Raw genomic sequence first — 52161 nt, 5'->3', positions numbered from 1 at the left:
CTTCAAGATAAGATTTCCCACCGTAAGGGTAAGACCCCACGAAGACTACGTGGTTGATAGGTCGAAGGTGTAAGTGCAGCAATGTATGTAGCTTATCGATACTAATAGGTCGAGGACTTGACCAAGATTATTTAATCTGATAAATGATATGCAGTTTTTAGAGTATTAACTCTAATCTAGTTATTATAGCAAAGAGGATACACCTGTTCCCATTCCGAACACAGAAGTTAAGCTCTTTAGCGCCGATGGTACTTGGTGGGAAGCTGCCTGGGAGAGTAGGACGTAGCTAGGTGATAAGGCCCATTGGTCAAGCGGTCAAGACACCGCCCTTTCACGGCGGTAACAGGGGTTCGATTCCCCTATGGGTCACCAGCATTTGGGATTATAGCTCAGCTGGGAGAGCACCTGCCTTACAAGCAGGGGGTCACAGGTTCGAGCCCTGTTAATCCCACCAAATAATGCGGCCTGGTAGTTCAGTTGGTTAGAATGCCAGCCTGTCACGCTGGAGGTCGAGGGTTCGAGTCCCTTCCAGGTCGCCAATTTAATATGCGGGAATAGTTCAGTGGTAGAGCGCAACCTTGCCAAGGTTGAAGTCGCGAGTTCGAATCTCGTTTCCCGCTCCACTATTATCGTGGGTGCATAGCTCAGCTGGATAGAGCAACGCCCTTCTAAGGCGTGTGTCCGGGGTTCGAATCCCTGTGCGCTCACCAATTATTTAAAAGAGTTTCACATTAGTGAAGCTCTTTTTTTTATATTATAAAACTATTTTATATATAAATTGAATATAGCTGGATTAATATAGTATAATACATATTGTAAATACTTTGAGTATTATAAACAGGAGGACGAAACTGTGTTTAATATAGATTCTTTTTGGCAAGGTTTTATTAGTTTAGCTAGAAATATAAGTATAGCAGATATGGTAGATATAGCCATAGTTACATATATCTTTTATAAAATATATACTTTTATAAAAGATACAAGAGCAGAACAGGTTTTAAAAGGAATGCTATTTCTATTAGTAGCAACGAAAGTTAGTGAAATATTTAATTTACATACCTTGTATTGGATGTTAGAAAATACTTTAACAGTAGGTTTACTTGCTGTACTTATAATTTTCCAGCCAGAGCTTAGATCAGGACTTGAATATATAGGGAGAACCAAATTTACTTTTTTAGGTAAGAATAGTTATAATTTATCTGAAGATATGCTAAATAAAGATATAGAAGAAATTGTTGAGTGTTTATATTCTTTATCTAGACAAAAAATAGGGGCTCTTATAATAATGGAAAGAGATACTAAGATAGGAGAAGTTATAAATACAGGAACTATAATTGATGGAGATATATCAAGACAGCTTTTAATAAATATATTTATTCCAAATACTCCTTTACATGATGGAGCAGTAGTAATAAGGGATGGAAAAGTTAAAGCTGCAGCATGTTTTTTACCTCTTACAGAGAGTAAGGATTTAAGTAAAGATTTAGGGACAAGACATAGAGCTGCTATTGGTGTAAGTGAGATTTCAGATTGCTTATCTTTAATAGTATCTGAAGAAACTGGAGGAGTATCTATTGCTAAATCAGGAAAATTATATAGAAATATGACAAAAGAAAGATTAACTAATATATTACGTAGTAACTTAAAATCTAGTAATCAAAATCAAGAAAAAGGTTTTTTCAAAGGTGGTATATTTAGATGATAAATAAATTAAAAAATAATACTAAAATCAAGATGATATCTTTACTGAGTGCATTAGTTTTATGGTTATATGTAATGACAGTAGAAGATCCTGTAGAAACTAGAAATTTTGGGGATATCCCGATAACTATAACGAATATGAGTATGTTAGAAGATAGAGGATTAGCTATATATCCTAAAGAAGAGTTATTTGCAGATATATCAATTAAAGGTAATTTATCTAGTCTTAGACCTATAAACAAAGATAATATATATATATATGGACGATTGGATGATCCAAAAGAAGGTAAAAATGCGATTTATCTGCAAGCTAATTTACCAGAGCGTGTTAATAAATATGATATAAAGCCTAGTGTCATAACTGTTGACCTAGAAAAAGTAGTTACTGAAAAAAGAAGTATAGAGGTTGAGGTAGAAGGTAAATCAAAAACAAATATAGATAATATACAAAAAAATAAGGAAACAGTAAATATTAGAGGACCTAGAAGTGTGGTAAATAAAGTAACGTCTGTAAAGGCTATACTAGATGTTTCAGAAAAAGAAAAAGATTTTTCTACTAAACTTAAATTAGTACCTGTAGATAAACTTGGAAATGAAGTAACAGGAGTTAAGTTGGATGAAGATTTTATAGTAGCCAATGTGAAGTTTCTACAACAAAAGGTTGTACCTGTAAATTTAAAATTAGAGGGCAATACAGGTGTTGAAGAGAATTTAAAAAATTATAAAATATCTCCCAATGAAGTAAGCATAGAAGGAAAGAAAGAAGAGTTAGATTCAATTCAAAGTATAAATACTCAACCTATAAAGGTAGAGGACTTAAAAAGTACAGGAAGCATTGAAGTTAAGTTAGATATACCTAAAGGAATAAAAGTTAATGATAATATTTCAATTGTGAAGGTAAACTTGGATAAAAATATAACAAATGAATTTTTAGTACCAAAATCAGAGATAAACATTATAACAAAAGAAAATGATAAGGATAAAGACATAGATTTTAGTAAAGTTCCTGAAAATATAAAAGTTAGTGTTATACATTCAGGTGAAACTCCTGATATAAGTAAGTCTGACATAGAACTTTATATAGATATGAATGATAATTCTCAGGGTGAAGGTAAATACATTATAAAATGTAAAAGTAAATATGATTTTAAAGAAATAAAGATAGAACCTGAAATAGTAGATATATAAAGCAATATAACAAGATGCAACAAAAATTACTAAGTTAAATAAATAATTTTTGTTGCATCTTTTTTATTTTAGATATATGATAAAACTGTGAAGGAAAACAATTTCATGTATACATTATATATAAAATGAGGTGATGTATTGAGAAGTTTTAATGATGTAATTAAGTACGCTAAGCAAAGAGGTCCTAAAACTATATCAGTAGCATGCTCGCAAGATAAAGAAGTTTTAATAGCTGTTGATATGGCAAGGAAAGAAGGAATAGCTAATGCTATATTAGTTGGGGATATTGAAAAAACAAAATATATAGCAAGTGAATTAAATATAGATTTAGACAGTTATGAGTTGGTAGATGAAAAAGATTTAGCTCAAGCGTCTTTAAAAGCAGTTAGTTTAGTATCTGAAGGTAAAGCAGATATGGTAATGAAAGGTTTAGTAGATACATCAATAATATTAAAGTCAGTTTTAGACAAAGAAGTGGGTTTAAGAACTGGAAACATACTAAGTCATGTTGCTGTATTTGATGTAAAGGGATATGATAGATTGTTCTTTATAACTGATGCGGCTATGAATTTAGCTCCAGACCTTAAAGGTAAAAAGCAAATAATAGAAAATGCGTGTGTAGTAGCGCATGCATTAGATATAAAAGAACCTAAAGTTGCTGTTATTTGTGCAAAAGAAAAAGTAAATCCTAAAATGCAAGATACAGTAGATGCTAAGGATTTAGAAGATATGTGTAAAAATGGGGAAATAAAAGGATGTTTAGTAGGAGGTCCTTTTGCTTTAGATAATGCGGTATCAGAGGCCGCTGCAAAACATAAAGGTATGGATCATCCAATAGCAGGAAAAGCAGATATATTATTAGCACCAGATATAGAAGCTGGAAATATATTATATAAATCATTAGTATTTTTCGCTGAAAGTAAAAATGCTGGGGTTATAGTTGGAGCTAAAGCTCCTATAATATTGACATCTAGAGCTGACAGTGAAGAAACTAAGTTAAATTCTATAGCATTGGGAGTTTTAATGGCAGCAAAAGTTAAATAGAAAATATACAGGGGGCTTAATATGGATAAGGTATTTAAAATATTAACGATAAATCCGGGATCAACGTCAACTAAAATAGCTGTTTTTGATAATGAAGAATTATTATTTGAGAAAACACTAAGACACACTTCAGAAGAAATAGGAAAATACGAAAAAATATCAGATCAATTTGAATTCAGAAAAAAAGTAATAGAAGATGCTGTAGTAGAAGGTGGTATAAAAGTATCAGACTTAGATGCTGTAGTAGGTAGAGGCGGGCTTTTAAAGCCAATAACAGGTGGAACATATAGTGTAGATAATGAAATGATTGAAGATTTAAAGGTTGGAGTATTAGGAGAACATGCATCTAATTTAGGTGGATTAATAGCAAAAGAGATAGGTGATAGTGTAGGGATACCTTCTTACATAGTAGATCCTGTTGTAGTCGATGAATTAAATGATGTAGCTAGAATATCAGGAATACCTGAAATAGATAGAAAAAGTATATTCCATGCGTTAAATCAAAAAGCTACAGCTAGAAGAGCCGCTAAAGATTTAAACAAAAAATATGAGGACTGTAATTTTATAGTAGCTCATATGGGTGGGGGAATATCAGTAGGAGCTCATTTAAAGGGTTCTGTAATTGATGTTGCTAATGCTCTAGATGGAGAAGGACCATTCTCACCTGAGAGAAGTGGAGGACTTCCTGTTGGAGATTTAGTAAAAATGTGTTTCAGTGGAGAATATTCTCATGACGATATAAAGAAAAGAATAAAAGGTAATGGTGGACTAGTAGCATATTTAAATACTAATGATGGTAGAGAAGTTGAGGCTATGATAGAAGAAGGCAATGAAAAAGCTAAGTTAGTATATGAAGCTATGGCTTATCAAGTTGCTAAGGAAATAGGAGCTTGTTCAGCGGTTTTACATGGAGAAGTAGATGCAATTTTACTAACTGGGGGTATAGCATATTCTAAAATGTTTACAAGTATGATAATAGATAAAGTTAAATTTGTAGCTGAGGCAAAGGTTTACCCAGGTGAAGATGAAATGATAGCTTTAGCTCAAGGTGGACTTAGAGTTTTAAATAAAGAAGAAAATGCCAAGGTTTATGGAAGAGAGCTAGCTATAGCTAATACATTATAAAAAGGTGATTATATGATAATAAATGACAAGAGGATTAGAATCATTACAGGTCACTATGGTAGTGGGAAAAGTGAGTTTTCCATGAATTATGTAACAAAACTTAAAGACCTTGTTGATACTAAAGTTGCTATATCTGATCTTGATGTGGTAAACGTTTACTTTAGAACGAGGGAAAAAAGAGATTTTCTACAATCAAAAGGTATATTACCGATAGATAGCTCAATTCAAGCGACAACATTAGATTTACCAGCTGTATCTGCACAAGTTACGGGACCTATAAGTGATAAGTCATATAACTATGTAGTGGATGTAGGTGGAGATGATGTAGGTGCTAGAGTTTTAGGAAGATTTAGTCACTTAATAGAAAAAGGTGACTACGATATGTTTTGTGTAGTTAATGCAAATAGAGAAAAGACCCAAACTGCACAAGAAGTTATAGAACATATTAGATCTATAGAAAAAACATCTAATCTTAAAATAACAGGGCTTATAAATAATACACATTTAGTTAGAGAAACTACAATAGATGACATTATTAAAGGACAAGCAGTGGTAAAAGAAGTTTCAAAATTAACGAACATACCTATAAGATATGTTACGTGCTTAGAAAGCTTGATACCTCAACTTCCAAATAATATAGAGGGTGAAGTATTCCCAATAAATCTATATATGAGAGAAATTTGGATGTAAATAAGAGGTTTATAATATACACATTTCAAGGGAGGCTAAATTAATATGGCTAAGGGAAAAGTAACTTTTGACCAAGACTTTTGTAAAGGGTGTGCACTTTGTGTTGATGCATGTCCAGTTAAAATTGTAGAAATAGACAAGTCTACAATAAACAAAAAAGGATACAATCCAGCTACTGTTTTAGAAGTAGATAAATGTATAGGATGCGCAAATTGTGCAACTATGTGTCCAGATGCAGTTATAACAGTAGAGAGAGACTAAATATAAACTATAAGGGGGAATTAAAATGGCTAAGATACTTATGAAGGGTAATGAAGCAATAGGAAAAGCCGCTATGGAAGCTGGTTGTAAGTATTTCTTTGGTTATCCAATAACACCACAAAACGAGTTACCAGAATATATGTCTAAAGAACTACCAAAGAACGAAGGAGTATTTGTTCAAGCAGAATCAGAAGTATCTGCTATAAATATGGTTTATGGAGCTGCTGGTGCAGGGGCTAGAGTTATGACTTCATCTTCTTCTCCTGGAATAGCATTAAAGCAAGAAGGAATAACTTATATAGCAGGAGCAGAACTTCCATGTGTTATAGTTAACATAATGAGAGGTGGACCAGGTCTTGGAGGTATACAGCCATCTCAAGCTGATTATTTTATGTCAACAAGAGGTGGAGGTAATGGAGATTATAGAACTCCAGTATATGCTCCAGCAACTGTACAAGAAGCAGTTGACATGGTTATGGAAGCTTTCGAAGTTGCTGATTACTATAGAACGCCAGTTATGGTAGTTGGAGACGGTATGATAGGTCAAATGATGGAACCTGTGCAATTTAATGAGCCTAAAAAGAGAGATTTAGAATCTAAAACTTGGGCTAGTGTTGGAACTAAGATGGAAAGAAAGCCAAATATAATAAATTCTTTATATCTAGACCCACAAGCATTAGAAGATCATTGTATAAGATTAGAAGCTAAATATAAAGAAATAGAAAAAAATGAAACTGCATGTGAAATGTATAAAACAGAAGATGCTGAAATAGTATTCGTTGCATACGGAACTACTTCAAGAATCGTTAAAAATACAATAGAAGAATTAAGAAAAGAAGGTATAAAGGCAGGACTTATAAGACCTAAGACTTTATGGCCATTCCCATTTGAAGCATTTAATCAAATACCAGAAGCTAAGAACTTATTAACTGTAGAAATGAGTATGGGTCAAATGGTAGAAGATGTTAGATTAGCAGTAGAAGGTAGATTACCAGTTCACTTCTATGGAAGAACAGGTGGTATGATACCATCACCAGCAGAAATAGCTGATAAAGCTAGACAAGTTGTAGAAGAGTCTCAAGAAGTAGCTATGGGAGGTGCTAGATAATGGCAGTTGTATTCAAAAAAACAGAAGGATTAACAGATAAACAAACTCATTACTGTCCAGGATGTACACACGGAATAATACATAGAATAGTTGCAGAAGTATTAGATGAATTAGGTGTATTAGGAGATACTATAGGAGTTGCTCCTGTTGGATGTTCAGTTTTAGCATACGATTACTTTAATTGTGATATGCAAGAGGCATCTCATGGTAGAGCTCCAGCAGTTGCTACAGGAATAAAGAGAGTTCATCCTGATAAGGTAGTATTTACATATCAAGGAGATGGAGATTTAGCATCTATAGGAACTGCTGAAATAGTTCATGCAGCTGCAAGAGGAGAAAGATTTACAACTATATTTGTAAATAATGCTATTTATGGAATGACTGGGGGACAAATGGCTCCAACTACATTACCAGGACAAAAAGCTACGACAGCTCAAAATGGAAGAGATGTCAATTTACAAGGATCTCCAATAAAAATGGCAGAAATGTTAGGAACATTAGATAGAGCTGTGTTTGTAGAAAGAGTTTCTGTTGATACTCCAGCAAATGTAAGAAAAGCTAAGAAAGCTATAAAGAAAGCATTTGAGGTACAATTAGCAGGTCTTGGATTTGGTATAGTAGAGGTATTATCTACTTGTCCTACAAACTGGGGATTAACAGCTCAAAATTCATTACAATGGTTAAGAGATAATATGATTCCATATTATCCAATAGGAAACATTAAAGATGTTAAAGTTGAGGAGGCGAAGTAATATGACTACAGAAAGAGTGATATGTGCAGGATTTGGTGGTCAAGGTGTTATGTCTATGGGGCAATTACTTACTTATGCAGGAATGCTTGAAGAAAAGGAAGTTTCATGGCTGCCATCATATGGGCCAGAAATGCGTGGAGGAACAGCTAACTGTTCAGTGACAATTTCTGATATACCAGTAGGGTCTCCAGTTATAACTGATGATGCGACTTGTGCAATAGTAATGAATCTACCTTCACTTGATAAATTTGAAAAAGATGTTGTTGCTGGTGGTAAAATATTAGTAAACAGTTCATTAATAAAGAAAAAAGTAGAAAGAACAGATGTTGAAACTTATTACATACAAGCTAATGAAATAGCTTCAGGACTTGGGAACCCAAGAGTTGCTAATATGATAATGTTAGGAGCATACCTAGAATTAAATAAGTGTGTGGAAGTGGATTCAGTATTAGAAGCTTTCAAAAAAGTTTTCGGACCAAGTAAAGAAAAATTTGTTCCATTAAATAAAGAAGCATTAATGAAAGGCGCTGAAGCTGTAAAATCTCAAGAAGCGCTTGCATAATTACGATTTGTCAAAAAAATATAATTGATGACATAAAAAAGACAATAGTGTAAATACTATTGTCTTTTTTTGTTAAACATATTACAATATCAATTATGAACTAAAGACCTTAATGGGACATAATATAAAGATGTATTATATTTTTTATTAAGTCTTTATTGTTGGAAGGAGTTTTTTTAAAAATGAGAAAATATTTTGGAACTGACGGGGTAAGAGGAATAGCTAATACAGAACTTAACTGTGACCTTGCATATAAATTAGGTAGAGCAGGTGGTTATGTTTTAACTAAAGGAAAAGAAAAAGTTAAGGTTGTAGTTGGAAAAGATACTAGAGTATCTGGAGATATGCTAGAATCTGCTCTTATAGCTGGACTTATGTCGGTTGGATGCGATATAATAACAGTTGGAGTTATACCAACTCCAGGAGTGGCTTATTTAACTAAGCACTATAATGCTGACTGTGGAGTGGTTATATCAGCATCACATAACCCTGTTGAATACAATGGGATAAAATTCTTTAATGAAAATGGATATAAATTAGACGATTCTATAGAATTAGAAATAGAAGAGTATATAGATAATATAGATAAAGTAGATGTTCATCCAACTGGAAGTGGAGTTGGGAAAAAATTACACAAGCATGATGCGGTTAGAGACTATGTTGATTACTTAAAAACTATATCAAATGCAGATTTTAATGGATTAAAGGTAGTTCTAGATTGTGCAAATGGAGCAGCTTATAAAGTTGCGCCGATGGTATTTGAAGAATTAGGAGCTAATGTTATAGCTATAAACAATACTCCTGATGGAGATAATATAAATGACAAGTGTGGATCAACTCATCCAGAAAGTTTACAAGAAGCAGTAGTTAAGCATAATGCAGATTTAGGTCTTGCATATGATGGAGATGCGGATAGACTAATTGCTGTAGATGAAAAAGGTGAGATAGTTGATGGTGACCATATAATGATACTTGGAGCTATCTACTTAAAGAAACATAATAAATTAGCAAAAGATACTTTGGTTGTTACAGTTATGAGTAATATAGGATTAATTATAGCGGCTAAAGAAAATAATATAAAACTAGCTACTACTGGTGTAGGAGATAGATATGTTTTAGAAGAAATGAAAAATAGTGGATATAACTTAGGAGGAGAGCAATCAGGACACATGATATTCCTAGATTATAATACTACAGGTGATGGAGTTTTAAGTTCTTTAGTACTTGCTCAAATAATTAAAGAAGAGGGAAAAACTTTATCAAATCTTGCATCTGTTATGACGGCGTATCCGCAAGTATTAGTTAATGCAAGAATAAAAAATGAAAATAAAAATAAATATATGGAAGTACCAGAGATAAAAGCTGAAATAGAGAGAATTGAAAAAATAATGGACGGTTCAGGTAGAGTACTAATAAGACCATCGGGAACAGAACCATTAGTAAGAGTTATGTTAGAAGGTAAAGATGAAGGTCAATTAAAAGAATTAGCTACAAACTTAGCTAATTTAATACACGAGAAATTATCGTAATTTGAAGAGTAAATACTGAGATATAAAATTTCAGTGTTTACTTTACAAGCGCCAGAACTTAGGAGTATAACTCTAAGTTGACGAGGTCAGAGTTTATCGAATTATCGGCGGATGGCTCTGCGGTGTTGTTTACCATCGAAAAGTTTTAACAAACCATACGAGCAATTGTGTGCACAAAATGAAACTTACGTAAACTGACCTGAATCTTAAAAATATATAAAAAATAATATTTTTAGGAGGACACAAAATATGTGTGGTATAGTTGGATATTTAGGAAATAGAATGGCAACGGAGGTTTTAGTAGAAGGACTTTCGAAGCTTGAGTATAGAGGTTATGATTCTGCAGGTGTTGCAGTAAATACTGGAGATGAATTAGAAATAAGAAAATTCAAAGGTAGATTAGCTGTTTTAGCAGAAGATTTACAAAAAAATCCTATAAATGGAGGATTAGGAATTGGACATACAAGATGGGCAACACATGGAGAACCATCAGATGTAAATTCGCATCCTCATTTCAATATGGATAGAACAATAGCAGTAGTTCATAATGGAATAATAGAAAACTACATGGAATTAAAAGAAGAATTACAAGCAGAAGGTGTAAAATTCTTATCTCAAACAGATACAGAAGTAGTTGCACATTTAGTTGATAAATATTATGAAGGTAACTTATTAGATGCAGTATACCAAGCAACTCAAAGATTAAGAGGAGCATATGCACTAGGCGTTATATGCAAAGACAATAACCAAGAGTTAGTGTCAGTTAGAAAAGACAGTCCTTTAATAGTAGGTCTTGGTGAAGGTGAAAACTTTATAGCATCAGATATACCTGCAATATTAAAATATACAAGAAAAGTATACTTCTTAGAAAATGGAGAGTTTGTTCATATAGTAGGTGATAAAGTTACTATATTAAACGAAAACAGAGAAGTTGTTGAAAAAGAAGTAAATGAAATAACTTGGGATGTAGAAGCTGCGTCTAAAGGTGGATATGAACACTTTATGTTAAAAGAAGTTTACGAGCAACCTCATGGAGTTAAAGAAACATTAGTAAGAAGATTAAACGAAAATGGAGAAATTCATTTAGATGACATAAAAATGACTAAAGAAGATTTAGACAATATAGATAGAGTTTATATAGTAGCATGTGGAACAGCTTATCATGCTGGTCTTATAGGTAAATTTGCTATAGAAAAATTTGCTAAGATACCAGTTATAACTGATATAGCATCTGAATTTAGATATAGAGATCCATTTATAGATGACAAGACATTATTGATATTAGTAAGTCAATCTGGAGAAACTGCTGATACATTAGCATCTTTAAGATATGCTAAAGAAAGAGGAGCTAGAATATTATCTGTGACTAATGTTGTTGGGTCTTCAATAGCTAGAGAATCTGATGATGTATTTTACACTTGGGCAGGACCTGAGATATCAGTTGCTTCTACAAAAGCATATACAACTCAATTAGTATCATTCTATATGATAGCATTAGATTTTGCTATAAAGAAAGGTACTATAACTAAGGAATACTATTATGAAATGATAGAAAAGCTAAAAGAAATGCCTTCTAAGGTTGAGGAAGCTTTAAAGCAAGAAGATCATATAAAAGAAGTTGCTAAGACATTAAAAGAAAAGCACAGTGCTTTCTACTTAGGTAGAGGATTAGACTATAACATAGCTATGGAAGGTGCTTTAAAGATAAAAGAAATATCATATATACATGCTGAAGCTTTTGCAGCAGGAGAATTAAAGCATGGTACAATAGCTTTAATAGAAAAAGGAACTCCAGTTATTGCAATAGCATCACAAGAAGCTTTATTTGAAAAAATGGTTTCTAATATGGAAGAAGTTAAAGCTAGAGGCGCGTACGTTATAGCTATTGCACAAGAAAAAAATAAAGAAGTTGAAAAAGCTGCTGATGAGGTAATATATATACCTAATGTTGAGGATGTATTATCAAGTATATTAACAGTATTGCCACTTCAACTATTATCTTACTATGTTGCAGTTGAAAGAGGTTGTGATGTAGATAAACCAAGAAACTTAGCTAAATCAGTTACAGTTGAATAGTATATAAAAAAATAAAAGCCTATGTAATCTGTTGATTAGTTACATAGGCTTATTTTAACGAAGCTAAAATTATCATTGCATATACTAAAATCAGTATAACATTTTAAATTTTGTTAATAATTTTAAGTATGATTAACAGAATTTAGGGGGTATATGAAATGAAAAAAATATTAATTATAATGAGTTTAGTATTTGTATTTTTAATAGGAATAGTAGTATGTTATGCAGAGACAAAAAATAATATAGTAAATAATGGATATAATCAAATTATAAACACTTTTGAAAGTATAAATAGTGAATTTAAATTTTATAATTTAAAAGCTAATGGATATTTAGATAGATCTTTAAATAAAGAAGAAATGAAAAATATATGTATGGATATTATTTCTAATTTAGGATTAGAAGAATCAGAATTGAAATGGAAAGAAAATAAAAGCAAATCTCAAAGCCAGATATATGCACAAATAGAAGAAAAAGATAAAAATATATCTATAATTGTTGCAAATAAAAGTAAAAATGAGTCATATATTATAGTTGACATATTAGGAAATAAAGTATATAAAGATATAGTGGATATTTATACAGTTCTAGAAAACTCTTTAAATGTCCATTGTGACAGGGTTGATATATATACATGTATAGCTGGAGAATTTGAAAAAAAGTTACAAGTATATAAATATGATGATATTTTACAAAAAATATTATATAATATGAATGCTAAAGAAATAGATAGGGTTGAAGATGAAAATTTTATATCAGTTACAGCTTTTAGTAAAGAAATAAAAACTGATTACTTAGAATATTTGGGAAATAAGGTAAATTTAAATATAGGAATTAGGTATAGCGAGAATGAAGAGAAGACTATGATTTACATAGCTACGCCTATTATCAAATTAGATTATTAATATTAGTGTGAGGAGAAAAGGAAATGGCAAAAATTTTAGTAAAAAAGAGTAATCCACTTGTGGGAAGTGTTAAAATAGATGGGGCGAAAAATGCAGTATTACCTATAATAGCAGCAACTTTATTAGCAGATGGAAAATCTGTTTTAAACGGAGTACCAAATTTAAAGGACGTTCATGTAATATCAGACTTATTAAGACATTTAGGTGCTAAAGTTGAATATAAGGATTGTGTATTAACAGTAGATGCAAGTGAAATAAAAACTTGTGAGGCACCATATGAGCTTGTAAGAAAGATGAGAGCATCATTCTTGGTAATGGGACCATTACTTGCTAGATTTAACCATACTAAAATATCTATGCCAGGAGGATGTGCAATAGGAACTAGACCAATTGATTTACATCTAAAAGGATTTAAGGCATTAGGAGCAAATGTAATAATAGATCATGGATTTGTAGAAGCTAACGCTGAGAAATTAGTAGGAAGTAAGTTATACTTAGATTTCCCATCAGTAGGAGCTACAGAAAATATAATGATGGCAGCTGCTTTAGCAGAAGGAACAACTATAATAGAAAATGCAGCAGAAGAGCCAGAAATAGTTGATTTAGCTAATTTCTTAAATGAAATGGGAGCTAATGTTAAAGGTGCAGGAACTAACACAATAAGAATAAAAGGTGTTAAGTCATTAAAAGGTGCAGAGCATAATGTTATACCTGATAGAATAGAAGCAGCAACATATATGGTTGCAGCAGCTATGACAAAAGGAGATATAACTATAGAGAATGTAATGATGGAGCATTTAAAGCCAGTAGTAGCTAAATTAAAAGAAGCTGGTTGTGAAATAATAGATATGGATAATGCAGTAAGAGTAAAAGGACCAGAAGTATTAAAGCCAATAGATATAAAAACTTTACCTCATCCAGGATTCCCTACAGATGTTCAAGCTCAATTTATGGCTATGGCTACAATAGCTAATGGTACAGGAGTTGTTATTGAAACTGTATTTGAAAATAGATTTATGCATGTAGCTGAATTTAATAGAATGGGAGCTAACATAAAGATAGAGGGAAGAAGTGCTATAGTTACAGGAGTAGATAAACTATATGGATCTACAGTTAAAGCTACAGATTTAAGAGCGGGTGCAGCGTTAATATTATGTGGTCTTATAGCAGAAGGTGAAACAGAAGTAGGAGATATATATCATATTCAAAGAGGATATGTAGATATAGATAAAAAGATACAAGCATTAGGTGGAAATATAGAAATAATTGAAGACTAACAAATAGTAATAATTTATAAGGGTTGTTCATAAAATTTATTGATTAGAAGTATTTATCTAAGGAGGAAAATTTTATGAAGAACCCTTTAGTTGTTTTATTTGGAACTGTATTAACTACAGTGGCTATACCTATTTGTATATCTATGTTTGTTTATGATTCAGATGTTAAAATAAGTAATAGGTTACCAAATGAAAGTAACATAAAAATGAAAAGAGACAAAAAAGTTATAAACTATGAAACAGTAAATAAAGATATACCTAAAATAAAAGTTTATAACCATAAAAAAGGACAGGTTGAGAATAGAGATATAGAAGAATATTTATGTGGAGTTATTGCTGGGGAAATGCCTGTAAAATTCGATTTAGAGGCTCTTAAAGCTCAAGCAGTAGCTGCAAGGACATTTACTATATACAATCAGAATACAGGCAAACATAAAGATGCAGATGTATGTACAGATTATAAGCATTGTCAGGAATATAAAAGTAAAGAAGATTTATTAAATAAAAATGGGAAGAAATGGATAGATCAATATTATAAAAAGATAGAACAAGCGGTTAAAGAAACACAAGGTCATATTGTTGTTTATGATGATAAACCTATATTACCTCTTTATTTTGCTACATCTTCAGGAAATACAGAAAATAGCGAAGAAGTATTTAGCACTAAGTATCCATATTTAAGATCTGTGGATAGTCCATATGATAAGAGTGCACCTAAGTATGCTTCTAATATTAAAATAAATAATTCTGATTTTGTTAATACTATAAAGCAAAGTTATCCCGATATAAATATATCTAGTAAAGATTTAGCTAAACAAGTCAAGATAAAAAATAGAAGTGAAGGCGGATCAGTAGATAAGATTAAAGTTTCAAACAAAGATTTAACAGGTCGTGATATAAGAAGCTTATTTCATTTAAATTCTGCTAATTTTGAATTGAAATTTAATGACGAATATGTAGATATAGTAGTAAAAGGTTATGGGCACGGGGTAGGAATGAGTCAATGGGGAGCTGCAGGAATGGCTGAAGATGGACATTTATACTATGAGATTTTAAATCACTATTACTCTAATACAAAGATTAAAGATATATATTAAAAACTCTAAACTAATCTGTTATAGGTTAGTTTAGAGTTTTTTTATAAAAAAATGTAAAAATTGTATAAAAATAACAAATAAGGTACAAAATACAAATGTATTAATATATTTGGAGGTGTACCATGAAAAAGAAAAAACTATTAGAGAAAGATGGTTTTTACTTAGCCTTATTTGTTTGTGTTTGTTTAGTAGCTATTGGAGGTATTTGGTTTACGAAAAATAGTGTAGATGATTTGGCATCTAAGAATGGTTTTGTAGATAACAAAGATAAAGTTGCAAAAGGCGATGAAGATGAAGAAATTCATTTAATTGAAAAAGATAAAGAAGCTGTTCCAACTACTACAAATTCAAAGGAAGATTTAGAAAAAGCTAAAGAAAAAGAAGTAAGCACAACAAAAGAGAGTGAAAGTAAATTGCATTATTTAGGCGAAAAAGTTACTAGAGAATACTCAGAAAAAGAGCCTAGTTATTCGTCTACACTAGATGTTTGGGAAATACATAAAGGATTAGATGTAAAAGCTAAAAAAGGAAGTAAAGTAAAATCTATAGTTAGTGGAAAAGTTACAGACGTTTTTGAAGATGAGCAACATGGAGTATCTGTTAAGATAGAAACTAAAGATAAAGTAACTGTTGTATATGCTAATCTAGATAGTAAGTTATCTATTAAGAAAAATCAAGAAATTAAAGATGGAGATGTTATAGGTAAAGTTGGAAATACTACTAGTGTTGAAAGTTTAGATGGACCACATGTTCACTTAACTGCAACAAAAGATGGTAAATCTTTAGATCCTATGACTTTAATTAAATAAAAAATATAACAAGCCTAATCAAATTTGATTAGGCTTGTTATATTTTTTGTTTGATTTACATATATATCAGTAAGGCAAGGATTTAAGGGGGGAGAGTCTTGAGATCTCATATAGAAGAAAGAGCTATAGTTGTAGCAAAGTATATATTAGAAAAGAAAACAACTGTCAGACAAACAGCCAAAACATTTGGGGTGAGTAAAAGTACTATACACAAAGATGTAACTGAAAGATTGGAGGAAATCAACCCATCTCTTGCAAAAGAGGTTAAAATGGTTTTAGAAAAAAATAAATCAGAAAGACATATTAGGGGTGGAATGGCAACAAAACAAAAATATGAATTTAAATGTGACAAAAATGTAGGTTAGTATACCTACATTTTTTTCTTGACTAAAAAGCAGTTTTTGTATATTTTTGTATGTAGAGTATTAATAATTAACGAATAGTTTATATAAATAAAAAGGAGTTGAAAATATGGCTAAGGGAGCTGAAATTGGCATAGACTTAGGAACGGCAAATATCCTTGTATATGTTAATGGTAAGGGTGTAGTTTTAGAAGAACCTTCTGTTGTTGCTATAGATAAAAATACAAAGACTGTTCTAGCTGTTGGAGAAGAAGCTAGAAGAATGATAGGTAGAACCCCAGGAAATATAGTTGCGATAAGACCATTAAAAAATGGAGTTATATCTGATTATGATATTACAGAAAAAATGTTAACTTATTATGTGAATAAAGTTATAGATAAAAAAGGTCTTTCAAGATTTTTTATGCCAAAGATAATGGTATGTGTACCAACAGGAGTAACTGATGTAGAAAAAAGAGCTGTAGAAGAAGCAACAAGACAAGCCGGAGCAAGAGAGGTATATATAATAGAAGAACCTATAGCAGCAGCCATAGGAGCTGGTATAGATATATCTAAAGCAGATGGTAATATGGTTGTGGATATAGGCGGAGGAACAGCAGATATAGCTGTAATATCATTAGGTGGAGATGTAGTAAGTGAATCTATAAAAATGGGTGGAGATAAATTTGATGAATATATAGTCACTTATATGAGAAAACACTATAATTTACTTATAGGAGATAGAACAGCAGAACAAATAAAAATGAAAATTGGGACAGCTTATCCTAGAGAAGAAGAAGTAAGTATGGATGTTAAAGGAAGAAATTTAGTAACAGGCTTACCTCAAAAGATAACTATAGATTCATCAGAAATGTTAGAAGCTTTAAAAGAAGGTGTAAATCAGATAGTTTGTGCAGTGCATGCTGTGCTTGAAAAAACGCCTCCAGAACTAGCGGCAGATATAAGTGAGACTGGAATCATAATGACAGGTGGAGGAGCTTTACTACATGGCTTAGATAAAAAAATAGAGGAAAGAACAGGTATAGAAGTTAGAATAGCTGACGACCCTTTATCATGTGTAGCTAAAGGAACTGGAGAATCATTATCTGCATTAAGTTTATTAGAAACAGGTGGAACAATACCTCTTAAAAAAAAGATAAATAAAGGAGAAAATTAATATGTTGAATATAGATCAAATAAAAGAGTTGATACCACATAGATATCCATTTTTACTTGTAGATAGAATATTAGAGTTAGAAGAAGGTAAAAAGGCTATAGGTATAAAAAATGTATCTGTAAATGAGCCTTTTTTTCAAGGTCACTTTCCAGAATATCCTATAATGCCAGGAGTGTTAATAATAGAAGCGATGGCTCAGGTAGGAGCTGTAGCTATGATGTCGCTTGAAGAAAATAAAGGCAAGTTAGGTGTATTTGCAGGTATAGATAAAGTTAGATTTAAAAAAGAAGTTAGACCAGGAGATACATTAAGAATGGAAGTTGAAATGGTTTCACTAAGAAGAAATATAGGAAAAGCAAATGCGAGTGCATACGTAGGTGAAGATTTAGTATGTAGTGGAGAATTAATGTTTGCATTAGTTCAAAAATAAGAAGCTGTCATATAGACAGCTTCTTATTTTTTATGATTGAACAAGAAAATAAATTTAGGTCAGGTTGAAAGTATCAGTGATAGTGCTATTATTTCAGACATATCTAAAATAAAGCTCAGACGTATATTATTGAAAGAAAACTTATTATTTTCATCAACTTTATCAACGATACCTACTATAGAATAATTTCCGATTTCGGGAAGTTTTTTTCCTACTCCTTTTCCTGGGAGAATAGGACCTTTTCTTATTTGTAAATTTCCTATATTACTTTTTGAGCCTAAGCAAGCATCTATAGCTAGAAAATTTCCATTAGGATGTTTTTTCTTTATAGACTGTAGAGATTCATATATATTTAAAGCATGAATAGGTTTATCTAAAGTGCCATAAACAGGATATTTATAATTGCTGTTTTTTAACATGGTTCCAACCAAAGGGCCTAAAGAATCGCCTATAGCTCTGTCTGTTCCTATACAAACTATAACCGTATTCTCATTAATTATATTTTTTAATGTTTCACTAAGAACTTGAACAACATTATCTTTCTTATAGTTTACCTTAGCCAAATACATAGGAACATCCCCCCCTAAAATAAATATATGAAAATCTAGGGAAAAAATAACAATGAAAATTTAAAGAAAAATATTGATTATATTTTTTGATGATAGTATAATTGTAATTGTAAAATAAAAATTAATAAAAATTTCTTAATTACCTTATTAAGAGAGGTGGAGGGACAGGCCCTGTGAAACCCAGCAACCATTCCGAATGGAAAAGGTGCTAATTCCTACAAGATATTTATATCTTGAAAGATGAGGTTAGTTAATTATTGATGAATATAATTAACCTCTTCTTTATACAAAGAAGAGGTTTTTTTAATATCAAAAAAGACTATGCAAACAGATCTAAGGTAATGGGAGAACTTTAAGAGAAGGTTAAAATATAGGAGGATAATTAAATGGCAAAACATTTATTTACATCAGAATCAGTTACAGAAGGGCATCCAGATAAAATATGCGATCAAATATCAGATGCAATATTAGATGCACTATTAAAAAATGATCCATTAGCAAGAGTTGCTTGTGAAACTACAGTTACAACAGGATTAGTATTAGTAGCAGGAGAAATAAGCACAAACACATATGTAGATATACCTAAATTAGTTAGAGATACAATAAAAGAAATCGGATACACTAGAGCTAAGTATGGGTTTGATGGAGATACTTGCTCAGTTATAACAGCTATAGATGAGCAATCAGGAGATATAGCTATGGGTGTGGATGAAGCATTAGAAAATAGAAGTGGTGAAATAACAGAAGATGAAATAGAAAAAATAGGAGCTGGAGATCAGGGGATAATGTTCGGTTTCGCATGTAATGAAACTGAAGAATTAATGCCTCTTCCAATATCTCTTGCTCATAAATTATCAAAAAGATTAACAGAAGTTAGAAAAAATGGAGAATTAGAATACTTAAGACCAGATGGAAAAACTCAAGTAACTATTGAGTACGATGGAAATAAAGCAGTTAGAGTACATACTGTTTTAATATCAACTCAACATTGTGAAACTGTAAGTAATGAAACTATAAGAAGAGACTTAATAGAAAAAGTTATAAAAGTAGTTATACCAGAGGCTCTTTTAGATGAAGAAACAAAAATATATATAAATCCAACAGGAAGATTCGTTATAGGAGGACCTCAGGGAGATACAGGTCTTACAGGAAGAAAGATAATAATCGATACTTACGGAGGATACTCTAGACACGGCGGAGGAGCTTTCTCAGGAAAAGATCCTACAAAGGTTGATAGATCTGCTGCATATGCTGCAAGATATGTTGCTAAAAATATAGTAGCAGCAGGGCTTGCTGAGAAATGTGAGATAGAATTAGCTTATGCTATCGGTGTTGCTAGACCATTATCTGTATTTATAGATACATTTGGAACTGGAAAAGTTAGTGAAGAAAAGCTTGTTGAATTAGTAAATAAGCATTTTGACTTAAGACCAGGAGCAATAATAAGAGATTTAGAATTAAGAAAACCAATGTACAAAAATGTTGCAGCATATGGACATTTTGGTAGAACAGATTTAGATTTACCATGGGAAAGAACAGATAAAGCTGAAATTTTAAAAAGTGAAGCATTAGCTAACTAATAACAATAGTATTGGGTTTTAGATATATAAGAAGACTGTAATTTTACAGTCTTCTATTTTTTTTATTTCTATTTACTTGTATAATAATAATTAATTATGTAAACGATAAAGTTAGTATTTTTTAGGAGATTACTTATGGAAAAAATAGAAGGAATGATAAGTGACATTGTATTTAAAAATGAAGATAATGGGTATGTTATTGCTCATTTATCAAATGAAAACAGTGATGTTGTCATAGTTGGATGTATGCCAACTTTAACAGAAGGAGAAAGTATAGAAGTTGAAGGAAAATGGGTAAACCATAAAACATATGGGACTCAATTTGAAGTTAACAGTTTTATGCCAGTTACCCCATCATCCATAGAAGGTATATATGTGTACTTATCTTCTGGAATGATAAAGGGTATAGGAGAGAAAATGGCTAAAAGGATAATTAATAAATTTGGAGTAGATACGCTAGATGTAATTCAAAATACTCCACATAGATTATCTGAAGTTGACGGTATTGGTACTAAAAAAATAGAACAAATAGCAAAAAGCTATGAAGATAATAGAGAATTAAGAAATATAATAATGCAATTATCTCCTTATGGAATAACTCCCAACTTTTGTCTAAAAATATATAAAAAATATAAAAATAAAGCAATAGAGGTTATAAGTAAAAATCCATATAAATTAGCTGAAGATGTTAGAGGAATTGGATTTAAAGTAGCAGATAAGATAGCATCAAATTTAGGTATAGATAAATATTCAAAGGATAGGATAATGCAAGGTATATTATATTCACTTAACCAGTCCTTAGCTAGTGGACATACATATTTACCAGAAAGCATACTTATAGAAGAATCGAGTAAACTTTTAGAAGTAGATAAAGATTACGTGTCAGACTCGATTATAAGCTTAGCATATGATCAAAAAATTCATATTGAGAGAGGCATGGGAAGTGAAGATCATATATATTTAATACCATATTATTTATCTGAAAATGGAGTTTGCAAGCAAATAATTAAGTTATCTCAAGCAAATTTTAAAGATCTAAATATAGATGTAGAAAAAGAAATTGAAAAAGTAGAGAACGAAACAGAAATAAAACTTGCAAAAAATCAGGCATTAGCAGTTGAAGAAGCTATAAACAGTGGATTAGTAGTAATAACTGGAGGACCTGGAACGGGAAAAACAACTACTATAAATACAATTATAAAAGTATTTGAAAATAATGAACAAGAAGTAATATTAGCAGCTCCTACAGGTAGAGCAGCTAAAAGAATGAGTGAAACATCTAATAAAGAAGCTAAAACAATCCATAGATTGCTAGAAATGGGATATGCTACAGATTCAGAAGAATTAGTATTTTTAAAGGATGAAGATGATCCAATAAAAGCAGATGTAGTTATAGTAGATGAGGTTTCTATGGTTGATATTGTACTTATGTACAGCTTATTAAAAGCTATAAAGCCAGGAACTAGATTAATATTAGTTGGAGATAGTGATCAGTTACCTTCTGTTGGGGCAGGAAACGTCTTGAAAGATATTATAGAATCTGAGGTTATAAATGTAGTTAGATTGACAGAAATTTTTAGGCAAGCACAAGAAAGTATGATAGTAGTCAATGCCCATAGAATAAATCAAGGTTTACCACTACATTTAAATGCTAAAGGCAAAGATTTTTTCTTTATAAAAAAGGACACAAATGAAGAAATATTAGAAGAAATAGTTGGTATAGTAAATGATAGACTTCCTAAGTTTTATAATTTAGATAAATTAAAAGATATACAAGTATTAGCTCCTATGAGAAAAGGAGATTTAGGTGTAGCTAATTTGAATGTTGAATTACAAAAGTATTTAAACAAAGAAGAAAAATATAAGGTAGAAGAAACACTACAAAAAAGAATTTTTAGAGTTGGCGATAAAGTAATGCAAGTTAAAAATAACTACACAAAAAAATGGGAAACAGAAGATAAAAGTGAAAGTGGAGAGGGTATATACAATGGAGATATAGGTTATATTTATCATATAGAAAAAGAAAATAAGGTTATATATGTTTTATTTGATCAAATAAAAATAGTATCATATGAATACTCTGAATTAGATGAGTTAGATCATAGTTTTTGTACAACGATACATAAGAGTCAAGGCAGTGAGTTTCCCGCTATCGTGATACCTGTAACTTGGGCTCCACCAATGCTATTAAATCGAAATTTGTTATATACTGCTGTAACTAGAGCGAAAAAATTAGTAGTACTAGTAGGTAATGTTAAATACTTAGAATATATGATTAAAAATAATAAAACTAATGATAGACATTCTAATTTAGGTAAAAAACTAAATAAATTAAAAAAAGAAGGGCTGTTGGTAAAAAATTAGTTCAATAACTGACATGCTAATAGAATTGGTATATCCTAGTAATATAAGCTGTATCATATGCAATAAATCTATTAGTAAAGAAAATATTTATTCTTTATGTAAAGATTGTTTCAAAGAATTAAATTTTATAAATGATGGATGTATAAAATGTGGGAAGACAATAATAAATAACGCTATAGAGGAAATAAAAGTAGAACAATTATTAGAAGGGTGTCATGCTTGCTTAAATAAAAATTATTATTTTGATAAAGCTATAGGATGTATAGAGTATGATGATCTTAGTAAAAAAATAATTTTTGGATTTAAGTATAATAATAAAACTTTTATGGCACGATACATAGCAAATATAATTAAAGATAAATTAGAGAATGAAAGTATAGAGTATGATTATATATTATATGTACCATTGCATAGAAAAAGGGAAAGAAAAAGAGGATTTAATCAATCAAAAATTATAGCTAATAAATTGGGAAAGATAACTGATAAAAAAGTAATAGATTGTATATATAGAAATAAAAATACATTAAGATTATTTAAATTAGCAAACGATGAAAGAGCAAAAGAATTAAAGAATGCATTTAAACTAAGCGATGATATATGTATATGTAAAAATAAAAAAGTATTATTAATCGATGATATATTTACTACAGGAAGTACTGCAAATGAAATATCTAAATTATTAAAAATAAGAAATATAGATACTATATATGTATGTACATTTTTGACTAGAATAAATTGTTATTGACATATAATAGATAAGATATTAAAATAAATTAGTAGTATGTTAGGTCTGTGGTTGAAAGTTCATGCCAGTTGCAGGCAAAAGGACCCACGTAAGTTAACCCTAAAAATGGGGTTGATGATCATGGTGCAGCTTAGAAGTAAGACCTGCCGACAATAAAGTCGAGAGAGTCAGTAGTGCGGCGAACCCAAGCGAAATCTCCAGCAGGCGAGTGTGGGGGCAAAGACCAGGTCAGCTAAAATATTACAAAAGTACCTTTATCGGTGCTTTTTTTTTATTTGAAAACAAATTTTCTTAAGTTTATTCGACAATATGACAATAATAAACAATTTAATCACAAATAAACATTAGTTCTGTGGATTAAATAGTAGTAAAAAATGTGTAAAATTAAACAATTGAGTACTTATTAACAATTCTATCCACATTATCCACAGGTTATGACTATAAATAAATCCACAAACTGATAATAATGTAAAATAATTCGACAAAAATAAATTAATTTAAGCTGAATATTATAATTATAAGAAGCTAACAATAAAAATAAAGGAAATTCAAATTAAGCATAGAAATATATATATAAGTGTTTATACTTGTATATTCTGAAGGGAGATGTTCTTATGAGAATAACAATATCTGGGAAACAAATGGAATTAACAGACGCAATAAAGGATGCAGTAGAGGAAAAGTTAGAAAGATTAGATTGCTACCTTCATCCAGAAACAGAAGTGAAAGTTACTGTGAGTGCTAAAAAAGCAAGACAAAAAGTAGAGGTAACTATAATACCTATAAGTGGACCTATAATAAGAGCAGAAGATACAGAAGAAAATTTATATGCAGCTATAGACGTAGCATATGATAAGCTTAATACACAATTAAGAAAATATAAAAAAAGAGTTCAGGATAGACATCAGTCAAATGAAAGTATAAGATTTAACCATATAGAAGATTTAACTGAAGAAGAATTAAATAGTGATAATGAAAACTCTATAGACATTTCTATTGATAGACGTAAAAAGTTTAATATGAAACCAATGAGTGCAGAAGAAGCGGTATTACAAATGGATTTATTAGGACATGATTTTTTCATATTTACAAATACACAAACAGACAATATATCAATAGTATATAAAAGAAAAAATGGCGGTTACGGAATGATAGAACAAGATTAGAATTTAATTTGATTATTAAAGCTATCGATAAAAATAAACATCGATAGCTTTTTAAATATAAAATATAATGATTTTATGGTAAAATGTATATTATACATATAATGGACGAGGAGAGGTAATTAAATGGGTTTCTTAGATAATATATTTAATATAGCTGATAAAAGAGAAATGAAGAAATTCAACAAAATAGTTGATGAGATAGATGCTTTAGAGCCTAAATTTCAGGAGATGTCAGACCGAGAGTTAAAAAACATGACTAAAGTTTTTAAAGAAAGACTTAACAATGGGGAAACGGTCGATGATATACTAACTGAAGCATTTGCAGTTGCTAGAGAAGCTTCAAACAGAGTACTTGGAATGAGACAATATAGAGTTCAGCTTATAGGTGGTATAGTACTTCACCAAGGTAGGATAGCTGAGATGAAGACTGGAGAAGGTAAGACTTTAGTTGCTACAGCTCCAGTTTATTTAAATGCATTAACAGGCAAAGGTGTACATGTAGTTACAGTAAATGACTACTTAGCAAAACGTGATAAGGAACAAATGGGGAAAATTTATGAATTCTTAGGAATGACAGTTGGAGTTATAGTTCATGGACAAAACCCTCAAGAAAGAAAAGCACAGTACGAATGTGATATAACTTATGGTACAAATAATGAATATGGATTCGATTATCTAAAAGATAATATGGTTATACATAAAGAGCAAAAAGTACAAAGAGAATTAAATTATGCAATAGTCGATGAGGTTGACTCAATATTAGTGGATGAGGCTAGAACTCCTCTTATAATATCTGGACCTGGAGATAAATCTACACACTTATATGCTGATGCAAATACTTTTATACATACTTTAAAAGATGATAATTTTGAAATAGACGAAAAGCAAAAATCTATATCGTTAACAGAAAGTGGTATACAAAAAGCTGAAGTTTATTTTGGAGTTGATAATATAACTGATATAGCTCATATAGAACTATATCACCATATAAATCAAGCTTTAAAAGCACATAAAATAATGAAATTAGATGTAGATTATGTTGTTAGAGATGGAGAAATAGTTATAGTCGATGAATTTACAGGAAGACTTATGTTTGGTAGAAGATATTCAGAAGGATTACATCAAGGTATAGAAGCAAAAGAAGGATTAAGAATACAAAGGGAATCTAAAACTTTAGCAACTATAACATTCCAAAATTACTTTAGAATGTACAATAAGTTATCAGGTATGACAGGTACAGCCAAAACGGAAGAAGAAGAATTTAAGGCTATATATAAAATGGATGTTGTTCAAATACCAACTAATAAGCCGATTTTAAGAGAAGACTTAGCAGACTCTGTATATAAAAGTGAATTAGGAAAATTCAATGCAGTTGTTGAAGATATAATAGAAAGACACAAACATAAACAACCAGTGCTTGTAGGTACAGTTTCTATAGAAAAATCAGAAGTACTGTCTATGCTTTTAAAAAGAAAAGGTGTTAAGCATGAAGTTTTAAATGCAAAGAATCATCATAAAGAGGCAGAAATAGTAGCACAAGCTGGTAGATTAGGGGCTGTAACTATAGCAACTAATATGGCAGGTCGTGGTACCGATATAGTTTTAGGAGGTAACCCTATATTCTTAACTAAAAAAGAAATGAAAAAAATAGGATATCCTGAAGAAATAATAAATACAGTTGATGCAGATATAGAAAGTTTAGAAATAGAGTTAACAGAAGAAATAGTAAAAGCTAAAGCTGATTATGATAGAATAATTGAAAAGTATAAAGAACAGATAAAAGAAGAGCAAAGTCAAGTTATAGAAGCTGGAGGCTTGTGTATAATAGGTACAGAAAGACATGAGTCAAGAAGAATTGATAATCAGCTACGTGGGCGTGCTGGTCGTCAAGGTGACCCAGGTAGTTCAAGATTTTATATAAGTTTAGAAGATGAACTTATGAGGCTGTTCGGAAGTGACAGAATTTCTGGAATGGTTGAGAAAATAGGTTTAGATGAAGATACACCAATAGAAGCTAAGATGTTAACTAAATCAATAGAGAATGCTCAAAAGAAAGTTGAAGGTAGAAACTTTGGTATAAGAAAGCACGTACTTCAATATGATGATGTTATGAATAAGCAAAGAGAAATAATATATGAGCAAAGAGGTCGTGTATTAGAAGGAGAAAACTTAAAAGAGCAAATTCAAACAATGATATCATCAATAATAGAAGGTGGATATGATATATATGTTACTGATAAGGGATTAGATTTACATGCTTATAAAGAATATTTATACCACACGTTTATGCCAAAAGGCAGTTTAGAAATTGATAATCTTGAAAATATGAAAAAAGAAGAAGCAATAAATGCTATATATGAGGTTGCTAATCAAATTTATAATGCAAAAGAAGAGGTTGTTTCAACTGAAAGAATGAGAGAGATAGAGAGAGTGATACTTCTTCAAGCTGTTGACTCTTATTGGATAGATCATATAGATGCAATGGATCAATTACGTCAAGGTATAGGTCTTAGAGCTATAGGACAACAAGATCCAGTTGTAGCATATAAATTAGAAGGATTCGATATGTTTGATAATATGACAAAAGCTATACAAGAAGATACTGTAAGATACTTATATAACTTTACAATCGAAGAGCCTATACAAAGAAAACAAGTAGTAGATGTAGATAAAATTTCTTCAAACGCTGATGCTGATCAAGGAAATAGAACTGTTAAAAAAGATGAAGAGATTGGTAGAAATGAAGAATGTCCTTGTGGAAGCGGTAAAAAATATAAAAAGTGTTGCGGAAGATAATTTGGAGGTTGCACATGCTTAATATACAAGAATATAGACATAAGATAGAAAACATGTTTAAAAATATAGAAGAATTGAGGGCTTCTCTTTGACATAGAAGGCCTAAGTGAAAAAATAATTAGAAATGAAAAAACAATGAGTGAGCAAGAGTTTTGGAATGATAATGAAAAAGCACAACAAGTTCTTCAAGAAAATAAAAATTTAAAAGATATTGTAGATGAGTTCAATCATCTACAATCATCTTTAGAAGATATAGAAGTTCTTTTAGAGTTAGCACAAGAAGAAAGTGATATGTCGTTAGAAAAAGAAGTTGATAATACTATAAACTCTCTTGAAAATGAGATAGATAAAGTTAAAATAAAAACTTTATTAAGCGGAGAATATGATAAGAATAACGCTATATTATCTATAAATGCAGGGACAGGCGGGTTAGATGCTCAAGATTGGGCTGAAATGTTGCTTAGAATGTATGATAGATGGGCTAATGCTAAAGGATTTAAGGTTAAGACTTTAGATTTATTGTCTGACACAGAGGCAGGTATAAAAAGTGCTACTATACAAATAGAAGGTTTAAATGCCTATGGATATCTAAAATGCGAAAAAGGTGTTCATAGAATGGTAAGAATATCACCGTTTGATCCATCGGGTAAAAGACATACGTCTTTTGCTTCGGTAGATGTTATACCAGAATTAGACGAAAGCATTAGTATAGATATAAATCCTTCGGATTTAAAAATAGATACTTACAGAGCATCTGGAGCTGGAGGTCAGCATATAAACACAACTGATTCGGCAGTAAGGATAACACATATACCAACAGGTGTAGTTGTTCAATGCCAAAATCAAAGATCTCAACACAGTAATAAAGATACTGCTATGAGAATGCTAATGGCAAAACTTATAGAACTTAAAGAATTAGAACAAAAAGAAACGATAGAAGATTTACAGGGTAAATATTCACAAATAACTTGGGGTAGTCAAATAAGATCTTATGTATTCCAACCATATAAATTAGTCAAAGATCATAGAACCAATGCTGAAATTGGAAATGTTGATAGTGTAATGGATGGAAATATAGATTTATTTATAAATGAATATTTAAAAATGAGCAAAGTAAATAATTCATAGAACTTAAGGCTTAAGAAGTTAATTCTTAAGCCTTCTTTTAAATGTTAAGAGCTTATAAACTGGAGAAAAGTGAATTTTAGGAGGAATTTAAATTGGATATAAATCAAATTTTAAAATCAGAGTTAAATTTAAGAGACTCGCAGATAGAAAATACTATAAAACTTATAGATGAAGGAAATACGATACCTTTTATAGCTAGATATAGAAAAGAAATGACTGGAGAAATGAGTGATGTAACTCTTAGAGCATTTTATGATAAATTAACATATTTAAGAAACTTACAAAGCAGAAAAGACGATGTAAGAAGAATTATAGAGGAACAGGGAAAATTAACTGATGAATTAGTTAAAAACATAGAACAAGCTAAAACTCTTCAAGAAGTTGAAGATATATATGCTCCATTCAAACAAAAGAAAAGAACTAGAGCAACTATAGCAAAAGAAAAAGGGTTAGAAGAACTTGCTATGGCTATGTTAAATGAAAAAATAGATTTAACTCTAGAGGCTAAAAAATATATAAATGAAGAAAAAGACGTTAATTCACAAGAAGATGCGTTAAAAGGTGCAAAAGATATAATAGCTGAAATAATATCAGAAGATGCTAAGCTGAGAAAGTATATAAGAGATTTAGCTTTAAGAGAAGGTATAATAAGCACTAAAAATACTAAAGATGAAAAGTCTGTTTATGATATGTATTATGAATATAGTGAAGCTGTAAAAACTATGGCTCCACATAGAATTCTTGCAATAAATAGAGGAGAGAAAGAAGAATTTTTAAAAGTTAAATTAGAGATAAATAATGAAAAAATAGTAAATCATATAGTTGCTACTTATATTAATAATAATAATAAATCTAATGAAGATGAAATAAAATTATCTATAGAAGATTCATATAAAAGATTGATTTTTCCTTCAATAGAAAGAGAAATAAGAAATCATTTGACAGATTTAGCACATGAAAGAGCTATAAGTGTATTTGGTCAAAATATAAAAAGTTTATTGCTTCAACCACCGGTAAAAGATAAAGTTGTAATGGGATTTGACCCTGCTTATAGAACTGGATGTAAGATAGCTGTAGTAGATAAGAATGGAAAACTTATAGATTACACAACTGTATACCCAACTAAGCCTCAAAATGATGCTGAAGGAGCAAAGAAAATTTTAAAACAGCTTATAGAAAAGCATAATATAGATATAATTTCTATAGGAAATGGAACTGCATCAAGAGAATCAGAACAATTTGTTTCTGAAATGATAAAAGAAATGAACAGAGAGGTTCAATATACAATAGTAAGTGAAGCAGGGGCATCGGTTTACTCTGCATCAGAACTTGCAAATGAAGAACATCCAGATATAAACGTATCTATAAGGGGTGCGATATCAATAGCAAGAAGATTACAAGATCCATTGGCTGAATTAGTTAAAATAGATCCTAAAAGTATAGGTGTTGGACAATATCAACACGATCTTAATAAAAAAAGGTTAGAAGAAGTACTAGGTGGTGTTGTTGAAGATGCAGTAAACTCTGTTGGAGTTGATTTAAATACAGCATCATATTCATTACTTGAACATATAGCTGGAATAAGCAAAACTATAGCTAAAAATATAATTGAATATAGAGAAGAAAATGGGGACTTTACATCTAGAGCTCAAATTAAAAAAGTAAAAAGATTAGGACCACAAGCATTTACTCAATGTGCAGGATTTATGAGAATAATAGATGCTAAAAATCCTTTAGATAATACATCTGTACATCCAGAAAGTTATGATGTATGTAAAAAGCTTTTAGATAAAATAGGATATTCATTAAATGATTTAAAAGATAGAAGTATAAATGATATAGATATTAAGATAGAAGATATAGGACTTAATACATTAAGTGAAGAATTAGAGGTAGGGGTAATGACTTTAAAAGACATTATATCTGAAATAAAAAAACCAGGAAGAGACCCTAGAGAAGAAGGTATGAAGCCTGTACTTAGAACTGATGTATTAAAAATTGAAGATATAAAAGAAGATATGATTTTAAAAGGAACGGTTAGAAATGTAGTAGACTTTGGAGCGTTTGTTGATATAGGAATAAAAAATGATGGGCTAGTTCATAAATCACAAATGAGTAATAAATTTGTAAAAGATCCTATGACTATCGTTACAGTAGGCGATGTAATAGATGTAAAAGTTATAGGGGTAGATTTAAAAACACAGAGAGTTTCTTTAACTATGAGAGATGTTAAAGAAATATAGGAGGAATAAATGCTGTTTATAAAAAATGGAATTATAAATACTGTTACTAATGGAGTAATTCAGGGTGATATACTTATAGAAAACGGGAAAATAATCGAAATAGGAACGGATATAGTAGCACCACTAGATGTAGAAGTTATAGATGCTAATAAAAATTTAGTATTCCCAGGATTTATAGATGCACACACGCATTTAGGTTTATGGGAAGATGGAATGGGATTTGAAGGAGCAGATGGAAATGAAGAAACAGATCCGATAACTCCTCATTTAAATCCAATAGATGGAATAAATCCAATGGATAGAAGTTTTGAAGAAGCTAGAAATGGAGGAATAACATCTGCATGTAGTACTCCTGGTAGTGCTAATGTTATGGGAGGACAATGTATAGCAATAAAAACTGTTGGTAGAAGAATAGATAAAATGGTCATAAAAAATCCTGTAGCATCAAAAATAGCATTTGGAGAAAATCCAAAAAGCTGTTATGGACAAGACGATAAAACTCCTCAAACTAGAATGGCAATAGCTGCTATGTTAAGAGAAACTTTGAAAGAAGCTGAAGAATATTTAGATGCAATACTTCTTTATGAAGAAGATGATGAAAATGAAAAGCCAGATTATGATATTAAAATGGAAAGTTTATTACCTGTATTAAGAAGAGATATCCCATTTAAAGTTCATGCGCATAGAGCTGATGATATGTTTACAGCAATAAGAATAGCAAAAGAATTTAATTTAAGATTAACACTGGACCATTGCACAGAAGGACATTTAATAGTTGAAGATTTAATGGAAGAAGGATATCCAGTTGTAGTTGGACCATCACTTTCAGAAAGATCTAAAATTGAACTTAGAAATTTAACTTTTGATACAGCTGGAATATTATCTAACGCTGGAATGGATGTAGCATTAACTACGGATCATCCAGTAGTTCCTCTTCATTATTTACCAATATGTGCAGGAATTGCAGTCAAACATGGGATGGACTCACAAAAAGCTATAGAAGCGATAACTATAAATTCAGCTAAAACATTAGGGATAGAAGATAGAGTTGGATCTATAGAAATAGGTAAAGATGCAGATATAGTTATATGGGATAACAATCCACTAGAAATTCAAAGTAATGTATTATACACTATAATTGATGGTAAAGTAGTTTATAGAAAATAATTGGAATTAAATTATTGACATATAAGCAGATACTTAATAATATATAAGTGTAAGGAAAATTAAATAGCACGTAAGATCTTCGGGGCAGGGTGAAATTCCCTACCGGCGGTATAGCCCGCGAGCTACATTTTGTAGCATGACTTGGTGAGATTCCAAGGCCGACAGTAAAGTCTGGATGAGAGAGGATTAGTAAAAGCGTATAAAACATATAAATACATGTATTTATTTTTAATATACTCAAAAACTAAGCTCGAAGAGATTCTTCGGGCTTTTATTTTTTCCTAATATAAATAACATTAGGAGGGTACTAAAATGCAACAAATAATGAAAAGAAGGAAGTCAATGTCAACTAATACGATGACGAAGATAGCAATATTATCAGCAATATCTTATATACTTATGTTTATATCTATCCCGATACCGGGAATATTTCCAGATTTTTTAAAATTGGATATATCAGATGTTCCGGCTATATTTGGAGGGATGACGCTAGGTCCAATTGCAGGTTTTACAATAGTACTTATAAAAAATTTATTTCAAGCTATGACAGCTTCAACAACTGCATGGATAGGAGAAATAGCAAATTTATTAATAGGTGGGTCTTATGTGGTTATAGTATCATTGGTATATAGACAAAGAAAAAGTTTAAAAGGATTATTATTAGGATTTACATTAGGAACTATGGCTATGATTGTAATAGGATGTTTAACTAATTACTATATGCTGTTACCTTTTTATGGAACAGTAATGCCAATGGAAGCTATAATAAATATGGGTAATATGATAAATCCAAAAGTAACTGATTTAGGAAGTTTTGTTATTTGGATGATAGCACCTTTTAATTTGGTAAAAGCTGTTGTGATTTCGTTAGTAACATTGCCTCTGTATAAAAAAATGGAAGTTATACTTAAAAAATAAATTAGTTTATAAATAAGAAATGAGTATGTTAGGGTAATAAAAATAACCCTAGTATACTCATTTTTTTAATAGATTATTTATTTTATAAAAAATTAATTACTATATACATAATAAACACAGTCTTTTTCGAAGTTAGACATAGATTCAAAATTATTATTTTTAAGTTTATCTATAAGTTCATCATAAGGATTTGTTATATAAATTTCAGCTTCCTTAGATTTATATTTCAATAAATAGTAGTTAGTAGCATCATTTATTCCTTCAAATGTATTATCTATACATATTATAGAAGGACATCCTTTCATTTTAACTATGCACTTATGCCCATTAACTATTACTAATGAATTACTTTCAACTAAATCATTGTAAATAGTCTCGCATAAATTTAAAAATGTAAATCCATAAGTTAATTTATTATTGCAAGTTTTAAAGTAATCTAGATTTTTAAAATCATTATAAGATATTTTCCAAGTTTCTATTTTAAAATCATTAATATTTAAGTTTGAATTTTTTACAAAATCATAGTCTTTAAATATAATAAGACAACTTTGTTCTAAATGAAAATTTTTAGCTTTCATCATTTTAATGCTAGCTTGAGTATCTATATGAGTACACATTGCAATATTAGTGATTTTTTTATTTTTTAAATCTTCTCTTGCTAAATTAAATAACATATCTGAAATAGCGTGTGCAAGCTGTTGACCTCTATAATCTATATGTACTCTAAGTCCTTCAAGCCACCCTTGTTTGTCTGGTAGGATTGTATATTTGCCAACTGCAACAACTTTATCATCTTTTATTAATCCTAGAAAACAACCTTCTTTTTCATCAACCCACTTATGAAATATTTTAGGTAAATAATCATGTCCATCCCAAATATCTTTAGAAATATCGACTATATCGTCATAATCCTCATGTGTAAGAATTTTATAATTCAAAAAATCGCCCCCTTTATAATAAATAATATTATCATAAATTACACAAATATATGATATAGAATAAAAACTTTGTAAATCTAAGCCTTTATAATAGTATGTGGTTATAATATAATAATATCTGTTACATTATAATTTAAATAAAGAAGTCTTATTTATGGAGATGATATAGATGGTTAAAATATATTTAGAAAATGAAGAACAAACAAGAGAAATTGGATATAAGCTAGGTAATTTGTTAACACCTAAGAGTGTAGTTTGTTTAATAGGAGACTTAGGAGCAGGAAAAACTACTATGACTCAAAGTCTGGCACAGGCTTTAGAAGTAGATGATTATATAACAAGTCCTACTTTTACAATAGTAAATGAGTATGAAGGAAAAATGCCTTTATATCATTTTGATGTGTATAGAATTGGAAGTAGTGATGAAATGTATGATATAGGTTTTGATGAGTATATAAATGGAGACGGAGTTTGTATAATTGAATGGGCAAACTTAATAGATGATATACTTCCAGATGAATACTTATATATAGAAATGAACTATAAAGAAACAGGAAGAGAAATGATATTAACTCCAAAGGGAGAAAAGTATGAAGAAATAGTTAAGGAGTTGGCTAAGTAATGAAAATATTAGGTATAGATACTTCTACACAAGCAGCAAGTGTATGTATTATCGAAGATGAGAAATTAATATGTGAGTACACTATAAATTCTAAGAGAACTCATTCACAAAAACTTATGTTAATGATTGAGTCTATGATAAAAGAAAGTGATTTAAGTATAAAAGACATTGATGCAATAGCTATATGTATAGGACCGGGTTCATTTACAGGACTTAGAATCGGAATGGCTACTGCAAAAGCTATATCACATGTAAGAAACTTACCAATAATAAGTGTAAATTCGCTAGAGTCATTAGCATTTAATATGAACCTTTGCGATAAAACGATATGTTCTATAATAGATGCGCAAAGAAATCAAGTATATACAGGTAAATACAAATTTGAAAATAATGAATTTAAAACTGTAGAAGATGTAAATGTAATAGCTGTTGATGAACTTATAGAGGAACTATCAAGTAAAGATGAAGAATTTATATTAGTTGGAGAAGCTACATCTTTATATATAGACAAGCTTTCTGAAGTAAAGAATATTTCTATAGCATCAGCATCTAACAATGTAAACAAGGCAAGTAGTTTATGCGTGTTAGGCATTATGAAATATGAAAAAAATATAGATATTCACAATTGTCATTCTATAAACCCAATGTATATAAGAAAGTCTCAAGCAGAGGTTCAGTATGAAGAAAAAATGAAGAGGTTAGAGAATGGAAAATAGTAACTTGATAGTAAGAGATATGACTTCAAATGATGTATCTGGAGTTTTTGAAGTAGAAAAAAACTGTTTTGAGCATTATTGGTCTAAAGGTGAATTTGAAAAAGAAATGAAAAATGATGTTGCTAGATATTTAGTAGCAGAAATAGATGGAAAAATAGTTGGATATGTAGGCATATGGTTTATAGCAGGAGAAGGTCATATAACTAATGTTGCAGTACATAGCGATTATAGAGGACAAAAGATAGGCGATAAACTTATAATGCATCTTGTAAAAAAATGCAAAGAAAATCATATCTTTGCGATGACACTAGAAGTAAGAGTTTCTAATATAGTAGCCCAGAATTTATACAAAAAATATGGATTTAAGCTAGCGGGTATAAGAAAAGAATATTACAGTGACAATAAAGAAGATGCAATGATAATGTGGAGCCAATTAAAAGAGGTGTAAGTATGAAAGATATAATAACATTAGCTATAGAATCAAGTTGTGATGAAACAGCTTGTGCAGTACTTAAAAATGGTAGAGAAATTTTAAGTAATATAATATCTACTCAAATAGAATTACATAAGAAATTTGGGGGAGTTGTTCCAGAAGTAGCATCTAGAAAGCATATAGAAAATATATCTATGGTTGTTCAAGAAGCTTTAGATGAAGCAAATGTAACTTTTGATGATATAGACAATATAGCAGTAACTTATGGACCAGGTCTAGTAGGAGCTGTTTTAGTTGGGTTATCATATGCTAAAACTTTAGCATATACCCTAGATATACCATTAGTAGGAGTTAACCATATAGAAGGTCATGTAAGTGCTAACTATATAGAAGATAAAAATTTAAAACCACCTTTTATAACTTTAATAGTTTCAGGTGGGCATACTCATTTAGTTGAAGTAAAAGATTATGGAGTATATGAGATATTAGGAAAAACTAAAGATGATGCATCAGGAGAAGCATTTGATAAAATAGCAAGAGCTATGGATTTAGGATACCCAGGTGGTCCAATAATAGATAAATTAGCTAAAAGCGGAAATAAAAAAGCTATAGATTTCCCTAGAGCTTGTATGGATGAAGGATATGATTTTAGTTTTAGTGGATTAAAATCAGCAGTCTTAAATTATTTAAATGCTAAAAAAATGAAAAATGAAAAAATAGTAGTCGAGGATGTAGCAGCATCTTTCCAAGAAGCAGTAGTAGAAGTACTATCGAAAAAAGCTGTAAAAGCGGCTAAAGAAAAAGGATATGATACTATTGCATTGGCGGGTGGGGTTGCTTCTAATTCTGCACTTAGAGAAAAACTAAGTGCAATGGCTAAAAAACAAAATATACAAGTTAAATACCCATCGCTTATATTATGTACAGACAATGCAGCAATGATTGGATGTGCTGGATATTATAGTTTTATTAACGGAAGAAGAGATGACATGAGCTTAAATGCTGTTCCGAATTTAAAAATAGGTCAATAACAAAGAAAGATTAGGAGATAAATTAAATATTTCCTAATCTTTTTTTTATAAAATTTTAAATTAAGATTTTGTAATTAATTGCAAAAATATAATTTATATGAAAGAAATAATATGAAAATTAGATATTTAAGTCTGAATTTTTGGATAAATACTTTATATAGTAAAGTATGAATTAAGATATAATTAAAAATATATGTTTTACATGTTCGAAAGTTATAACTAATGAGGTAATTACAATGGGGGAATTTATATTGAAGAAGCATGAAGATATTATAAACAGTTATAATATAAACTTATTTAAAGAGGGAAAAAGTTATAGGAGTTATGAATTTATGGGAGCTCATAAAGTAGAGTATGAAGGGGTAGAGGGAGTTACATTTACATTATGGGCACCTAATGCAAAAGCTGTTTATTTAGTTGGAGAGTTTAATGATTGGGATGATAAATTATATCCTATGATTAATATAGAAGATAGCGGAGTATGGAATATATTTATACCTAAAATGGATTATAAAGCAAAGTATAAATACAATGTGGTTGGTATCAGTGGGAAAAGTAAATTAAAATCAGATCCTTATGCATTTTTATCAGAAAAAAGACCAAACACAGCATCTGTTGTTTTTGATATAGATAATTATAAATGGAGCGATAAAAACTGGATAGAAAAAAGAGAAAAAAATACTTATAATGATAAGCCAATGAATATATATGAAGTCCACCTAGGTTCTTGGAAAAGGAAGTGGGATGGAGAATTTTTTTGTTATGATGAATTATATGAAATGATAGACTATGTACATGATATGGGATATACCCACATAGAAATAATGCCTATAACTGAACATCCATTAGATATGTCTTGGGGGTATCAAACTATAGGGTATTATAGTGCTACTAGCAGATATGGAACACCTAAAGATTTAATGGAATTTATTGATAAGTGTCATGAAAAAGAGATTGGAGTAATACTTGATTTTGCATATAGTCATTTCTGCAAAGATGACCATGGAGTATACAAATTTGATGGAACAAATCAATTTGAGTATGAAGATGAAACTAAAGCTGAAAATGTAGGATGGGGAACTGCACATTTTGATTTAGGAAAATTAGAAATACAAAGTTATTTAATATCTAATGCTATCTTTTGGTTAGAAAAATTTCATGCAGATGGAATAAGAATGGATGCTGTATCAAGTATGTTATATCTAGACTATGATATAGGGCATTGGAAACCTAATAAATATGGTGGTAGAGAGAATATTGAAGCTATAGAATTTTTGAAAATGTTTAATGAAATTGTACATAAAGAAGTTAAAAATCCAATTATAATAGCAGAAGAATCTACATCTTGGGCTATGGTAACAGGACCATCATATAAAGGGGGATTAGCATTTGATAATAAATGGAACATGGGGTGGATGAATGATACGTTAAGATACATGGAAATGGATCCTGTATATAGAAAGTATCATCATGAACTTATAACTTTTTCATTTATGTATGCTTTTTCAGAAAATTTTATATTGCCCCTATCCCATGATGAAGTTGTTCATGGGAAAAAATCTTTACTAAACAAAATGCCAGGAGATGAATGGCAACAATTTGCCAATTTAAGATTATTATATGCATATATGATGATGCATCCAGGAAAAAAATTATTATTTATGGGATGTGAATTTGCACAAGATTTAGAATGGAGATTTGAATATGGCTTAGATTGGAATGAGCTTAACAGCGAATCAAATAGAAAAATTAAAGATTATGTAAAAGATTTAAATCATATTTATAAAAATGAAAGAGCTATGTATGAAATAGATAATCACCATTCAGGTTTTGATTTTATAGACCCACATAATATAAATCAAAGCGTAATTGTTTTAATGAGGAAAGGAAAGAAAAAAGAAGATTTTATAATCGCTGTATTAAACTTTACACCTGTGGTTTACAACCAATATAGAATTGGGGTTCCGTATAAAGGTTTATATAAAGAAGTTTTTAATAGTGACAATACTAAATATTATGGTTCAGGTCAAACAATGGAAGGGATTAACTTATATTCACAAGATTTAAACTGGCATAATAAAGACTATTCAATAAATATAAAAGTTCCGCCGTTAGGCGCAGTATTTATAAAAGGCAAGGATATAATTATCTAAGTACATTTTAATTTTATTATTAAATTTAATAGGGGGATTAGTAGTAAATGATGAAAAAAGAAATGATAGCTATGATTTTAGCAGGGGGTCAAGGATCAAGATTAGGAGTATTTACTAAAAATATAGCAAAGCCAGCTGTTTCATTTGGAGGTAAATATAGAATAATAGATTTTGCTTTGAGTAATTGCTCAAATTCGGGGATAGACACAGTAGGAGTATTAACTCAATATAGACCATTATTGCTAAATGCACATATAGGGATAGGAAGCCACTGGGACTTAGATAGAAGAAATGGTGGATTATCTATATTACAGCCATATATGAATGAGAAAGAAGGAAATTGGTACAAAGGAACGGCAGATGCAATATATCAAAATATGAACTATATAGATAGTTACGATCCAGAATATGTACTTATATTATCAGGAGACCATATTTATAAAATGGATTATAGCCATATGTTAGAAGAACATAAATCTAACAATGCAGATGTTACAATTGCTGTAATGGAAGTTGATTGGGATGAGGCAAGTAGATTTGGGATCATGAATACAAAAAAAGATGGAACGGTGTATGAATTTGATGAAAAACCAGAAAAACCTAAGAGCAATTTAGCTTCTATGGGAATTTATATATTTAATTGGAAAACAATAAAGAGTTATTTTAAATCAAAACAAGCATATATAGATTTTGGTAAAAATTTAATTCCTAAAATGTTAGAAGATAAAGTAAGTATGTATGCGTATGAATTTGATGGATACTGGAGAGATGTAGGTACTATAGAAAGCTTATGGCAAGCTAATATGGATTTAATTAATCCTGATAATGGGTTTGATTTGAATGATTATAATTGGAGAATTTATACAGATACGATGGCTATGCCTCCTCAATATTTAGGCAAAGATGCTGATGTTAAAAAATCTATATTAGTAGATGGATGTAGGGTTTTTGGAAGTGTTGAAAATTCCGTATTATCACATGGAGTTACAGTAGGTGAAGGTAGTATTATAAAAGATTCTGTAATAATGTCTAATGCTAAAATAGGTAAAAATGTAATAATAGAAAAAGCTATGATAGGTGAAGGGGCAATTATAGAAGATGATTGCAATATATCTAGTGATGATGGAAGTATAAGCATTGTATCTGAATTTGAAGTAGTAGCTATGGAATTAGTATAGGGGGATTTAGATTATGAATAAGGAATGTATGGGGATAATCAATTTAAATAAAAAAGGTGATAACTTAAAAGAACTAAGTGATTCTAGAGTAGTTGCATCTATTCCAATTGGAGGAAGATATAGAATAATAGATTTTACATTATCTAATATGGTAAATGGGGGAATGAAAAATATTGGTATTTTTTCGGATCAAAAATACAGATCATTAACAGATCATTTAGGTAATGGAAGTCATTGGGATTTATCTGCTAAAAACGATGGATTATTTGTTTTTAGCCCAGAAAATACTAAAGAGCAAATGTATCGACAAATAAAAAAAGGTGATATTTACAATATCTTTTCTAATATCGATTATATAGAAAAGAGTAAGCAAGAATATGTTTTAATAGCTCCTAGCAATATGATTTGTAATATGGACTATAAAAAAGTTTTAAGCTATCACAAGGCTTCGAAAAATAGTATAACTATAATTTATAAGAGTGTAAACAATGCAAATGAAGATTTTTTGGGAACATCAATGTTAAATATAAAAGAAGGAAATCAAATTTCTGGGATGGGGATAAATTTAGGAAGAGAAAAACAAGCTAATATATCTATGGATATGTATATAATGAGAAAAAGATTATTAATAGATATGTTGTATGAGGCTGTATCTAATGGGGAGTATACTCATATAGAAGATTGTATAAACGAAAGTATTGGAAATTTACAAGTCGGTTCGTATGAGTATAATGGATATTTAAAATGTATAAATTCTACTAGTACTTATTTTCAAGCTAATAAAGATTTATTAGATGTAGATATAGCTAATGAATTGTTTTACGCAGATAGAAAGATATTTACTAAGGAAAAAAATGAGCCACCAACTTTATACACAGAAACATCAAATGTGAAAAATTCATTTGTTGCTACTGGATGTGTTATAGAAGGGGATGTAAAAGATAGTATCATTTTTAGAAAGGTACACATAAAAAAAGGTGCAGTAATTAAAAATTCTATAATTATGCAAAGTGGTAAAGTAGAAGAAAATGTTATATTAGATAATGTTATATTAGATAAAAATACAGTTATATCAGAAGGAAAAGAATTAAAGGGAGATATAAAATTACCATTAGTAGTAGAAAAAAATGTGAGTATATAGAGGGGGATAAGTTGTGAAAGTTCTTTTTGTTACAGCCGAATGTTGGCCTTTCGCAAAGACAGGTGGGTTAGGAGATGTATCATATGCGCTTCCTAAAGCTTTAAAAAGAGAGGGTGTAGATATAAGGGTTATAATGCCTAAATATGTTAATATACCTAAGTATTTAAAAGATGAAATGAAAAGGGTAGCAGTATTTAATGTAAATGTAGCATGGAGAAACCAATATTGTGGTTTACTAGAGTTAGAATTAGATGGAGTTAAGTTTTACTTTATAGATAATGAATTTTATTTTAAAAGAGATGGAGAATATGCATATTTATATGGATATGAAGATGATGTAGAAAGATTTACATTTTTTAGTAATGCAGTACTTGAATCTTTAAAAAGAATAGATTTTTATCCAGATATAATGAATTTAAATGATTGGCATACAGGGATGATACCTCTATTTTTAAAAGAACATTATGGTGATGATGGAAGATATTCAAATATAAAGACTATGTATACTATACATAATCTGCAGTATCAAGGTGTATTTTCTAATAAAAATATAGAAGATACATTATCTATACCAAGGTGGTATTTAGATGATGGGCATATAGAGTATTATGGTGGAGTCAATTTTATGAAAGCAGGCATAGTATATTCAGATAAGGTAAGCACAGTAAGTCCAACTTATGCAAATGAGATACAAACTAAATACTATGGAGAAAGTTTAGATGGATTAATAAAAGCGAATTCACATAAATTAAAAGGAATTGTAAATGGAATAGATTATGAAATTAATAATCCGGCTACTGATAAAAATATAGTTCGTAATTATGATGTAAACTCTATAGAAGATAAGATTGAAAATAAGTTAGAATTGCAAAGGATACTAGGGTTAGAAGTAAACCCAGATATTCCAATGATTGGAATGGTTTCTAGATTAGCATCTCAAAAAGGATTGGATTTACTTTCATATATGATGCCAGAGATAATAGATGAAGATTTACAATTAGTTGTTTTAGGTACGGGAGAAGATCAATACCATTCTATGTTGAATTATTATTCTGGTAAATACCCAAATAAAGTTGCATCAACATTAACTTTTGATGCATCATTGGCTCAACAAATATATGCAGCATCAGATATGTTTTTAATGCCATCTTTATTTGAACCATGTGGAATAGGTCAATTGATAGCTATGAGATATGGAGCTATACCTATAGTTAGAGAAACTGGAGGACTTAAAGACACTATAATATCTTATAATCAATATACTGGAGAAGGTAATGGATTTAGCTTTGCAAATTATAATGCACATGAAATGTTCTATTGTGTAAAATCTGCGATAGATATTTATAAAAATAAAAAAGATGTATGGTCTAAGTTAGTTAGAAATTCTATGAATACAGATAGTAGTTGGAATAAGTCAGCAAAGTTATATTTAGAGACATACAATGAAATAGCTAGATAAAGGAGTTGATAGTATTGGCTCTCATAAATAGAGAGAAATTTAAGTTAGAACTTAAAAGACAAATGGATTTTTTATATAAACAAAATATCGAGGAAGCTAATAATGAACAAATATTAAATGTATTAGTTAATGTATTGAAATCTAAGATAGCTGATATATGGAAAGAAAGCAGAATTGACAAAGAAAAAGAAGTTTATTATTTTTGCATAGAATTTTTATTAGGAAGACAATTAGAATCAAATCTTCTTAATTTAGGGATAGAAGAAGAAGTAAAATCTATTTTAAAAGATATGGATATTAATTTAGAAGATATAATTCAGGCTGAAGTTGATCCTGCATTAGGTAATGGAGGATTGGGAAGATTGGCAGCTTGTTTTCTGGATTCTATGGCATCACTTAATATAAGTGGACATGGATATGGGATAAGATATAAATATGGCTTATTTGAGCAAAAGTTCGTTAATGGACATCAAATAGAAGTACCAGATAACTGGTTAAAAGAAGAATCTTATGTATGGGAAACGGTTAGACCAAATAAAGCTGTTATAGTTAAGTTTGGAGGAGATATTGAATTAATACAAGAAAATGGAAAACTAAACGTAATTCATAAAAATTATATGCCTGTAATGGCTGTTCCGTACGATATTCCAATTGTAGGCTATAACAATGAATATATAAATACTCTTAGATTATTTAAATCTGATATACCAAGAAAAGATTTTGATCCTATATTAAAGGATGCTAAAAATAGCTATGGAAGTTATCATGATGCACTACAATATAGATATTATATAGATGAAATATCTCAAGTATTATATCCTAACGATTCTAATGATGCTGGAAAAATATTACGATTAAAACAGGAGTATTTTTTAGTTAGTGCAGGAATACAAGATATAATTAAAAAGTGTAAAAAAAATAAAGTTAAAATAAGTAAAATATATGAAAAAATAGCTATTCATATTAATGATACACATCCATCATTATGTGTTCCAGAATTAATGAGAATACTTATGGATGAAGAAGGAATTGGATGGGATGAAGCTTGGAATATAACGAAAAAATCAATATCGTATACAAATCATACTATAATGGCAGAAGCTATGGAGAAATGGAAGATTAGTATGGTAAAAGAGTTACTTCCTAGAATTTATATGATAATAGAAGAAATCAATAGAAGATACTGTAATGAATTAAACCAAAGATATGTATCTGATGTTGAAAAAATAAATAGAATGGCTATAATATCAAACAATAATATTAATATGGCAAATTTGAGTATAGTTGGAAGTAGTAGTGTAAATGGAGTTGCTAAACTTCACACAGAAATATTAAAAAAAGAAGTATTAAAAGATTTTTATGAAGATGATCCAGTTAAATTTAACAATAAAACCAATGGAATTGCACATAGACGATGGTTAATGATTTCCAACCCTACATTATCAAGTTTAATAACTGAAACTATAGGTAACGATTGGGAAAAAGATACAATGCAATTAAAAAAGTTAGAAAAATATAAAAATGACATTAATATATTAAATAATTTAGAAAAAATAAAATTAGATAATAAAGCTATATTAGCTAAAATTATAAAAAATAAAAATGGAATAATAGTAGATCCCAACTCTATATTCGATGTTCAAATAAAAAGGCTACATGCATATAAACGTCAACTTATGAATGCACTTCACATACTTCACTTATATCACGAACTTATAGACAATCCTAATTTAGATATAGAACCAAGAACTTTCATATTTGGAGCTAAAGCAGCACCAGGATATTATTTAGCCAAATGTATTATTAAATTCATAAATGAATTAGCACAAAAAATTAACAATGATAAACGAGTTAATGAAAAACTTAAAATAGTTTTTATTGAAAATTATGGAGTATCTTTGGCAGAACGAATAATACCAGCAGCAAATGTAAGTGAACAAATTTCTACAACTACAAAAGAAGCTTCAGGAACTAGTAATATGAAGTTTATGATGAATGGAGCTATAACGATAGCAACTTTAGATGGGGCTAATATAGAGATTCATGAGCAAGTGGGAGATGAAAATATAATTTTATTTGGATTATTAGCACATCAAGTTTTAGAATACAACAAATATGGTGGATATTCAGCTGCAGATATATATTCCAATAATTTTTATATAAAAAGAGTTGTTGATGATTTAGTAAATGGATTTATACCTAATATAGGAGAAGAAGGAAGACAAATATATAACTCATTAATAACTTATAATGATGAGTTTTTTGTATTAAGAGATTTTGAAAATTATATAGAAGCTCAGAAAAAAGTAAATGATTTGTATAAAGATAAAGAAAATTGGAATAGGATGTCATTAATAAATATAGCTAACTCAGGAATATTTTCAACGGATAGAACTATAAATGAATATGCTAAGGATATATGGTATAAGAAATAATTCAGTTTAAAAATAAAGGTGGGGGAAGCAAATGAATATAACATATAATTCTTGGCTAGAAAGTTTCAAAAAACCTTTCGGGGCTTTAGAATTAGGGGAACAGCTAAAGATAAATATAAAATCTACAGAAAATGTAAAAGATGTATATTTTATTTTAGAAACAGATGAAGAAGTTATAGAAGAAATACAAATGAGTAGAATTTCAAGTGATGAATTTGGAATACATGAATATAAAATAAATAAAGAAAATATTTATTTTTATTATTTTAAAACTATAGAAATTATAGATAAAAATGTAGAAACTAGATATTATGGTAAGAAATTTCATAATGGAGAATCTATAGTTTATTATAATATAAATGACATAAATAAATATCAACTTACTGTAAGTAAAAAAATAAATACACCTAAATGGTTTAAAGAAGGTGTACTATATCATATATTTGTAGATAGATTTAATAAAGTTGGAAAAATAAGCAATACTAAAAAAAATAGTTTTATATATGCAAATTGGGAAGATACCCCTATGTATATAAAAAATAGTGAAAATGAAGTAGTAAGATGGGACTTCCAGGGGGGAAATTTAAAAGGAATAATTAGCAAGTTAAATTATCTTAAAACTCTAGGGGTAAGTATAATATATCTTAGTCCAATATTTGAATCACAAAGTAACCATAAATATGATACAGGTGATTATAAAAAGATTGACCCTATGTTTGGAGATGAAGAAATATTTAAAGAACTAATCAAAGAAGCAGAAAATAAAGGGATAAGTATCATATTAGATGGAGTATTTAGTCATACTGGTGATGATAGTATATACTTTAATAAATATGGTAATTACGATTCATTAGGTGCTTATCAGTCTAGAAAATCTCAATATGCATCTTGGTATAACTTTGAAAATTATCCTGAAAAATATGACTGTTGGTGGGGGGTTAAATCACTTCCAAACGTTAATGAAATGGAAATTTCATATATAGATTACATTATAAAAGATGAAGATAGTGCAATAAAAAAATGGATGGATTTTGGAGTAAAAGGATGGAGACTGGATGTAGTAGATGAACTACCAACTAAATTTATAGAAGAATTAAGAAATGAAAGTTTAAAAGTGAATGAAGAATCAATACTTATAGGTGAAGTATGGGAAGATGCATCGAATAAAATTAGCTATGAAGAAAGAAGAAAGTATCTTTTAGGAAATCAATTAAATGGAGTAACTGGATACTTGTTTAAAAATATGGTTATAGACTTTTTAACTGGTAAATTGGATTCTAATGAAATATACAATAAAATTATGACAGTTAAAGAAAATTATCCAAAAGAAGCTTTTAAGTGTAACTTGAATTTATTGGGAACTCACGATACAAGGAGAATACTTACCGAGCTAAATGAAGATAAAGAATTACTTAAATTAGCAGTTGCAATGCAAATGACTTTTGAAGGTGTACCGTATGTTTATTATGGAGATGAAGCTGGATTATTAGGGGAAACAGACCCGGATAACAGAAGAACATATCCATGGAAAAATGAAGATAAGGATATATTAAATTTTTATAAAAAAATTATTAAAGACAGAAATCAAAGCAAAGTATTAGTAACAGGAAATACAAAGTTTTTAAATATAAAAAATCCAAATGTATTTGGATATATTAGATATGTTGAAAATACTGAGGCTAATTTAATATTAATAAATAGATCAGAAAATGAAGAAGCTATAGAAATAGATACTAAAGAATGGTTACATAATAAATGTGATAATCTTATAGATGGATTTTTCAATATAAAAGATGATAAAGTTGTACTTAATTTAAAGCCAAAGGATTTTAAATTGATTAATCTACTAAAATAATAAAATAAAGCCACAATGAAGGATACATGAGAATTTCTTTTATTGTGGTTTTTTTATTTAAATTAAAACTAGGAGCAAATTACATGTATGAGTATAAATTTATAGAAGTATCAGTTAAAGGAATGTTTATAGGAGGAGATGATCATAGAAAAAATTCCATCTAGCGCTGGAAGTTATGGTGAGATAGGCAATGTAGATTTAGTATTTGAAAGAAAGATATAAGAAGGCAAAACAGAAAACATATTATAAAATTAGCGAAGTTGGAATAATGGTTGCTGAAGTAGCGTTAAAGACCATGTACTATCGGTCTTTCAGCGAATGAAACAACTATTATTCCAACAAGCGCCTAATAAAGCTAATTAATTTCTTTTACAATGTTAGCAACCCACTTCTTAGATAATGCTCTAGGAACACCAAATATAAACTTAACAATTTCTTCTGAATAAGTAAGAAGAACAAGTACGTAAATAGGAGCACCATTAATAGCAAATATAAAAGTAAGGGGAAGAGAAACAAACCACATACAACCTAATTCTAAAAATAAAGAATACTTAGTATCTCCACCGCTTCTTAAAATACCTATAATTAAAAGAACGTTAAAAGATTTTAGACCCATTAATAATCCCATAATAACGAATATCTTAACGATATCGGGAGTAAGATTTTCAGAAACACTAAACATCTTAAGTAACATAGGTATATTGAATATAAGAAGAATACCGAAAATTGTACCTACAATAAGAACAATTTTGGAGAATTTTTTAGCATAGTCGATAGCTAGTTCTTTATTATCGGCACCAAGTTCATTACCTAGCATAATAGAGGCACCTATAGCGACACAAACAGCAGTCATAATAAAGAAATTACCAGTACTTGTAGCTATTTGACTAGCAGCAATTGCAGACGTACCTGCTTTTGAATAAGCTACAGAATATAAAACAGTACCTATTGCCCAACCAGTATCATTTAATAGTATAGGCGCACTTTTAGAAAAGAACACATTTATAAATGACTTATCAATAGCTTTTAAATCGCAGATATTAAATTTTAAAATATAATCTTTTTTAGCTAGATAAACATAACCTATTAAAAGTAAAAATTCTACAATTCTAGCTATAACAGTAGCTATAGCAGCACCTTTTACACCTAATGCAGGGAACCCTAAATTACCAAATATTAAAGCATAGTTTAAAATAATATTACTTATAAGTGCTATTCCACTACAAATCATACCTAATTTAGGATTTCTTACACTTCGAGATCCCATGCTAAATACCATACTAACGGCAATTAAAGGATAACAGAAAGCTATAATGCTAAAGTAATCAATACAAAGTTTTACTACTTCTGGATCATAAGAGAAAAAATGTATTATAACTTTAGGAAATACAAATGCAGGTATAAAAAATAATAAACCAAGTATTATTCCAAGTAGTACATTTAATCCAGTAACTTTTCTTATATTTTTAACATCATTTTTTCCGAAAAACTGAGATATGAATAGTCCTGCTCCACCTGTTAAGCCAGATAAAGTCATATTAAATAGGAAAAAATATTGATTTGCTACTCCTATGGAAGCAACTGAAATTTCACCTAAACTACTAATCATAACTGTATCTATAATGTTAACTGATGTAGAAATCAGATTTTGAACTATTATAGGTATACAAAGTGAGATTAACAATTTATAAAATCTTTTATTTTCATCATTTAGATTTAAAATATTATCCAAAAAAACACCTCCTAAAAATTTAATGTCTCTACTATCGTAATATAAACAACGTATACATAGCAACTAATTTCTTATGGTAATATCAGAATTATCAAAAAAATAAGGAACAGTTTACATTAACTGTTCCCATTCATTATATAAATCACCTAATTTTTCTTCTAAATTAGATTTATTTTGACTAACTTCTTTAGATTTTTCAGGATTAGAATAAATCTCCTCTTCACACATAAGGATATCTAATTCTTCTATTTTAGTTTCAATTTCTTCGATTTCTTTTTCTATATTCTGCCTTTTAACTCTATGTTTTTTTTCTAATTCCCTTTGTTCTCTTTCTTTTCTTTTCTCATCTTTCAATTGAGTTTTTGTTTTTTCTTCTACCACTTCAACTGTATTCATTTCTGTAATTTGTTTTTTCTTTTCAATATAGTAGTCGTAATTTCCTAGATATTCTGTTATACCTTCTGAGTCTAGAACCAGTATTTTATCAACAACAGTATTTAAGAAGTATCTATCATGAGATATTGTAAATAAAGTTCCTGTATAATTAAGCAATGCTTCTTCTAAAACTTCTTTAGAGTCTATATCAAGGTGGTTAGTAGGTTCATCGAGTAATAAAAAGTTAGAGTTTGATAATATAAGTTTTAGTATAGCAACCCTAGCTCTTTCACCACCACTTAAAGTAGAAATCTTTTTAAATACTTCCTCATCTTCAAATAAGAATGAACCAAGCATATTTCTAAGTGTTGTTTGATTTAACTGAGGATGATCATTCCAAATTTCATCTATAATTGAATTTTCAAGATTAAGAGTTTTTTGCTCTTGATGGAAATAATCCACATGAACATTTGTACCAATCTTAGTAGAACCCGTTAAAGGAACTATTTCATTCATAATAATTTTGAATAAAGTAGATTTACCGATTCCATTAGCACCTACTAATGCTACTTTTTCGCCTCTATATATATTGAAATTTATATCTTTGAAAAGAACTCTTTCTCCGTAACCCATAGAAACACCTTTTACTTCTAAAACATCAGTACCGCTAGAAGTAGTAGGGCTGAATTGGATACTTGCTTTTTTTCTAAATACATCAGGTCTATCTAAAACATCAACTTTGTCTAGCATTTTTTCTTTACTTCTAGCTCTTTTTAAATGTTTTTCTCTACCATACGCTTTAAGTCTTTCTATAGATTCTTCTTGTTTTTTAAGATCTTTTTGTTGATCCTCGTATTTTTTTACTTCTAATTCTTTTTCTGTTTTAGATAATTCTATAAACTTAGAGTAGTTACCATTATAAGTTTTAAGTTTTTTATTATGAATTTCAAATACTCTATTAGCAACCTGGTCTAAGAAATATCTATCATGTGAAATAAGAATAACAGTACCTTTATATTGTTTTAAGAAGACCTCAAGCCATTCTATAGCATCTGAATCAAGATGGTTAGTAGGCTCATCTAGTAGTAGAAGTGAAGGATTTTTAAGCAATAATTTAGAAAGTAACACTCTGGTTTTTTCTCCACCAGATAAAATATTTATTGGAGTTTCCATTTCTTTATCAGAAAAACCTAGTCCTTTTAAAATTCCTTTAACTTCCGACTTATATCCATATCCATTTAATTCTGAGAATAGTTCAAGTTTGTGAGAATATTCGTTCATAAGCTTGTCCAGTTCCTTTGAATTTGGATTTGAACTTTCTTCTGCGATTTTAACTTCTAAATTCCTTAGATAATTTTCCATTTCCATTAAATTTGAGAAAACTTCTAAAACTTCTTCATATATAGTTTTTTCAGATTGGAAGTTGGTGTTCTGTTCAAGGTATCCTATTTCTACACCTTTACCAAGAAATATATCTCCACTATCGTATCCATATATTCCGGTAAGCACTTTGAATAAAGTAGTTTTACCTGTTCCGTTAACTCCTATAATACCAACTTTATCACCTTCATTTACTGTAAAACTAATATTTTCTAATATAGTATCTATTCCAAAACTTTTATTTAAGTTATTACACGACAAAACAATCATAAATTTATACCTCCTTTAAACTATCTAAAATTATAATGTTTTGATATAATATAATCAAGGATATATGTACTATGTTAAAAAAATAGCATAGTTTATATGCAAATAGGGATTATGGACTATAGAGGAGGTGAGAATATGAGTAATAGAAATATTTCGATGGCTGTAATAAGAAGACTACCTAAATATCATAGATATCTAGGAGATTTACTAGATAGAGATATACAAAGAATATCATCTAAAGAACTAAGTGATATAATAGGATTTACAGCATCTCAAATAAGACAAGATTTAAACAACTTTGGTGGATTTGGGCAACAAGGATACGGATATAATGTCGAAGAACTATACAATGAGATAGGTAAGATATTAGGTTTATCTAGAACTTATAACTCAATAATAGTTGGTGCTGGTAACTTAGGTCAAGCTATAGCTAACTATTCTGGATTTACTAAAGCTGGATTTAAAATTAAAGCTTTATTTGATGCAAATCCAAGAATGATAGGTTTAAAAATTAGAGAATTTGAAATTCTAGATTCTGAAAGCATCGAAGAGTTCGTGGCAGAAAATAATATTGATATAGCTATTTTATGTATACCTAAAAATGGGGCACAAGATGTTGTAGACAGACTTGTGAAAGTTGGGATAAAAGGAGTTTGGAACTTCGCACCGTTAGATTTAGAAGTACCAAAAGATGTTATAGTTGAAAATGTAAACTTAACAGAGAGTTTATTTACTTTATCATACCTTATGAATGAGGCTGAATAGTATACAATATGCAAAAAACTACCTACAAATGTAGGTAGTTTTTTGTTTATAAATAATATTTAATATTATTCAGGTTGTGGAGCATCTACTGGACAAACTCCGTTACAAGCACCACACTCAACACAAGCATCTGCATCTATAACGTATTTGTCATCTCCAGCTGATATACAGCTAACTGGGCACTCAGCTTCGCAAGCACCACAGCTTATACAAGCATCATTGATTTTATAAGCCATTTTAATATCCTCCTAATTTATGTAAATAATATGTTCAATATCATTATAGCAAAAAAATATATAGATAACAATAATTAGCATATTTACAAAAAAATAAACATATTAAACTTTAAATTATTTATTCGCTATAATTAACTTAAGAACTAATATATGGGGGGATATTTATGAAACGGAAAGTTAATAAAAGTAAGTTAATATTTTTGATTATCTTTTTAATAGTTATAGTATTTAGTATATTTACTGTTTTTTCTAAGACTATAGCTGAAGATGAAAAACAAGTTAAACAAGTTGAAGGTGTTAAAGCGCAACAAGAAGAATTTAAAAAAGAAAGTATAACTATAAGTTTTGCAGGAGATGTAACGATGGGCAATTACAATGGGGCATCATATTATGGATCTTTTGATAATGAATTTGAAAAACAAAATCAAGATTATAATTATTTTTTTAAAAATGTAAAAGATATTTTCGATAAAGATGATTTAACAGTAGTTAATTTAGAGGGACCACTTACTACTTCTAATAATGCAAAAGTTAAGCAATTTGCATTTAAAGGGGATCCTTCATATGTAAATATACTTAAAAGCGGAGGGATAGAAGCTGTTACTTTAGCAAATAATCACTCAGAAGATTATCAAAAAGAAGGTATGGATCAAACTAAATTTATATTAAAAGAAAATAATATAAATTATTTTGG

At 29.7% G+C, this 52161-nt stretch carries 45 protein-coding genes, 5 tRNA genes, 2 rRNA genes and 2 riboswitches (1 of these 54 cut by a window edge); of the genes, 47 read left to right on the top strand and 5 right to left on the bottom strand.

What is annotated here, in order from left to right; all coding sequences use genetic code 11:
* The 25 genes from ACRCYC_RS02795 to fabZ all read left to right on the top strand — a co-directional run.
* Positions 1–125 (top strand): 23S ribosomal RNA (locus ACRCYC_RS02795); the annotation flags it as partial.
* A 50-nt stretch (positions 126–175) separates the two neighbouring features.
* Positions 176–292: ribosomal RNA gene (gene rrf, locus ACRCYC_RS02790) — 5S ribosomal RNA — on the top strand.
* A gap of 5 nt (positions 293–297) precedes the next feature.
* Positions 298–372 (top strand) — tRNA-Glu (locus ACRCYC_RS02785).
* A 6-nt stretch (positions 373–378) separates the two neighbouring features.
* A tRNA-Val gene (locus tag ACRCYC_RS02780) sits at positions 379–454 on the top strand.
* Between the two features lie 8 nt (positions 455–462).
* Positions 463–539: transfer RNA gene (locus ACRCYC_RS02775), tRNA-Asp, on the top strand.
* Between the two features lie 9 nt (positions 540–548).
* Positions 549–623, top strand: a tRNA-Gly gene (locus ACRCYC_RS02770).
* A gap of 10 nt (positions 624–633) precedes the next feature.
* Positions 634–710, top strand: a tRNA-Arg gene (locus ACRCYC_RS02765).
* 143 nt (positions 711–853) lie between these two features.
* Positions 854–1702 carry a diadenylate cyclase CdaA gene (cdaA, locus tag ACRCYC_RS02760; protein WP_438617650.1) on the top strand — a complete coding sequence of 283 codons (849 nt, stop codon included), beginning with the start codon at positions 854–856 and terminating at the stop codon, positions 1700–1702.
* Positions 1699–2889, top strand: a complete 1191-nt coding sequence (locus ACRCYC_RS02755) for a CdaR family protein (RefSeq protein ID WP_438617649.1) — start codon at positions 1699–1701, stop codon at positions 2887–2889. Before cdaA ends, ACRCYC_RS02755 begins: the two co-directional genes overlap by 4 nt.
* Positions 2890–3027: 138 nt before the next feature.
* Positions 3028–3933 carry a phosphate butyryltransferase gene (ptb, locus tag ACRCYC_RS02750; RefSeq protein ID WP_438617648.1) on the top strand — a complete coding sequence of 302 codons (906 nt, stop codon included), beginning with the start codon at positions 3028–3030 and terminating at the stop codon, positions 3931–3933.
* Between the two features lie 21 nt (positions 3934–3954).
* The gene (gene buk, locus ACRCYC_RS02745) at positions 3955–5058 is read left to right on the top strand and encodes a butyrate kinase (RefSeq protein WP_438617647.1); all 1104 of its coding nucleotides are present in this window, start codon (positions 3955–3957) and stop codon (positions 5056–5058) included.
* A 12-nt stretch (positions 5059–5070) separates the two neighbouring features.
* Positions 5071–5748 (top strand): ATP-binding protein, encoded by a 678-nt coding sequence (locus ACRCYC_RS02740; RefSeq protein WP_438617646.1) that lies wholly within the window; start codon positions 5071–5073, stop codon positions 5746–5748.
* 45 nt (positions 5749–5793) lie between these two features.
* Positions 5794–6009: a 4Fe-4S binding protein gene (locus ACRCYC_RS02735; protein ID WP_438617645.1), complete on the top strand. Its 216-nt coding sequence runs from the start codon at positions 5794–5796 to the stop codon at positions 6007–6009.
* Positions 6010–6034: 25 nt separating this feature from the next.
* The gene (locus tag ACRCYC_RS02730) at positions 6035–7117 is read left to right on the top strand and encodes a 3-methyl-2-oxobutanoate dehydrogenase subunit VorB (protein ID WP_438617644.1); all 1083 of its coding nucleotides are present in this window, start codon (positions 6035–6037) and stop codon (positions 7115–7117) included.
* Positions 7117–7869: a thiamine pyrophosphate-dependent enzyme gene (locus tag ACRCYC_RS02725; protein WP_438617642.1), complete on the top strand. Its 753-nt coding sequence runs from the start codon at positions 7117–7119 to the stop codon at positions 7867–7869. The genes ACRCYC_RS02730 and ACRCYC_RS02725 overlap by 1 nt, the downstream gene beginning before the upstream one ends.
* Position 7870: 1 nt before the next feature.
* Positions 7871–8431, top strand: coding sequence for a 2-oxoacid:acceptor oxidoreductase family protein (locus tag ACRCYC_RS02720; RefSeq protein ID WP_438617641.1), 561 nt, complete (start codon positions 7871–7873; stop codon positions 8429–8431).
* 182 nt (positions 8432–8613) lie between these two features.
* The gene (gene glmM / locus ACRCYC_RS02715; protein WP_438617640.1) at positions 8614–9960 is read left to right on the top strand and encodes a phosphoglucosamine mutase; all 1347 of its coding nucleotides are present in this window, start codon (positions 8614–8616) and stop codon (positions 9958–9960) included.
* Positions 9961–10209: 249 nt separating this feature from the next.
* Positions 10210–12036 carry a glutamine--fructose-6-phosphate transaminase (isomerizing) gene (glmS, locus tag ACRCYC_RS02710; RefSeq protein WP_438617639.1) on the top strand — a complete coding sequence of 609 codons (1827 nt, stop codon included), beginning with the start codon at positions 10210–10212 and terminating at the stop codon, positions 12034–12036.
* A gap of 158 nt (positions 12037–12194) precedes the next feature.
* Entirely contained in the window at positions 12195–12941 is a 747-nt protein-coding gene (locus ACRCYC_RS02705; protein ID WP_438617638.1) for a YwmB family TATA-box binding protein, read from the top strand.
* A 23-nt stretch (positions 12942–12964) separates the two neighbouring features.
* Positions 12965–14218, top strand: coding sequence for a UDP-N-acetylglucosamine 1-carboxyvinyltransferase (gene murA, locus ACRCYC_RS02700; protein WP_438617637.1), 1254 nt, complete (start codon positions 12965–12967; stop codon positions 14216–14218).
* Positions 14219–14292: 74 nt separating this feature from the next.
* Positions 14293–15315 (top strand): stage II sporulation protein D, encoded by a 1023-nt coding sequence (gene spoIID, locus ACRCYC_RS02695; protein ID WP_438617636.1) that lies wholly within the window; start codon positions 14293–14295, stop codon positions 15313–15315.
* A gap of 122 nt (positions 15316–15437) precedes the next feature.
* Positions 15438–16124 (top strand): peptidoglycan DD-metalloendopeptidase family protein, encoded by a 687-nt coding sequence (locus tag ACRCYC_RS02690; protein ID WP_438617635.1) that lies wholly within the window; start codon positions 15438–15440, stop codon positions 16122–16124.
* A 98-nt stretch (positions 16125–16222) separates the two neighbouring features.
* On the top strand, positions 16223–16489 hold the full coding sequence (spoIIID, locus tag ACRCYC_RS02685) for a sporulation transcriptional regulator SpoIIID (protein WP_438617634.1): 267 nt from the start codon (positions 16223–16225) through the stop codon (positions 16487–16489).
* Between the two features lie 106 nt (positions 16490–16595).
* Entirely contained in the window at positions 16596–17642 is a 1047-nt protein-coding gene (locus tag ACRCYC_RS02680) for a rod shape-determining protein (RefSeq protein ID WP_438617633.1), read from the top strand.
* A 1-nt stretch (position 17643) separates the two neighbouring features.
* Positions 17644–18072, top strand: a complete 429-nt coding sequence (gene fabZ, locus ACRCYC_RS02675) for a 3-hydroxyacyl-ACP dehydratase FabZ (RefSeq protein WP_438617632.1) — start codon at positions 17644–17646, stop codon at positions 18070–18072.
* 59 nt (positions 18073–18131) lie between these two features.
* Here fabZ and yyaC read toward each other — a convergent pair whose 3' ends face one another.
* Positions 18132–18641: a spore protease YyaC gene (gene yyaC, locus ACRCYC_RS02670; RefSeq protein ID WP_438617631.1), complete on the bottom strand. Its 510-nt coding sequence runs from the start codon at positions 18639–18641 to the stop codon at positions 18132–18134.
* A 141-nt stretch (positions 18642–18782) separates the two neighbouring features.
* A riboswitch (SAM riboswitch) is annotated at positions 18783–18888 on the top strand.
* 139 nt (positions 18889–19027) lie between these two features.
* Here yyaC and metK point away from each other — a divergent pair.
* The 9 genes from metK (at position 19028) to ACRCYC_RS02625 (ending at position 32748) form a co-directional block, all read left to right on the top strand.
* Positions 19028–20221 carry a methionine adenosyltransferase gene (metK, locus tag ACRCYC_RS02665; RefSeq protein ID WP_438617630.1) on the top strand — a complete coding sequence of 398 codons (1194 nt, stop codon included), beginning with the start codon at positions 19028–19030 and terminating at the stop codon, positions 20219–20221.
* 135 nt (positions 20222–20356) lie between these two features.
* A complete protein-coding gene (gene recD2, locus ACRCYC_RS02660; RefSeq protein WP_438617629.1) occupies positions 20357–22585 on the top strand; it encodes an SF1B family DNA helicase RecD2 in 2229 nt (742 codons plus the stop codon).
* 13 nt (positions 22586–22598) lie between these two features.
* The gene (locus tag ACRCYC_RS02655; RefSeq protein WP_438617628.1) at positions 22599–23330 is read left to right on the top strand and encodes a ComF family protein; all 732 of its coding nucleotides are present in this window, start codon (positions 22599–22601) and stop codon (positions 23328–23330) included.
* Positions 23331–23944: 614 nt separating this feature from the next.
* A complete protein-coding gene (gene hpf / locus ACRCYC_RS02650) occupies positions 23945–24496 on the top strand; it encodes a ribosome hibernation-promoting factor, HPF/YfiA family (RefSeq protein ID WP_438617627.1) in 552 nt (183 codons plus the stop codon).
* Positions 24497–24619: 123 nt separating this feature from the next.
* A complete protein-coding gene (gene secA, locus ACRCYC_RS02645) occupies positions 24620–27292 on the top strand; it encodes a preprotein translocase subunit SecA (protein WP_438617626.1) in 2673 nt (890 codons plus the stop codon).
* A 14-nt stretch (positions 27293–27306) separates the two neighbouring features.
* A protein-coding gene (gene prfB / locus ACRCYC_RS02640; RefSeq protein WP_438617625.1) for a peptide chain release factor 2 occupies positions 27307–28420 on the top strand; the annotation gives its coding sequence in 2 pieces (ribosomal slippage) (positions 27307–27369 and positions 27371–28420; 1113 coding nt in all).
* 92 nt (positions 28421–28512) lie between these two features.
* Positions 28513–30663, top strand: coding sequence for a Tex family protein (locus tag ACRCYC_RS02635; protein WP_438617624.1), 2151 nt, complete (start codon positions 28513–28515; stop codon positions 30661–30663).
* Between the two features lie 9 nt (positions 30664–30672).
* Positions 30673–31830 carry an amidohydrolase gene (locus ACRCYC_RS02630; RefSeq protein WP_438617623.1) on the top strand — a complete coding sequence of 386 codons (1158 nt, stop codon included), beginning with the start codon at positions 30673–30675 and terminating at the stop codon, positions 31828–31830.
* A 71-nt stretch (positions 31831–31901) separates the two neighbouring features.
* A riboswitch (FMN riboswitch) is annotated at positions 31902–32021 on the top strand.
* A gap of 121 nt (positions 32022–32142) precedes the next feature.
* Positions 32143–32748 (top strand): ECF transporter S component, encoded by a 606-nt coding sequence (locus tag ACRCYC_RS02625; protein ID WP_438617622.1) that lies wholly within the window; start codon positions 32143–32145, stop codon positions 32746–32748.
* A 92-nt stretch (positions 32749–32840) separates the two neighbouring features.
* Here the strand turns inward: ACRCYC_RS02625 and ACRCYC_RS02620 are convergent, their stop codons facing one another.
* A complete protein-coding gene (locus tag ACRCYC_RS02620; protein WP_438617621.1) occupies positions 32841–33686 on the bottom strand; it encodes a GNAT family N-acetyltransferase in 846 nt (281 codons plus the stop codon).
* Between the two features lie 169 nt (positions 33687–33855).
* On the opposite strand from ACRCYC_RS02620, the gene tsaE reads away from it, so the two are divergent.
* The 11 genes from tsaE (at position 33856) to ACRCYC_RS02565 (ending at position 46873) form a co-directional block, all read left to right on the top strand.
* Complete coding sequence (tsaE, locus tag ACRCYC_RS02615; protein ID WP_438617620.1) at positions 33856–34308, top strand: tRNA (adenosine(37)-N6)-threonylcarbamoyltransferase complex ATPase subunit type 1 TsaE; 453 nt, start codon at positions 33856–33858, stop codon at positions 34306–34308.
* Positions 34308–35024 carry a tRNA (adenosine(37)-N6)-threonylcarbamoyltransferase complex dimerization subunit type 1 TsaB gene (gene tsaB, locus ACRCYC_RS02610; protein WP_438617619.1) on the top strand — a complete coding sequence of 239 codons (717 nt, stop codon included), beginning with the start codon at positions 34308–34310 and terminating at the stop codon, positions 35022–35024. The genes tsaE and tsaB overlap by 1 nt, the downstream gene beginning before the upstream one ends.
* Positions 35014–35472 carry a ribosomal protein S18-alanine N-acetyltransferase gene (gene rimI, locus ACRCYC_RS02605; RefSeq protein ID WP_438617618.1) on the top strand — a complete coding sequence of 153 codons (459 nt, stop codon included), beginning with the start codon at positions 35014–35016 and terminating at the stop codon, positions 35470–35472. The genes tsaB and rimI overlap by 11 nt, the downstream gene beginning before the upstream one ends.
* A 2-nt stretch (positions 35473–35474) precedes the next feature.
* Complete coding sequence (gene tsaD, locus ACRCYC_RS02600; protein ID WP_438617616.1) at positions 35475–36488, top strand: tRNA (adenosine(37)-N6)-threonylcarbamoyltransferase complex transferase subunit TsaD; 1014 nt, start codon at positions 35475–35477, stop codon at positions 36486–36488.
* A 251-nt stretch (positions 36489–36739) separates the two neighbouring features.
* Complete coding sequence (gene glgB, locus ACRCYC_RS02595; protein ID WP_438617615.1) at positions 36740–38641, top strand: 1,4-alpha-glucan branching protein GlgB; 1902 nt, start codon at positions 36740–36742, stop codon at positions 38639–38641.
* Between the two features lie 50 nt (positions 38642–38691).
* Positions 38692–39819: a glucose-1-phosphate adenylyltransferase gene (locus tag ACRCYC_RS02590; protein WP_438617651.1), complete on the top strand. Its 1128-nt coding sequence runs from the start codon at positions 38692–38694 to the stop codon at positions 39817–39819.
* Positions 39820–39832: 13 nt separating this feature from the next.
* Positions 39833–40960 carry a glucose-1-phosphate adenylyltransferase subunit GlgD gene (gene glgD / locus ACRCYC_RS02585; protein ID WP_438617614.1) on the top strand — a complete coding sequence of 376 codons (1128 nt, stop codon included), beginning with the start codon at positions 39833–39835 and terminating at the stop codon, positions 40958–40960.
* Between the two features lie 13 nt (positions 40961–40973).
* Positions 40974–42419: a glycogen synthase GlgA gene (gene glgA, locus ACRCYC_RS02580; protein WP_438617613.1), complete on the top strand. Its 1446-nt coding sequence runs from the start codon at positions 40974–40976 to the stop codon at positions 42417–42419.
* A gap of 14 nt (positions 42420–42433) precedes the next feature.
* Positions 42434–44854, top strand: coding sequence for a glycogen/starch/alpha-glucan phosphorylase (locus ACRCYC_RS02575; RefSeq protein WP_438617612.1), 2421 nt, complete (start codon positions 42434–42436; stop codon positions 44852–44854).
* A gap of 31 nt (positions 44855–44885) precedes the next feature.
* The gene (locus ACRCYC_RS02570) at positions 44886–46709 is read left to right on the top strand and encodes a glycoside hydrolase family 13 protein (protein WP_438617611.1); all 1824 of its coding nucleotides are present in this window, start codon (positions 44886–44888) and stop codon (positions 46707–46709) included.
* Between the two features lie 26 nt (positions 46710–46735).
* Complete coding sequence (locus tag ACRCYC_RS02565) at positions 46736–46873, top strand: hypothetical protein (protein ID WP_438617610.1); 138 nt, start codon at positions 46736–46738, stop codon at positions 46871–46873.
* 191 nt (positions 46874–47064) lie between these two features.
* Here the strand turns inward: ACRCYC_RS02565 and ACRCYC_RS02560 are convergent, their stop codons facing one another.
* A complete protein-coding gene (locus tag ACRCYC_RS02560; RefSeq protein WP_438617609.1) occupies positions 47065–48441 on the bottom strand; it encodes an MATE family efflux transporter in 1377 nt (458 codons plus the stop codon).
* Positions 48442–48552: 111 nt separating this feature from the next.
* Positions 48553–50466 (bottom strand): ABC-F family ATP-binding cassette domain-containing protein, encoded by a 1914-nt coding sequence (locus ACRCYC_RS02555; protein WP_438617608.1) that lies wholly within the window; start codon positions 50464–50466, stop codon positions 48553–48555.
* 135 nt (positions 50467–50601) lie between these two features.
* On the opposite strand from ACRCYC_RS02555, the gene ACRCYC_RS02550 reads away from it, so the two are divergent.
* The gene (locus ACRCYC_RS02550) at positions 50602–51231 is read left to right on the top strand and encodes a redox-sensing transcriptional repressor Rex (RefSeq protein ID WP_438617607.1); all 630 of its coding nucleotides are present in this window, start codon (positions 50602–50604) and stop codon (positions 51229–51231) included.
* 65 nt (positions 51232–51296) lie between these two features.
* Here the strand turns inward: ACRCYC_RS02550 and ACRCYC_RS02545 are convergent, their stop codons facing one another.
* Complete coding sequence (locus ACRCYC_RS02545; RefSeq protein ID WP_373599867.1) at positions 51297–51467, bottom strand: DUF362 domain-containing protein; 171 nt, start codon at positions 51465–51467, stop codon at positions 51297–51299.
* 164 nt (positions 51468–51631) lie between these two features.
* On the opposite strand from ACRCYC_RS02545, the gene ACRCYC_RS02540 reads away from it, so the two are divergent.
* Positions 51632–52161 carry the beginning of a CapA family protein gene (locus ACRCYC_RS02540; protein WP_438617606.1) on the top strand. It continues 550 nt past the right edge of the window, so only the first 530 of its 1080 coding nucleotides appear in the window; it begins with the start codon at positions 51632–51634; its stop codon lies beyond the right edge, outside the window.

This window comes from Paraclostridium sp. (assembly GCF_051657365.1).
Classification (GTDB): Bacteria; Bacillota; Clostridia; order Peptostreptococcales; family Peptostreptococcaceae; genus Paraclostridium.
This window is presented reverse-complemented; position numbering and strand designations above follow the sequence as displayed.

Coding starts and splice junctions, on each gene's coding strand:
- ACRCYC_RS02630 (WP_438617623.1), top strand. CDS start 30,673: ATGCTGTTTATAAAAAATGGAATTATAAATACTGTTACTAATGGAGTA.
- metK (WP_438617630.1), top strand. CDS start 19,028: ATGGCAAAACATTTATTTACATCAGAATCAGTTACAGAAGGGCATCCA.
- recD2 (WP_438617629.1), top strand. CDS start 20,357: ATGGAAAAAATAGAAGGAATGATAAGTGACATTGTATTTAAAAATGAA.
- ACRCYC_RS02720 (WP_438617641.1), top strand. CDS start 7,871: ATGACTACAGAAAGAGTGATATGTGCAGGATTTGGTGGTCAAGGTGTT.
- ACRCYC_RS02545 (WP_373599867.1), bottom strand. CDS start 51,467: ATGGCTTATAAAATCAATGATGCTTGTATAAGCTGTGGTGCTTGCGAA.
- glgD (WP_438617614.1), top strand. CDS start 39,833: ATGAATAAGGAATGTATGGGGATAATCAATTTAAATAAAAAAGGTGAT.
- ACRCYC_RS02655 (WP_438617628.1), top strand. CDS start 22,599: ATGCTAATAGAATTGGTATATCCTAGTAATATAAGCTGTATCATATGC.
- glmM (WP_438617640.1), top strand. CDS start 8,614: ATGAGAAAATATTTTGGAACTGACGGGGTAAGAGGAATAGCTAATACA.
- ACRCYC_RS02725 (WP_438617642.1), top strand. CDS start 7,117: ATGGCAGTTGTATTCAAAAAAACAGAAGGATTAACAGATAAACAAACT.
- fabZ (WP_438617632.1), top strand. CDS start 17,644: ATGTTGAATATAGATCAAATAAAAGAGTTGATACCACATAGATATCCA.
- ACRCYC_RS02755 (WP_438617649.1), top strand. CDS start 1,699: ATGATAAATAAATTAAAAAATAATACTAAAATCAAGATGATATCTTTA.
- ACRCYC_RS02555 (WP_438617608.1), bottom strand. CDS start 50,466: ATGATTGTTTTGTCGTGTAATAACTTAAATAAAAGTTTTGGAATAGAT.
- rimI (WP_438617618.1), top strand. CDS start 35,014: ATGGAAAATAGTAACTTGATAGTAAGAGATATGACTTCAAATGATGTA.
- ACRCYC_RS02590 (WP_438617651.1), top strand. CDS start 38,692: ATGAAAAAAGAAATGATAGCTATGATTTTAGCAGGGGGTCAAGGATCA.
- secA (WP_438617626.1), top strand. CDS start 24,620: ATGGGTTTCTTAGATAATATATTTAATATAGCTGATAAAAGAGAAATG.
- ACRCYC_RS02680 (WP_438617633.1), top strand. CDS start 16,596: ATGGCTAAGGGAGCTGAAATTGGCATAGACTTAGGAACGGCAAATATC.
- ACRCYC_RS02565 (WP_438617610.1), top strand. CDS start 46,736: ATGAGAATTTCTTTTATTGTGGTTTTTTTATTTAAATTAAAACTAGGA.
- murA (WP_438617637.1), top strand. CDS start 12,965: ATGGCAAAAATTTTAGTAAAAAAGAGTAATCCACTTGTGGGAAGTGTT.
- tsaE (WP_438617620.1), top strand. CDS start 33,856: ATGGTTAAAATATATTTAGAAAATGAAGAACAAACAAGAGAAATTGGA.
- tsaB (WP_438617619.1), top strand. CDS start 34,308: ATGAAAATATTAGGTATAGATACTTCTACACAAGCAGCAAGTGTATGT.
- ACRCYC_RS02550 (WP_438617607.1), top strand. CDS start 50,602: ATGAGTAATAGAAATATTTCGATGGCTGTAATAAGAAGACTACCTAAA.
- ACRCYC_RS02690 (WP_438617635.1), top strand. CDS start 15,438: ATGAAAAAGAAAAAACTATTAGAGAAAGATGGTTTTTACTTAGCCTTA.
- glmS (WP_438617639.1), top strand. CDS start 10,210: ATGTGTGGTATAGTTGGATATTTAGGAAATAGAATGGCAACGGAGGTT.
- ACRCYC_RS02570 (WP_438617611.1), top strand. CDS start 44,886: ATGAATATAACATATAATTCTTGGCTAGAAAGTTTCAAAAAACCTTTC.
- yyaC (WP_438617631.1), bottom strand. CDS start 18,641: ATGTATTTGGCTAAGGTAAACTATAAGAAAGATAATGTTGTTCAAGTT.
- ACRCYC_RS02625 (WP_438617622.1), top strand. CDS start 32,143: ATGCAACAAATAATGAAAAGAAGGAAGTCAATGTCAACTAATACGATG.
- ACRCYC_RS02735 (WP_438617645.1), top strand. CDS start 5,794: ATGGCTAAGGGAAAAGTAACTTTTGACCAAGACTTTTGTAAAGGGTGT.
- hpf (WP_438617627.1), top strand. CDS start 23,945: ATGAGAATAACAATATCTGGGAAACAAATGGAATTAACAGACGCAATA.
- tsaD (WP_438617616.1), top strand. CDS start 35,475: ATGAAAGATATAATAACATTAGCTATAGAATCAAGTTGTGATGAAACA.
- spoIID (WP_438617636.1), top strand. CDS start 14,293: ATGAAGAACCCTTTAGTTGTTTTATTTGGAACTGTATTAACTACAGTG.
- ACRCYC_RS02705 (WP_438617638.1), top strand. CDS start 12,195: ATGAAAAAAATATTAATTATAATGAGTTTAGTATTTGTATTTTTAATA.
- ACRCYC_RS02730 (WP_438617644.1), top strand. CDS start 6,035: ATGGCTAAGATACTTATGAAGGGTAATGAAGCAATAGGAAAAGCCGCT.
- ACRCYC_RS02740 (WP_438617646.1), top strand. CDS start 5,071: ATGATAATAAATGACAAGAGGATTAGAATCATTACAGGTCACTATGGT.
- buk (WP_438617647.1), top strand. CDS start 3,955: ATGGATAAGGTATTTAAAATATTAACGATAAATCCGGGATCAACGTCA.